This is a genomic window from Mesorhizobium sp. WSM4836 (genome assembly GCF_055811815.1).
Map to the genome: position 1 here is coordinate 54,674 of NZ_JBVVQF010000021.1, position 49,831 is coordinate 104,504.

At 64.3% G+C, this 49,831-nt stretch carries 59 protein-coding genes and 1 pseudogene (1 of these 60 only partly in view); 27 read left to right on the plus strand and 33 right to left on the minus strand.

Annotated elements, in window-relative coordinates; translation table 11 throughout:
* Both AC0L2P_RS22975 and AC0L2P_RS22980 read right to left on the minus strand, forming a co-directional pair.
* On the minus strand, positions 1–420 hold the 5' portion of the coding sequence (locus AC0L2P_RS22975; RefSeq protein WP_473504294.1) for a GNAT family N-acetyltransferase. Its footprint begins 39 nt before the window's first position; the window shows 420 of its 459 coding nt (coding positions 1–420); it begins with the start codon at positions 418–420; its stop codon lies off the left edge, out of view.
* Positions 417–851, minus strand: a complete 435-nt coding sequence (locus tag AC0L2P_RS22980) for a hypothetical protein (RefSeq protein WP_473504296.1) — start codon at positions 849–851, stop codon at positions 417–419. The genes AC0L2P_RS22975 and AC0L2P_RS22980 overlap by 4 nt, the downstream gene beginning before the upstream one ends.
* Before the next feature lie 189 nt (positions 852–1,040).
* Here AC0L2P_RS22980 and AC0L2P_RS22985 point away from each other — a divergent pair, with 189 nt between their 5' ends.
* Positions 1,041–1,337, plus strand: a complete 297-nt coding sequence (locus AC0L2P_RS22985; RefSeq protein WP_473504298.1) for a hypothetical protein — start codon at positions 1,041–1,043, stop codon at positions 1,335–1,337.
* Between the two features lie 31 nt (positions 1,338–1,368).
* On the opposite strand, the gene AC0L2P_RS22990 is transcribed toward AC0L2P_RS22985, so the two are convergent.
* A complete protein-coding gene (locus AC0L2P_RS22990) occupies positions 1,369–2,064 on the minus strand; it encodes an XRE family transcriptional regulator (protein WP_352915658.1) in 696 nt (231 codons plus the stop codon).
* A gap of 82 nt (positions 2,065–2,146) precedes the next feature.
* Here AC0L2P_RS22990 and AC0L2P_RS22995 point away from each other — a divergent pair, with 82 nt between their 5' ends.
* The 3 genes from AC0L2P_RS22995 (at position 2,147) to AC0L2P_RS23005 (ending at position 3,917) form a co-directional block, all read left to right on the plus strand.
* Positions 2,147–2,545, plus strand: coding sequence for a hypothetical protein (locus AC0L2P_RS22995; protein ID WP_473504300.1), 399 nt, complete (start codon positions 2,147–2,149; stop codon positions 2,543–2,545).
* Positions 2,546–2,614: 69 nt separating this feature from the next.
* On the plus strand, positions 2,615–3,250 hold the full coding sequence (locus AC0L2P_RS23000; protein WP_473504302.1) for a GcrA cell cycle regulator: 636 nt from the start codon (positions 2,615–2,617) through the stop codon (positions 3,248–3,250).
* A gap of 61 nt (positions 3,251–3,311) precedes the next feature.
* Positions 3,312–3,917: a DUF6456 domain-containing protein gene (locus AC0L2P_RS23005; protein ID WP_473504304.1), complete on the plus strand. Its 606-nt coding sequence runs from the start codon at positions 3,312–3,314 to the stop codon at positions 3,915–3,917.
* Positions 3,918–3,961: 44 nt separating this feature from the next.
* Here AC0L2P_RS23005 and AC0L2P_RS23010 read toward each other — a convergent pair whose 3' ends face one another.
* Together AC0L2P_RS23010 and AC0L2P_RS23015 are read right to left on the minus strand one after the other, a co-directional pair.
* Positions 3,962–4,270, minus strand: coding sequence for a hypothetical protein (locus AC0L2P_RS23010; protein ID WP_473504306.1), 309 nt, complete (start codon positions 4,268–4,270; stop codon positions 3,962–3,964).
* A 174-nt stretch (positions 4,271–4,444) separates the two neighbouring features.
* Positions 4,445–4,762, minus strand: a complete 318-nt coding sequence (locus tag AC0L2P_RS23015) for a hypothetical protein (protein ID WP_473504308.1) — start codon at positions 4,760–4,762, stop codon at positions 4,445–4,447.
* A gap of 218 nt (positions 4,763–4,980) precedes the next feature.
* Between AC0L2P_RS23015 and AC0L2P_RS23020 the strand changes: the two genes are divergently transcribed.
* Positions 4,981–5,259, plus strand: coding sequence for a DUF2285 domain-containing protein (locus AC0L2P_RS23020; protein WP_473504310.1), 279 nt, complete (start codon positions 4,981–4,983; stop codon positions 5,257–5,259).
* 230 nt (positions 5,260–5,489) lie between these two features.
* On the opposite strand, the gene AC0L2P_RS23025 is transcribed toward AC0L2P_RS23020, so the two are convergent.
* Complete coding sequence (locus tag AC0L2P_RS23025) at positions 5,490–7,460, minus strand: acyltransferase family protein (RefSeq protein WP_473504312.1); 1,971 nt, start codon at positions 7,458–7,460, stop codon at positions 5,490–5,492.
* Positions 7,461–7,648: 188 nt separating this feature from the next.
* Positions 7,649–7,870: an alkylphosphonate utilization protein gene (locus tag AC0L2P_RS23030; RefSeq protein ID WP_473504314.1), complete on the minus strand. Its 222-nt coding sequence runs from the start codon at positions 7,868–7,870 to the stop codon at positions 7,649–7,651.
* Between the two features lie 350 nt (positions 7,871–8,220).
* On the opposite strand from AC0L2P_RS23030, the gene AC0L2P_RS23035 reads away from it, so the two are divergent.
* Entirely contained in the window at positions 8,221–10,245 is a 2,025-nt protein-coding gene (locus AC0L2P_RS23035) for an AI-2E family transporter (RefSeq protein ID WP_473504316.1), read from the plus strand.
* Between the two features lie 134 nt (positions 10,246–10,379).
* On the opposite strand, the gene AC0L2P_RS23040 is transcribed toward AC0L2P_RS23035, so the two are convergent.
* The 9 genes from AC0L2P_RS23040 to AC0L2P_RS23080 all read right to left on the minus strand — a co-directional run bounded on the left by AC0L2P_RS23040 (position 10,380) and on the right by AC0L2P_RS23080 (position 18,079).
* Positions 10,380–11,315 carry a phosphatidate cytidylyltransferase gene (locus AC0L2P_RS23040; RefSeq protein ID WP_473504446.1) on the minus strand — a complete coding sequence of 312 codons (936 nt, stop codon included), beginning with the start codon at positions 11,313–11,315 and terminating at the stop codon, positions 10,380–10,382.
* A 22-nt stretch (positions 11,316–11,337) separates the two neighbouring features.
* Positions 11,338–12,000 carry a lysophospholipid acyltransferase family protein gene (locus tag AC0L2P_RS23045; protein WP_473504318.1) on the minus strand — a complete coding sequence of 221 codons (663 nt, stop codon included), beginning with the start codon at positions 11,998–12,000 and terminating at the stop codon, positions 11,338–11,340.
* 8 nt (positions 12,001–12,008) lie between these two features.
* Positions 12,009–12,437: a hypothetical protein gene (locus tag AC0L2P_RS23050; protein WP_473504320.1), complete on the minus strand. Its 429-nt coding sequence runs from the start codon at positions 12,435–12,437 to the stop codon at positions 12,009–12,011.
* A complete protein-coding gene (locus tag AC0L2P_RS23055; protein ID WP_473504322.1) occupies positions 12,434–13,777 on the minus strand; it encodes a phosphatase PAP2/dual specificity phosphatase family protein in 1,344 nt (447 codons plus the stop codon). Before AC0L2P_RS23055 ends, AC0L2P_RS23050 begins: the two co-directional genes overlap by 4 nt.
* A 2-nt stretch (positions 13,778–13,779) precedes the next feature.
* Complete coding sequence (locus AC0L2P_RS23060) at positions 13,780–15,552, minus strand: bifunctional alpha/beta hydrolase/class I SAM-dependent methyltransferase (RefSeq protein WP_473504448.1); 1,773 nt, start codon at positions 15,550–15,552, stop codon at positions 13,780–13,782.
* Positions 15,553–15,593: 41 nt separating this feature from the next.
* Entirely contained in the window at positions 15,594–16,196 is a 603-nt protein-coding gene (locus AC0L2P_RS23065; protein WP_473504324.1) for a CDP-alcohol phosphatidyltransferase family protein, read from the minus strand.
* 108 nt (positions 16,197–16,304) lie between these two features.
* Positions 16,305–16,985: a hypothetical protein gene (locus AC0L2P_RS23070; RefSeq protein ID WP_473504326.1), complete on the minus strand. Its 681-nt coding sequence runs from the start codon at positions 16,983–16,985 to the stop codon at positions 16,305–16,307.
* A gap of 66 nt (positions 16,986–17,051) precedes the next feature.
* On the minus strand, positions 17,052–17,573 hold the full coding sequence (locus tag AC0L2P_RS23075; protein ID WP_473504328.1) for an Hsp20/alpha crystallin family protein: 522 nt from the start codon (positions 17,571–17,573) through the stop codon (positions 17,052–17,054).
* Positions 17,574–17,602: 29 nt separating this feature from the next.
* A complete protein-coding gene (locus AC0L2P_RS23080) occupies positions 17,603–18,079 on the minus strand; it encodes an Hsp20 family protein (RefSeq protein WP_473504330.1) in 477 nt (158 codons plus the stop codon).
* Positions 18,080–18,370: 291 nt separating this feature from the next.
* Here AC0L2P_RS23080 and AC0L2P_RS23085 point away from each other — a divergent pair, with 291 nt between their 5' ends.
* On the plus strand, positions 18,371–18,583 hold the full coding sequence (locus AC0L2P_RS23085; RefSeq protein WP_352475551.1) for a hypothetical protein: 213 nt from the start codon (positions 18,371–18,373) through the stop codon (positions 18,581–18,583).
* Positions 18,584–18,703: 120 nt separating this feature from the next.
* Positions 18,704–18,962: pseudogene (locus AC0L2P_RS23090) on the plus strand (DUF982 domain-containing protein).
* A gap of 108 nt (positions 18,963–19,070) precedes the next feature.
* Here the strand turns inward: AC0L2P_RS23090 and AC0L2P_RS23095 are convergent.
* A complete protein-coding gene (locus AC0L2P_RS23095; RefSeq protein WP_023718102.1) occupies positions 19,071–19,340 on the minus strand; it encodes an usg protein in 270 nt (89 codons plus the stop codon).
* A gap of 363 nt (positions 19,341–19,703) precedes the next feature.
* Here AC0L2P_RS23095 and AC0L2P_RS23100 point away from each other — a divergent pair, with 363 nt between their 5' ends.
* The 4 genes from AC0L2P_RS23100 (at position 19,704) to AC0L2P_RS23115 (ending at position 22,657) form a co-directional block, all read left to right on the plus strand.
* Positions 19,704–20,018, plus strand: a complete 315-nt coding sequence (locus AC0L2P_RS23100) for a co-chaperone GroES (RefSeq protein ID WP_023718103.1) — start codon at positions 19,704–19,706, stop codon at positions 20,016–20,018.
* A 59-nt stretch (positions 20,019–20,077) separates the two neighbouring features.
* On the plus strand, positions 20,078–21,709 hold the full coding sequence (groL, locus tag AC0L2P_RS23105) for a chaperonin GroEL (RefSeq protein ID WP_473504333.1): 1,632 nt from the start codon (positions 20,078–20,080) through the stop codon (positions 21,707–21,709).
* A 103-nt stretch (positions 21,710–21,812) separates the two neighbouring features.
* On the plus strand, positions 21,813–22,028 hold the full coding sequence (locus AC0L2P_RS23110; protein ID WP_473504335.1) for a hypothetical protein: 216 nt from the start codon (positions 21,813–21,815) through the stop codon (positions 22,026–22,028).
* Positions 22,025–22,657 (plus strand): DUF982 domain-containing protein, encoded by a 633-nt coding sequence (locus AC0L2P_RS23115; protein WP_473504337.1) that lies wholly within the window; start codon positions 22,025–22,027, stop codon positions 22,655–22,657. The genes AC0L2P_RS23110 and AC0L2P_RS23115 overlap by 4 nt, the downstream gene beginning before the upstream one ends.
* Positions 22,658–22,754: 97 nt before the next feature.
* On the opposite strand, the gene AC0L2P_RS23120 is transcribed toward AC0L2P_RS23115, so the two are convergent.
* From AC0L2P_RS23120 to AC0L2P_RS23135, 4 genes are all read right to left on the minus strand, one after another.
* Positions 22,755–23,252 (minus strand): GNAT family N-acetyltransferase, encoded by a 498-nt coding sequence (locus tag AC0L2P_RS23120; protein ID WP_473504339.1) that lies wholly within the window; start codon positions 23,250–23,252, stop codon positions 22,755–22,757.
* Between the two features lie 46 nt (positions 23,253–23,298).
* Complete coding sequence (locus AC0L2P_RS23125) at positions 23,299–24,315, minus strand: ABC transporter permease (protein ID WP_473504341.1); 1,017 nt, start codon at positions 24,313–24,315, stop codon at positions 23,299–23,301.
* Positions 24,312–25,889, minus strand: a complete 1,578-nt coding sequence (locus AC0L2P_RS23130; protein ID WP_473504343.1) for a sugar ABC transporter ATP-binding protein — start codon at positions 25,887–25,889, stop codon at positions 24,312–24,314. The genes AC0L2P_RS23125 and AC0L2P_RS23130 overlap by 4 nt, the downstream gene beginning before the upstream one ends.
* A gap of 232 nt (positions 25,890–26,121) precedes the next feature.
* Complete coding sequence (locus AC0L2P_RS23135; protein ID WP_473504450.1) at positions 26,122–27,072, minus strand: substrate-binding domain-containing protein; 951 nt, start codon at positions 27,070–27,072, stop codon at positions 26,122–26,124.
* A gap of 308 nt (positions 27,073–27,380) precedes the next feature.
* Here AC0L2P_RS23135 and AC0L2P_RS23140 point away from each other — a divergent pair, with 308 nt between their 5' ends.
* The 6 genes from AC0L2P_RS23140 to AC0L2P_RS23165 all read left to right on the plus strand — a co-directional run bounded on the left by AC0L2P_RS23140 (position 27,381) and on the right by AC0L2P_RS23165 (position 34,142).
* Positions 27,381–27,605: a hypothetical protein gene (locus AC0L2P_RS23140; protein ID WP_473504345.1), complete on the plus strand. Its 225-nt coding sequence runs from the start codon at positions 27,381–27,383 to the stop codon at positions 27,603–27,605.
* Positions 27,606–27,897: 292 nt separating this feature from the next.
* Complete coding sequence (gene ligD / locus AC0L2P_RS23145) at positions 27,898–30,396, plus strand: DNA ligase D (RefSeq protein WP_473504347.1); 2,499 nt, start codon at positions 27,898–27,900, stop codon at positions 30,394–30,396.
* A 221-nt stretch (positions 30,397–30,617) separates the two neighbouring features.
* Positions 30,618–31,529 (plus strand): non-homologous end joining protein Ku, encoded by a 912-nt coding sequence (gene ku, locus AC0L2P_RS23150; RefSeq protein WP_473504349.1) that lies wholly within the window; start codon positions 30,618–30,620, stop codon positions 31,527–31,529.
* 59 nt (positions 31,530–31,588) lie between these two features.
* Entirely contained in the window at positions 31,589–32,617 is a 1,029-nt protein-coding gene (locus tag AC0L2P_RS23155) for a tetratricopeptide repeat protein (RefSeq protein WP_473504452.1), read from the plus strand.
* Positions 32,618–32,717: 100 nt separating this feature from the next.
* Positions 32,718–33,362: an alpha/beta hydrolase family protein gene (locus AC0L2P_RS23160; protein ID WP_473504351.1), complete on the plus strand. Its 645-nt coding sequence runs from the start codon at positions 32,718–32,720 to the stop codon at positions 33,360–33,362.
* A gap of 9 nt (positions 33,363–33,371) precedes the next feature.
* Positions 33,372–34,142 carry an exodeoxyribonuclease III gene (locus tag AC0L2P_RS23165; protein ID WP_473504353.1) on the plus strand — a complete coding sequence of 257 codons (771 nt, stop codon included), beginning with the start codon at positions 33,372–33,374 and terminating at the stop codon, positions 34,140–34,142.
* A gap of 38 nt (positions 34,143–34,180) precedes the next feature.
* Here the strand turns inward: AC0L2P_RS23165 and AC0L2P_RS23170 are convergent, their stop codons facing one another.
* The gene (locus AC0L2P_RS23170; protein ID WP_473504355.1) at positions 34,181–34,645 is read right to left on the minus strand and encodes a GFA family protein; all 465 of its coding nucleotides are present in this window, start codon (positions 34,643–34,645) and stop codon (positions 34,181–34,183) included.
* 178 nt (positions 34,646–34,823) lie between these two features.
* Here AC0L2P_RS23170 and AC0L2P_RS23175 point away from each other — a divergent pair, with 178 nt between their 5' ends.
* Positions 34,824–35,606, plus strand: coding sequence for a WD40 repeat domain-containing protein (locus tag AC0L2P_RS23175; RefSeq protein ID WP_473504357.1), 783 nt, complete (start codon positions 34,824–34,826; stop codon positions 35,604–35,606).
* An 89-nt stretch (positions 35,607–35,695) separates the two neighbouring features.
* Here the strand turns inward: AC0L2P_RS23175 and AC0L2P_RS23180 are convergent, their stop codons facing one another.
* Together AC0L2P_RS23180 and AC0L2P_RS23185 are read right to left on the minus strand one after the other, a co-directional pair.
* On the minus strand, positions 35,696–35,899 hold the full coding sequence (locus AC0L2P_RS23180; RefSeq protein WP_473504359.1) for a tautomerase family protein: 204 nt from the start codon (positions 35,897–35,899) through the stop codon (positions 35,696–35,698).
* Positions 35,900–35,933: 34 nt separating this feature from the next.
* On the minus strand, positions 35,934–36,674 hold the full coding sequence (locus tag AC0L2P_RS23185) for an SDR family oxidoreductase (protein WP_473504361.1): 741 nt from the start codon (positions 36,672–36,674) through the stop codon (positions 35,934–35,936).
* A gap of 100 nt (positions 36,675–36,774) precedes the next feature.
* On the opposite strand from AC0L2P_RS23185, the gene AC0L2P_RS23190 reads away from it, so the two are divergent.
* Entirely contained in the window at positions 36,775–37,680 is a 906-nt protein-coding gene (locus AC0L2P_RS23190) for a LysR family transcriptional regulator (RefSeq protein WP_473504454.1), read from the plus strand.
* A gap of 226 nt (positions 37,681–37,906) precedes the next feature.
* Complete coding sequence (locus tag AC0L2P_RS23195) at positions 37,907–39,529, plus strand: ABC-F family ATP-binding cassette domain-containing protein (RefSeq protein ID WP_473504363.1); 1,623 nt, start codon at positions 37,907–37,909, stop codon at positions 39,527–39,529.
* 61 nt (positions 39,530–39,590) lie between these two features.
* Here AC0L2P_RS23195 and AC0L2P_RS23200 read toward each other — a convergent pair whose 3' ends face one another.
* The gene (locus tag AC0L2P_RS23200; protein WP_473504364.1) at positions 39,591–40,022 is read right to left on the minus strand and encodes an SAM-dependent methyltransferase; all 432 of its coding nucleotides are present in this window, start codon (positions 40,020–40,022) and stop codon (positions 39,591–39,593) included.
* A 116-nt stretch (positions 40,023–40,138) separates the two neighbouring features.
* On the opposite strand from AC0L2P_RS23200, the gene AC0L2P_RS23205 reads away from it, so the two are divergent.
* The 3 genes from AC0L2P_RS23205 (at position 40,139) to AC0L2P_RS23215 (ending at position 42,067) form a co-directional block, all read left to right on the plus strand.
* Entirely contained in the window at positions 40,139–40,273 is a 135-nt protein-coding gene (locus AC0L2P_RS23205) for a hypothetical protein (RefSeq protein ID WP_473504366.1), read from the plus strand.
* Between the two features lie 246 nt (positions 40,274–40,519).
* Positions 40,520–41,620 carry a KamA family radical SAM protein gene (locus AC0L2P_RS23210; RefSeq protein WP_473504456.1) on the plus strand — a complete coding sequence of 367 codons (1,101 nt, stop codon included), beginning with the start codon at positions 40,520–40,522 and terminating at the stop codon, positions 41,618–41,620.
* Between the two features lie 192 nt (positions 41,621–41,812).
* Positions 41,813–42,067, plus strand: coding sequence for an exopolysaccharide production repressor protein (locus AC0L2P_RS23215; RefSeq protein ID WP_473504368.1), 255 nt, complete (start codon positions 41,813–41,815; stop codon positions 42,065–42,067).
* Positions 42,068–42,238: 171 nt separating this feature from the next.
* Here AC0L2P_RS23215 and AC0L2P_RS23220 read toward each other — a convergent pair whose 3' ends face one another.
* The gene (locus tag AC0L2P_RS23220; RefSeq protein WP_473504370.1) at positions 42,239–42,514 is read right to left on the minus strand and encodes a hypothetical protein; all 276 of its coding nucleotides are present in this window, start codon (positions 42,512–42,514) and stop codon (positions 42,239–42,241) included.
* 249 nt (positions 42,515–42,763) lie between these two features.
* Positions 42,764–43,651 carry a glutathione-dependent disulfide-bond oxidoreductase gene (gene yghU, locus AC0L2P_RS23225; protein ID WP_473504372.1) on the minus strand — a complete coding sequence of 296 codons (888 nt, stop codon included), beginning with the start codon at positions 43,649–43,651 and terminating at the stop codon, positions 42,764–42,766.
* Positions 43,652–43,910: 259 nt separating this feature from the next.
* Between yghU and AC0L2P_RS23230 the strand changes: the two genes are divergently transcribed.
* Positions 43,911–44,816 carry a S1C family serine protease gene (locus AC0L2P_RS23230; protein ID WP_473504374.1) on the plus strand — a complete coding sequence of 302 codons (906 nt, stop codon included), beginning with the start codon at positions 43,911–43,913 and terminating at the stop codon, positions 44,814–44,816.
* Positions 44,817–44,962: 146 nt separating this feature from the next.
* On the opposite strand, the gene AC0L2P_RS23235 is transcribed toward AC0L2P_RS23230, so the two are convergent.
* The 5 genes from AC0L2P_RS23235 to AC0L2P_RS23255 form a co-directional block, all read right to left on the minus strand.
* A complete protein-coding gene (locus tag AC0L2P_RS23235) occupies positions 44,963–45,442 on the minus strand; it encodes a hypothetical protein (RefSeq protein ID WP_473504376.1) in 480 nt (159 codons plus the stop codon).
* Between the two features lie 459 nt (positions 45,443–45,901).
* Positions 45,902–46,084 carry a DUF3606 domain-containing protein gene (locus tag AC0L2P_RS23240; RefSeq protein ID WP_023675702.1) on the minus strand — a complete coding sequence of 61 codons (183 nt, stop codon included), beginning with the start codon at positions 46,082–46,084 and terminating at the stop codon, positions 45,902–45,904.
* Positions 46,085–46,095: 11 nt separating this feature from the next.
* Positions 46,096–46,404, minus strand: a complete 309-nt coding sequence (locus AC0L2P_RS23245) for a hypothetical protein (RefSeq protein ID WP_023675703.1) — start codon at positions 46,402–46,404, stop codon at positions 46,096–46,098.
* The gene (locus tag AC0L2P_RS23250) at positions 46,401–46,655 is read right to left on the minus strand and encodes a hypothetical protein (RefSeq protein WP_473504378.1); all 255 of its coding nucleotides are present in this window, start codon (positions 46,653–46,655) and stop codon (positions 46,401–46,403) included. Before AC0L2P_RS23250 ends, AC0L2P_RS23245 begins: the two co-directional genes overlap by 4 nt.
* A gap of 492 nt (positions 46,656–47,147) precedes the next feature.
* Positions 47,148–47,714 (minus strand): RBBP9/YdeN family alpha/beta hydrolase, encoded by a 567-nt coding sequence (locus tag AC0L2P_RS23255; RefSeq protein WP_473504380.1) that lies wholly within the window; start codon positions 47,712–47,714, stop codon positions 47,148–47,150.
* Between the two features lie 110 nt (positions 47,715–47,824).
* Between AC0L2P_RS23255 and AC0L2P_RS23260 the strand changes: the two genes are divergently transcribed.
* Entirely contained in the window at positions 47,825–48,298 is a 474-nt protein-coding gene (locus AC0L2P_RS23260; protein ID WP_473504458.1) for an Lrp/AsnC family transcriptional regulator, read from the plus strand.
* Positions 48,299–48,302: 4 nt separating this feature from the next.
* Here AC0L2P_RS23260 and AC0L2P_RS23265 read toward each other — a convergent pair whose 3' ends face one another.
* Complete coding sequence (locus AC0L2P_RS23265; protein WP_473504382.1) at positions 48,303–48,779, minus strand: Lrp/AsnC family transcriptional regulator; 477 nt, start codon at positions 48,777–48,779, stop codon at positions 48,303–48,305.
* 159 nt (positions 48,780–48,938) lie between these two features.
* Here AC0L2P_RS23265 and AC0L2P_RS23270 point away from each other — a divergent pair, with 159 nt between their 5' ends.
* A complete protein-coding gene (locus AC0L2P_RS23270) occupies positions 48,939–49,691 on the plus strand; it encodes a tryptophan 2,3-dioxygenase family protein (protein ID WP_473504384.1) in 753 nt (250 codons plus the stop codon).
* Positions 49,692–49,831 lie beyond the last annotated feature (140 nt).

A 49,831-nucleotide genomic window follows, 5' to 3' on the forward strand; every position in this document is an offset into this window, starting at 1 on the left:
ACCGAGGCGTTCGTAAAAAGCGTGCGCCTCGCGTCGACCCTTGTCCGTGGTGAGCTGGACGAAGCTGCAATTGCGCGAACGGCACGTTTCAATCGCCCATTCGATCATCAGCTTGCCGACGCCGCGAGAACGCCATTGCCGGGCGACGCGAACGCCTTCGATCTGGCCGCGCCAGGCGCCTTTCCTCGAAATGCCTGGAAGGAAGCTGAGCTGCAGCGTTCCGACCACTTGCCCAGCGTCGACGGCAACGGCCAGCAACTGGTTGGGATCGGCATCGATTGCGCTGAAGGCATTGAGATAGGACGGCGCAAGCGGCGTCGACGGGTCTTCCCGGTCTGCTCCGAGCACATCGTCGGCAAGCATTGCAACGATCGCCGGCAGGTCGGGCGCTTGCGCGCGACGGAATTCGATCTCGCTCATCGGGCGGAGACATACGGTGCGACGTCGGCGATCGCAATATCCGTTTTTGAGTTGCAAGGGAGGCCCGCGCGCCTACAGACGGTCTCGAGCGCCCAGAGGCGGTGGCCGTAGCGGCGGAAGAAACGGGCGAAGAGGCGCTGCTGCCTCGCACGGGTGAGGTCGGCGGCGCGCCTTTCCTGCCGCCAGCGCGGCATGTTGCGGAATATCGACAGGAAGCGGGCGGCGTCCTCGATCGCCTCGTCGGCCGACTGCGCCGGGCGGATCGCCGCCAGGAACAGAGCGCGGCTCGGCTTCATCTGGTCAATCACCGCCTTGCGCTGGCGATGACCCTGGCGTGCCTTGCGGATGCCGTCCTCGCGGATGGCTACGAAAGCGGCAAGCATGGCCGGGCTGTCGCCGCTATAGCCGCAGGCATGGGCGAACTGGTCCATCGTGATTTCCTTGCCTCCGGCCGGCTGCGGTTCTGTTGCTCGCGCCGATTCCAGTCCCGCACTAAATATAAGCATAACTCAAATTATCGAACAAGCGAAACTTTCACGTCGATGTAAGCGGAACCGACTCGACTCCGCTCCAAAAACGGATAATGATGTGAACAAAGCAGGAACAAAGATGGGGTGGCCATGGCATTGGCAGGCAAGGAAGCGACGATCGCCGATGTTGTCTCGATTGCCGTCGAGTGCATCGACTGCGGCCGCAACAGGTGGTGGAAGCCGGCCGAGCTCAAGCGGCATGGCGTGATGCCGGAGACACCGCTGGCCGCCCTTTCGGGGCGCCTGATCTGCAAGGCCTGCCGGGCCGACGGCCTGCCGGGTGCCGCCGTCTCGATCCAGGCCGCCTTCATCGACGACCGGCAGCGGGCCCGCGCCGAGGCGCGGATGCTCAACGGCCGAGAATTGGAGCAATCGAGGCGGGCTTGAGGGGAGAAGGGGAGCGCCGCGCCCGTCCTCCTCAATACCCCAGCAATTCCTTGAGCGGGATGACGCGGAAGACGTTCTTGATGGCGTAGCGGTTAAAGGTCAGCGTCTTGGGCGGGTTGTACTGTTCGACGATCAGCTCGGCGGCGGTGCGCTTGACCAGCTTCTTGATGAAGGCTTTGCCGTTTTGCTCGTTCTCTTCGGGCAGGGTTTCGATCACCACATGGTCGCCGGGCAACGCTTCGCGGCCGCCGCAATAGATCATCTCGCCGGGCTCGTAGCGCGGCACCATCGAATCGCTCAGCACGTGCAGCGCAAAGACATTGCGCAGATGCCGGATCCCCGGCGGCCGCTGGACATAGCCGGCCGGCTGGCCGTTGAAGGTGAAGTCGCCATCGTCGCCGCCGACGGCGGTGCCGAGAAGCTGGATGTCCATCGGCCCGGCGGGCAGGGGGCCGGGATCGGTGACGATCTCGGCATCGGCGACCGGTCCGGCATCTTCAAGGAAGACGACCTCGCCCTTGCCGAGCGCCACCGGGTCAACGCGCAGGAAAGCGGCAGTCTTCAAAAGGTTCTCGGTCTTGGGCAGGTTGCGCCCGGTCTCCCAATTGCCGACGGCAGCGACATCAGTGTCGTTATGCTCGGCGATGTGGCGCATCACCAGGCCGCGCTGCTTGCGCGCCCGGCGGATCGCCGCTCCGACCTTAATCGACAGTGCAGTTTTCGCCATGGCTCCATCTGAGGCATAAGACTCGGTTTCGTCCATGCAAGAATCGCTTGCATCATGATTTGAGTTATGCTCTTATGTAGGCATGCACAACTCGCTTCACCAGCTTTCGATCCTCAAATCCGCCGTTCAGCGCGCCGGCAGCGTTCGGGTGGAGGCGGCACCGCAACCGATCGCCAAGGCCATGCATGTGCCAACCCTTTCCCCTTCGTCGCGGCTGTCCTCCTCCCCGGCCGGGACGATGCCCGAGGTTCGCGCCTCGGATCCGGCAGCGCAAGCGGCCGGAACGGCCGGAGCCGTTCCCCTCACGGCTCCGGCTGCGAGTTACCTGCCGGCCGGCAATGCGGGTGCAGCGGTTTCCTGCATCCGCACCGAAGACGGCACGGTCATCGCTTTCGACAAGCGGACGGGCAAGGCAGTGGCGGGCGCAACAAGGCAGGCGGCCGAAATGAAGCTCGATCGCAGCAGGCCACGCGAAGGCTGACCGGCTTTCGAGCCTGAGGCCGGCGAAGCCGGCGCCGCACGCAACCACCTTTGCAGGGAATAAAACATCATGGCCGCCCGCTATTCCGCTTCGGAACTGGAACAAATCGAGAACTGGCTGATGAGCGGGCTGTCGGCAGCGAAGATCGCCACCCGGCTCGGTGCGCAGCGTGGTAGCCCGATCTCACGCGCGGCCATCATCGGCATCGTCCACCGCACCGCCTGCTTGCGCACCATCGGCCTTGCCAGATCCAAAGGCTGGTGTGGCGGACGCTCGGGCGGCCGGCTCGGAAATTCGGCGCCTGAGCCATCAAATGCCGCGGGTCAAGCGGAGGCGGCACCGAAGACCCAGCCACGCTGCCGCCCGGCAAGGCTGTCGGCCAGGCTGGCGCCGCCGGCCTGGCAGCCGGGTCCGGCTCGGATCACCGGGACCGATGGCGAGCCGCTCGAAATGCCGGCGCCGCGCCCGGTCGCCGCCGGCGGCCGCCAGCCGCATTTCGTTTCTATGCGCTTCATCGATTGCCTGTTCGAGCGCTGCCGCGCGCCGCTAGACACGACGCTGCAGGAGGATGCGGAAAACGACGCCCCCGGCAGCCGGCCCGGTTTGGACATGCTGTGCTGCGGAATGCGCACGAAGCCATCGAAAAGCTACTGCGCCTATCACGCGGCGCGCTTCCTGCGCACGCTGCCGGCCGAAGCGATTTGAGCCCGCTGGATGACGGAAGTTCGCCAGAGCCCGACGACGGAAAACCAGGAGGACCGAGCCGATGAGCAGCAAAACCGTCCAGAAGATCAAAGCCAGGCCGCCGCGATTGCCGAAAGGCGAGGCCGAGCAGGTGCGCATCCGCAAGGAGATCGGCCATGATTTCGCGCTGAAGGATGACAGGTTCGGCCGCAAGCGGCTGGTGAAGGGGACGCAGGAGGGCGCGCGCCGCTATGAGGTTTCCAATGATGGCCACACAGCGACCGGCGGTATCGTGCGGGTGCGCAATGTCGACCCGCTGACCGGCCTCACCTCGCTGTCGCGCCAGCAGCGCGAGGCGGGCATGCGCTACCGCCAGGATTTCCGCGAGTCGTCGGACGCAACCGCCAAGCCGATGGCCTGGGCCGAGCGCGTCGACGGCGGCCGCACCGGTAGCGGCGTCGCCGAACACATTCTGTCCGCCGGCCGCGCCCATGCCGAGGCCACCAGGGCGCTTGCCCATTGGGAGATCGCCGGCGTCGTGCAAAAAATCTGCTGTGCCGACGAAACGGTGAAAAGCCTGGCCGAACAGGCCGGCGAGCCGCGCGACGTGGTGGTGAAACTACTCAAAATCGGGCTCGACATTTTGGCCGTGCATTACGGCATGATGCTGATGCGCAAGCCGAGATGAGGAGCCCTGCCGATCCGGCCGGCACTACCGGCCGGACCGATCCGTCAACGACGGCAGACACGGATTCTTTCGATGACCCGGTGGTGATGACGCCAGTGCTTGATGACTTCGGTGTGGCAGCGCCGGTTGTACCGGTACCGATAGCGCGGCGCGTAGTCCTCGTTATAGACATCGTAGCGGTAACGGGGGACGTACTCGTCGTCGTAATCGGAATACCGATGGTGGCGATAATAATAGTCGTCGTCGTAACCGTTGCCGATGCCGATGCTGACGCTGCCGCCAGCATTCGCCGGGCCGATCACGGATGCCGCCGAGGCGATGGCGATCACCGAGGCAAGCAGGAGCTTCTTCATAGCTACCTCCTTCTTTAACGTCCCTCTAATAGAAAAACCCGCAAGCGGCAGGCTCGTTCCATAAATTTACAAGATGCCATGAACCGACGGTCCCAAATTAACCGGCGAAAACGTCCCTGGCTGTGCGCCCGTCAAACAGCGGCAATCGGGCGCGGTCGCGTTGCCGGCCTTTGCCTATAGGATATGGCCCAGTTCCAGCAAAACGAAGGCGGTCGCGCCCAGCACAGCGAGCGCATAGGCCGCATAAAGAACAAGCAGCATCACCTCAAAGTCCCGGACGAAACTTGCGGCAATCCTGGTCTCCTTAGGCTCCGCTTTCTCGATGCGGTCGGGTTCCAGCTGCTCCGTTGCCACGACGACGCAGACAATCCTGTCGTTTTCGGCCGCCTGCATCATCCGTTCGGTCAAATCGACGGCAATCACTGGGTCATCGGCCAACTGATCCCGCGATAGCCGGCTTTCAGTGACGGTCTGGATTTCACGCTTTCTCACGCACGCATAATTGCGACGACTAAATTAGGTTCCACTAACGTAAACAGATTGCCTCGGCCCGATCGCGATCGGTAAGGCGTGAGCCCAGCTGGGCGGGGAACTCGCGCCCGAGGCCCGCATTTGTCGACTGTCGAGGCGAATCTCGATCCGCATCGTCCGATCAAAGGGCGCGGGCTTCTTCATAGGCTGCTACGATGCGCCAGTGCTGGTAGGTCGCAATGCTAAAGCCGCCAAACCTTCATATCGCGAACGCAGCGCCGACGTCTTCGGTGCTGACCGGTTATGACGAAGATCGCATGCTTACTTATATCCGGCTGCTCGACGCTTCGGCGGAAGGGACCGATTGGCGCGAGGTCGCCCGCATCGTTCTGCACATTGACCCGGAGCGGGAGCCGGAGAGGGCTTTCCGGGCGTGGGCGACACATCTGGCGCGTGCACGATGGATGACCAGGAAGCGGAGCGAGTTTCGCCAATTGTATGATGCGTGGTGGGGATGAGGACCATTTAAGCGGGACTGCCGTCTCGGTCTGGCCGTTGAGGGAGAAGGCCAACATGCGAAAACGCCCGATGACTTTTTGGCGAGCCAACGCTTTCGAGCTGTGCTGCCTCCTTGCAGTTCCGCTGTCGCTTATCCTTACGGTTTTCCTGGCAGGTCTCATCCTCAGCTGACCCCCGCATACTTGCTTGCCAAGTGGCTGGGTCGTGATCCGACAAGATCCGGCAGGTGTTACTTCACAGCCGCCGCCATCACATCCGAAAACAGCGCCCGCTCCACCGCCGGCTCCAGCGTTTCGGCGAAGGGCGTTGCCAGGTGGTGGCGGTCGCGGAAGGCTAGTTTGCCGTCGATGAAGACGTGGCAGGTGGTCTGGTCGCAAAAGCGGTCGGTCATGTCGATGTAAGTAGCGTTCGGTGTCGAGCGTACGATGTCGCGCTCGATGGTGGCGATGTCGTCGTTTGCCGCCATGATCCTCGGCGTGTCGCATGTCGCGGGCGTCTGGCCCCGCCACAGCGCACGCGCCACGCATTTGTCGGCATAGCTTGCATTATAGGGCACGTCCCTGATGACCGCGACCTTGATGCCAGCCTGGCTGAAGGCTTGAAGCGTCCAGGTGAGGCCCGTCCGCCACTGCGCTTGCCAATCGGCGTGCTTCAGCTCCTCGGGCGATTCCTTCATCACATTGCCGATCGAGAATTCCGAGATCACCACCAGTTGCGGATGGAGCGCGATGATGTCCTTGACCGACTGCTCGCGCCATTGGTCGCATTCGGTGTAGTCGCGCTTCAGCCGCCAGTTCCAGGTCGTCACCCGCGAAGCCCGGCAGGAGGATTTGAGAAAGGTGACGACGCGAAAGTCGTTCTTCTCGGCCGCCTTGATCAGCGGCGTCGACCAATGGTCGGCATGCGAGTCGCCGAACAGCACGACCGAGCGCTGGGCATCCTTGCGGCCGAACATGCAGGGCTTCGGCTTGACGGTCTCGAAATCGAGCACGCAGCCGCCATTGGTCGCACGCACGGTGGAAAGCTGCGCGGCGCTGTCGGCGATGACGTGCTGTTCGGGGCTGAGATTGTGCTCGGCAAAGCGCGCATTGCCATAGGCCGCGACCACGCCGGCGCCGGTCAGCGCGACGGCGGGCACCAGCGCCCGCGCTGCTCCGGCCATCAGCCAGCCGTTGCGGCGGATCGGGTTCTCGACGAAATGATAGGTGAACATGGATAGAGCCAGCGTCAGCGCCGCGCAGGCAAAGCGGTCTACGGTGGAGAGGTTGGGAACCATCATCGCCGCATAGACGATGACCGGCCAATGCCAGAGATAGAGCGAATAGGAAAGCCGGCCCAGCCATTGCATGGGGGCCAGCGCCAGCACGGCGCTCGGCAGATTGCGGCCGCCGCTGCCGCCGAGCAGCAGCAGCACGGTGCCGGCAACAGGCGCCAGCGCATTCACCCCGGGAAACGGCGAGTCTTCGTCCAGCATCAGATAGGCCCAGGCGATCAGTGCCAGACCGAGGCATGCCTGGAGGGTGGCCAGCAACGGCCGGTCGCGCCAGATCTTTGCCGGTGCCATGGTCGCGAGGCCGCCGGCAGCGAATTCCCAAGCCCTGAGCGGCGAGAAATAGAAGGCCCAGGGCTGCGACACTTCCGTCAGCCAGGCGCAGGCGGCGAAGGAGGCTAGGCCGGCGACGCCGATGACAACGATGGCGGTGCGCTTGCCGGGGCGCAGCCATGCGGCGGCAAGCAGCAGCGCCGGCCATGCCAAATAGAACTGTTCCTCGACCGAGAGCGACCAGAAGTGGATGAACGGGTTGTTGGTGGCGTCGGCGGCGAAATAGTCGAACGACCAGCGGATCAGCCAGAGGTTGATCATGTAGGCGGAGGCGAACATGGCGCCTTTCGAATAGAGCGCCTGTTCCTCCGGCGACAGGATGAAGTAACCCGCGAACAGCGTGGCGAGGATGACGAACAGTGCCGCCGGCAACAGGCGCCGGGCGCGCCGGGCATAGAAGCGCCAGAGGTTCAGCCGCCCGGTCTGGGTAATTTCCGTAACAAGGTGCCGGGTGATCAGGTAGCCGGAGATGACGAAGAAGATGTCGACGCCGGCAAAGCCGCCGGGCAGACCGGAGAGACCAAAATGGAAGGCGATGACACCCGCCACCGCCAGCGCGCGCAGCCCTTCGATGTCAGGCCGAAATGATGCCGACACAATCACCTCATGCAAGGAATGCCCCACCCTCCCAGAGGCTCGACCCGATGTGCCGATATTGCAATGCAACAAATCTAACGCAGTGCAACATAGAGCGAGGGCGCAGCTCCTCCAGCTCCTCGCGTGGGCGATTCGCTCACATGAGCGATTCGAGAGCGATGGAAGCGAAGCGAAGGGTGCGGAGGCAATCAGGCCTTTTTCAAAAACTCGGTCTTCAGCACCAGGTCCTTCACCTGCTTGGTGCTGCATTCGATCTCGCCGGGATTGCCGGTGAGGCGAATATTCTTCACCAGCGTGCCGCGCTTGATCGTCTCCGAGGTGCCTTTGACCTTGAGATCCTTGATCAGGGTCACGGAGTCACCCGCGTGCAGCGCCGTGCCATTGCTGTCTCTTACGATCACGTCGGTCATGGCAGGTCTTTCGCGGGGCTCCGGTGCGGAGGTGGTTGGGTCATTACCCGGCCTATCCCACGGTTGGCGGCGAGGTCAAGCGTGCTGGGGTCAAGCGTGCCGGCCCTCAATGCCATGCGGACGGCCGGCCGGAAAAACCGGGTTGCGGGCAGACGAGACCCCCCGGGCGGTAGTGGCATTGCCGCTCCGCGACATGCGCTCCGAGGCGCAGGCACGGAACAGGATTGCCGTGACGTGATTAATGCCAAAAAATTCTACCATGACCGAATTGCCGCGGTGCCGACCAGGGCAATCGGCCTCCAATTGGGTGAGACGCTACGAAGTTGCACGCCGGCTCAATATGCTCGATCATGGCGACGGCGGGGCGGAGGTATCAAGTGGCGGCAAATCGTCGAAACGGCGCGGATCTGTCGGAGCCCCGGCGGGCGGGCATTGTTTCCGCGGCCAGGGCGCTTCCGCGCACATCCTTGCCCAGCGTAGCGTCGGTCGTGACGGCCGTCGCGGCGCTCTATTTCGGGCGAGAGGTCTTTCTGCCGATCGCAATCGCGCTGCTGCTTACCTTTGCGCTCGTGCCCATGGTATCGGCACTCAAGCGAGCCGGCATTCCGCGTCTTCCTGCGGTGATCGCCAGCGTGCTAGGCGCATTCACGGTGCTGGCGCTGTTCTCCTTCATCGTTGCCACGCAGATCAGTGAACTGGCGCAGAATATTCCGCTCTACCAGGCGAATATCCTGACCAAGGTCCGGTCGCTCAAGGAAACCGGTGTCGGCGGAGGCATCGTTTCCAGATTGAGCCGGGTGATCGAACGCGTCGGCCAGGAGCTCAACAGGCCGGAACCCGCACCACCCGCCGCCGATCAGGCTTCGCGGGAGCCGATCCCGGTCGAAATCGTCGCGCGCGAACGACCGCTCGAGGTCCTCCAGAATCTGATCGGCCCGCTGCTGAGCCCACTGGCATCGGCCGGGCTGATCGTCGTGGTCGTCATATTCATGCTGCTCGAACGGGAGGATCTGCGCGATCGTTTCATACGCCTCGTCGGCTACGGCGATCTGCACCGAACCACCGAGGCGCTGCAGGATGCCGGCAAGCGCGTCGGCCGCTATCTGCTCATGCAACTGGTCGTGAACATCGTCTATGCCGTTCCGATTGCAATCGGACTTTGGCTGCTGGGCATACCCAATCCATTGCTCTGGGGCTTGCTGGCGCTGGCGCTGCGCTTCGTTCCCTATATCGGCCCGGTCATCGCGACGCTGTTGCCTCTGTTCCTGGCACTGGCCGTGGCGCCCGGCTGGTCGCTCGTGCTATGGACCGCCGGGCTTTTCGTAGTCGTGGAACTGATCACCGGCAACGTGATCGAACCCTGGCTCTATGGCTCGCGCACCGGGCTGTCGCCGTTGGCCATCATTGTCGCGGCGATCTTCTGGACCTGGCTCTGGGGCCCATTGGGCCTGGTTCTGTCGACGCCGCTCACGGTCTGCCTCGTCGTGCTCGGCCGGCATGTGCCGCAGTTCGAATTCCTCGACGTTCTGTTCGGCAACGAACCCGTGCTCGAACCGCACGCCCGGCTTTACCAGCGGCTGCTGGCCGGCGATCCCGAGGAAGCGACGGACCATGCCGAGGAAATGCTGGAGGAAGAATATCTGATCGAGTTCTACGACAAGGTCGCGATTCCCGCACTTCTGCTCGGCGAGCAGGACCGGGTGCGTGGTGTGTTGAGCGATGAGCAAAGACAGCAGGTCGCGGGCAGCGCGCTGACGATGGTGGCGAACCTCGACGACAGCGCGCAGGAGGAGGCGGAAGAGGACGACGCGGCCGCGGCCGAGGACAATGGCTCACGTAACGACAAGCAGGTTCAGGAGGAGGTTCAGAGCGAGGACGACACCGAACTGCCGGATGGCACGGGCATGTCGGTGCTGTGCGCCGGAGGGCGCGGCGAACTCGATGACGCCGCTGCCGCCATGCTGGCGCAGGTGCTCGAAATCCAGGGCGCCACGGTGTTGAGAGCGGGCTTTGCCGATATGGAACCGGGAGGCCTTCGCCGCCTTGAGCTCGAGGCCGTCGATAGTGTCGTCGTCGGATTTTTGAACCGGGATTCCGTCAAGCACGGCCGGTTCCTGGTCCGTCGGCTGAAACGCGCCAAACCAAGGTTGCGGGTGGTCATCGTGTTGTGGTCGGAAGCCAACAGCGACAACCAGGAGGCAGCCGCCAGATTGGCCAATGAGATCAACGCCGATTTCGTCGCACACAGCCTGGTCGGCGCGGTGCTCGGTGCGTTGTCCAGCGCTCCGCCGGTGGCGCTGAAGACCACCGCCAAACGCCGCATGCGCCGCTTGGCGCCGGCGCGCAAGAAAGAGCCGCTCGCCGCGGCAAAATGAGCGCCGGCGAACGATTGCGGCAGGTGGGGTTATTACCGTTCTTGCGAAAACGGTAATGACGAAAACGGATGAAATGTGTTCGCAAAAGTCGCGCTGAACTGTCCGACGGTGCCGTGGGAAAGGGCCCCTACCCCTCACACAGTCCAGAAATAGCGCACCGTATGGAAGAACACCGGGGCGGCGAAGACCAGGCTGTCGGCACGGTCCATCATGCCGCCATGGCCTTCGATCAGGTGGCCCCAGTCCTTGACACCCTGATCGCGCTTGATGGCGGAGGCGACCAGCCCGCCGAGGAAGCCCATCAGGCAGGCGACCAGAGCCACGCCGGCTGCCTGAAGCGGCGAAAACGGCGTCAGGAACGACAGCAGCGCGCCGAGCAGACTCGACGCCGCCAGCCCGCCGACCAGGCCTTCCCAGGTCTTCGACGGCGAGACCGTCGGCGCCAGGAGATGCCGGCCGAACAGTTTGCCGAAGATGTATTGCAGCACGTCGCTGCCTTGCACGGTGATGATCAGGAAAGCGATCAGCAACAGGTTACGGCCTTCAAAGCCCGGCACCTCGAGCGTCAGCAGCGCCGGCACGTGGCTGACGCAGTAAACCGAAATCATGACCGCCCATTGCTGCGCCGAGACGCGCTCGAGAAAGCGCTCGGTGTCGCCGTGCAGCGCGGTGATCGCCGGCATCAGCAGGAAGCAGTAGACCGGGATGAAGATGGTGAACAGCCCGTACCAGGCGGTCCACACCAACCAGTACTGGAACGGGATGATGATGCCGAACATGCCGAGCAGCACCCAGTGGTCGCTGCGGCGGCTGTGCGTCAGCGTCACGAATTCGCGCAGGGCGGCGAAGGAAATCAGCGCGAACAGGATGGTCATGCCAGGGCGGCCGAAGACGAAGGCAACGGTGATCGCCACCACCATCACCCACCAGGCATTGATGCGCTGGGTGAGGTTGACCAGCGTCGGCGGCAACGGCTTTGGCGCGCGCCATGACAAGACGCCGGCGACGACGCTGGCGCTGATCAGCACCGCCAGCAGGCCGACAATCAGGATAAGGGTTTCGTGCATCATCGGCTGCATTTGGCCTTGGTCCTCAATCGTCTCGCTGCGGCCGGGGATTCAGCGCCAGCAGGGTTTCGCGGGCGCGGTCGAGAAAGGCGCGGCGTTCCTCACCCAGTTGAATGGCGATCGGCGCGCCGAAGACGACGCGACAAAGCAGCGGCACCGGCACGAATTGCCCCTTGGGCAGCACCCGCGACATGTTCTCGATCCAGCACGGGATGAGCTCGACATCGGGCCGCGCCATCGACAGATTGTAGAGGCCGGAGCGGAACGGCAGCAGCGGTTCGTCGGTCATGTTGCGCGTGCCTTCGGGAAACAGGATCAGCGAATGGCCCTGGTCGAGCACCGAGAGCATGATCGAGATCGGGTGCTGCGTTTCATCCGTCCACTGCCGGTGGATCAGCACGGACGACAGCATGTCCTCGGCAATAAAACGGCGCAGCCGCGTCTTGCCCCAATAATCGGCGGCGGCCACCGCATGGGTGCGGGCGCGTTCCTTCTCGCTAAGGCAGGCCGACAGCAGGATGAAATCGCCGTGGCTGGCATGGTTGGCGAAGTAGATGCGCTGCCGGTCCGATGGCTGGCTGCCGTTCCAGATCGGCCGCACGCCGGTGACCACCCAGGCCAGTGCCGACAGGCCGACCGACGTCACCGTTTGCAGCAAGGTATAGGTGCTGATGCGAAGCTTTGTCATGGGCGGGCTCAAAAGAATGACGCAACGACCGAGGCCGCCGCGAACAGGCCAAACGCGATGCGCTGCCTGGCGAGCAGGCGGCGCGTGCCGGCTATCCTCCGGTCGAGCGAGCGGCCGCCGGCCGCCAAGGATTTCAGCCGCATGCGCGCCAGAACGTCGTCGATCACTGCACCGCCGCCTGCCTCGCTGGCGTGGCTGGCCATCAGCCGGAACAGCAGCGCGTCGAACAAAAGCAGGGCCGAGAGAATAGTTGTGGCTATGGCACCCGCGGCGGCGATCAGCCAGGCTACCGCGGACAGCGACGATGTTTGCGGCGCAGCCGCCAGGCCGATGACCGGCGCCGCCAGCAAACCAGCAGCAATCAGCAGCAGCGGCCACGCCACTTGCACGATCAGCCCGGCGGCGAACGTCTCGGCCTTATCTCGAAAGGCCGTCATGGCGCCGCGCCTATGCCAAGGTGCACCGGCCGGCCCGCGGCGGCGAGCTTGCCTCGCGCCTGAGCCGGCGTGTCGGCCTGGCCGCTGGCGACCAGCCATTCGGCGACGACGGCGGCGCTGCGCTGGAAGCCGAGCGCACAGCAGACCAGCACCGCGCCCTGGCTCTGCGCCGTCTCGATCGCCGCCACCGCTTGCGCGCGCGCCTCGCGAGACGGCGGCAAAAGATCGACCATGGGCAGGCTCACCCAGCGGATCGAGGCGCTGCGCGGCCTTTCCAATTCGCCGGCAAGGTCGACCACCGTGCCGAAGGCGTCGGCCTCGGCGGCGGTCGGAAAACGGCCAAGGGAAACACCGTCGGCGATAACGATCTGCGCCGGAAACTTTCGCGTCCACGCCCACACATTTGCCTTGGCGCCAAGGCGGTAGGGCCAAAGCAGAAGACGGCTGGCCAGCGACACGCGGCCCTCGGCTGTTTTCTGGAACACCTTGGCGCCGGCGCCGGCATAGGCGAAAGCGACTATGGCCAGCGCCAGTGCCGGCCACAACAGGATGAGCCAAAGCGCCGAGACCAACGCGCCGGCAGCAGCGGCGGCCAGCGCAAGGATTGCGCCGAGCGCATAGAAAAGCGCCAGCCACCGCGCCTTCGGATCAGCACTCAGGCGGAAGCCGGCGAACGGCAGCGCGCCGTCGCGCGGAAACAGCCACAGGGCGAAAAGGCCGAGCAGCGCGCCGGTCGGAATGTCGATGAAATGGTGCTGCCAGGTCGTCAGCACCGAGGCGCCGATCAGGAAACACCAGACATGCCAGGCGACGCCGGCGATGAAGGTCAATCGGTGACGCCAATGGTCCCAGATGATGACCAGCAGCGCAATATGCAGCGACGGCGCCTGGTTGAAGGGTTTGTCGAAGCCGCCGAGTACGGCGAACATGAAGCCGGGCAGGCCGCTCGTCTGCGGGCGCACGAAGGTCGCCGTCAGCGGAAACAGGATGAAGCAGGTGACGGCGACGAGCTGCGCCGTCAGATAGCGGCCGGCGAGGCGGTCGACGCTGCTTTTCGAACTATTCAACAGCAGCGACAGGCCATAGAACAGGTTGATCGACCAGTACGGCACGATCGTCCAGGCAAGGAACGGGATGCCATGCTCCCAGCCGAAGACGACGCTGCCGACGTCGTCGCGCCGCGACGCCAGCCAGTTGGCGAAGCCGTAGGTGGCGTAGAAGAACGGCGCCAGAAATGCCAGCCATAGCGCGGCGCGCAGGACTATCCCGGGATATGGCTCGCGCGCCAGGGCCGGAAGGACAGGGGCATCGCGAGAAAAGGCAGAGGCAGGCAAGTTCATGCTCAGATGCGCCGCGCGACCGAAACGGTGAAGATGCCCCACTGGTCGATGCGCTGGTCGAGCTTCTCGAAATCGGCGGCTGCCACCAATTGGTCCATCTCGGCCTGCGTGCGGCGGCGCATCACCCAGGCCTGACCGCCGCGGTGCGAGGTCAGGCTGCGTGCGATCATCTCGAGCTGCGGATGCCAAGGCTGATTGGTGTAGACGAGCAGGCTTCCGGGTTGCATTGCGCTGGCCAGTCCACCGAGCGAGCGAGCGATCATAGCGTTATCGGAAAACAATTCGTAGAGCCCTGAGACGACGGCGAGATCCGGCGCCGGGTTGAGCCCGGCCAGCATCGTGGCGTCGAAGGCGTCACCTTGATGGAACGAAACGGTCGCCGGCAGCTTGCGCTCGGCGATCAGCTTGCGGCCGAGCGAGACGTTGAGTTCGGAGAAATCCTGCAGCCGCACGCTGGCCGGCGGCTCGGCGCATTTCTGAACGGCATCGAGCACGTAGCGGCCGTGGCCGGCTGCGATGTCGACGATATGGACCGGCCGGCCGGCTGCCTTGAGCGAGGCGGCGGCGCTGCCGATCAGCTCTTCCAGATGCAGCTTGCGCTGGCGGATGCCGCGCCAGCCGATGGCATCGAGAAAGGTGCGATCGATCATGCGGCCAATGGGGCTGATGCCGCGCGCCTCGTTCTCGTAAACATAGTCGAGCGTCGAGCCGGAATCGAAGCCGGTGGCAATTCCGGTCTTCATGCCGGACGACAGCCAGGCGCCCATGCGGATCGAAGCGCGGCTCATTGCCCAGTAGAGCCCCCTAGGAGACAGCAGCGGCAGCGGTGACGCCAGCTGGTCGGCCTCGTCGCGTGTGTAGCCGGCACGGTCGGCCTCGGTCAGATCGGCCAGCTTTTCCGGCGCCGCGAACTGCCTTTCGAGAAAAGGCCTGATCAGGTCGAGTGCCTTGTGGCGGTCGCGCTCGCCCAGCGTGTCGTGGAAGAAGCCGGGTAAAATATGCCGCTCCTTGGCCGGGCTCGCCAGATTGACGAAAAATTCGTGCTGCGGTCCATGCCGCACCACCCAATCGCTGCCGGAGATCAGAAGCTGTGTCGGCGCGGTGATGGCGCGAGCATCGGCGACGATGCGCACGGCATGCTCGTAGAGCTCGACCAGGATGTTGGAAGCGATCGGCCGCGTGATCAGCGGGTCGGCGTCGAATGAGGCGATGCGCTCGGGGTCATGCGTCAGGAATTTCGCCTTGACGTAGGAATTGACGAAGAAGCGGCCCTTCAGCTTCTGCCACAACGCAATGCCTTGCTTGGCGAAGGGCACGTAGAGCTTGACCGAGAAGGCCGGCGAGGCCAGCACCAGGGCGCGAATGTCGGGCGCATAATCATGCACCCAGGCGGCGGCAAGCACGGCGCCGAAGGATTGCGCGATCAGCGCGATGTCGCGCCGGGCAAAACCGTCGCTGCCGATCTCGCGCACGAAACAATCGATGTCGCGCACAAGTGCTGCAAACGACGGCGCATAGCCGCGCTCGCCGGCGGAGCGGCCATTGCCGCGCGCGTCCCAGGCATAGAAGGCGTGGTCGGGCATCTCGAGTTCGTCGGCCAAATGGGCCATGCGGCCGCCATGCTCGTGACCGCGGTGGAACAGCAGGATGGCACCCTTGGGGTTTTCCGACAGCGCCGGCCAATAGCGATAGAAGATCTCGGTGCCGTCATGGCTCTTGAAGCTGCGCTCCTGCGCCACCCGCTCGATGTTGGCTGAAGCCACTGCGGCAACCATCTGTTGGTGAAGCATGTTGTTCTCCCTGGCGAGACCGGAATTCAGCTGCCGCTCTCGTTAAGGCCGCTGCGTATCCGGTTGATGGCGGTCGCCAGCGAGAGTGTAGCCATGGCCGGAAACACGAGCGGCGTGAGCGCCGGGACCCACAGGCCGGACGCGATAAGCACGGCGATGATGCCAAGCGCTAGCGCCCGGTCGCTTTTGCCGAACGGGCCGGCATAGTTGCGCCCGGTTCCTGCGGCGATGCCGAGCACGCCGGCGTACTCCGTGATCATCGCCGCGATAGCGAATGCAACGACACCCCAGGCAGGAAAAATGACGGCAAAGGCCAGGATCAAAGCGAGATCGGAGACAACATCGCAGAGCTCGTTGAGATACATGCCCAGCTTCGAGGCCTGGCCATGTTCCCTTGCGAGCATGCCGTCGATGGCATTCAGCGCCATTCGCGTAAACAACACGAGCGGCATCAGCAGAAAGACCACGCGGTGGCCGGCAAGGACTGCCACCACAAGGCCGGTGGCGAGCGAGAGGGCAGCGGCCAACAGCGTGATCTGGTTGGCGGTGATGCCCGCCCTGGCCAGGCCGTCGGCAAGCGGCCGCAACCTGGCCTGGAAGGCCGGTTTCAGCGCATAAAGCGTCGGCATGTGTGCGAACCCCCCGGCCCGGTGCAAAGTGATGCTGGCGAGGATGGTCAATTGGCGCGCAAGACGCAAGGGCGGCGCCCACCACTTTCCGGCAAACTTGCCGGACGGCTATGTCCTCTCTCTGACCGTGTCGCCCGGGAACCGTGCGGGCAAGCTTTCTTCGGCCTCCGCCCAGGCGCGACTGTGATAACGCCGCAGCACGAGAATGCACGTCGCGAAGACCGCCAGCCCGCAAATCACGCCGGGCGCCATGCCTCCGCCGAAAGCGGACTTAACAACGATGCCGGTGAAGACGCCGGCGATGGCGCCATTGATCGTGCCCACCATGCCCGCGGTGGTCATGAAATATTGCAGCGGCGAGGGCCTGAGACCTTTGTCGACCAGCACCGCCGAGGGGTCGTCATGCGTGGAATTGACAAGGTATCTTTGCAGGACTGGCGCCAGTTCGACGAAATAGTGGCGGATCCTGGCCATGTCGCGGGCATGCACCATGTCCTCGATGGCAACCTGCACCGCGCGCACAAAGGTGACCAGGCCGATGAAGAAAAGGCAAGGCAGCAAGATAAGGCTGAACAGCACGAACGGCCTGCCCATTTCCGTGACCTGTGCGACGAAGGACAAGGCAATCGTTGCGCTCGAGACCGAGGTCAGGAACAATTCGGCTCGCTGGTTCGCTTCCTGAATAGTCGCGGCGCGGGCGTTTTGCAGCACGAAATGCTCCGTCGTCAGGCACTGCAGGGCCTGCTGCGCCTGGTCAGGCTGAACCGGAGCATCGGGAGAACGGGTCATCGACATTGCCCCCTTCTGCCCGCCGGAACCGGCAGGGCGGAGGGGGCGTCGTCCTGCTGCAAGCCATCAGGACTTGCCGTTGCCGCCGTTGATGGCGATACGCTTGGCCTTGGCCTGGGCACGCTCCGTCTTCGGCAGCGTCACGCTGAGCACGCCGTTCCGGAACGCGGCGTTCACCTTGTCTTCGTCGACTTCGTAGCCGAGCGGGATACGCCGCTCGAAACGGCCATAGAAGCGTTCGGAGAATTGCCTGTCCTTGTCCTCGGTCTCTTCGCGTTTCTCGCCGCGCAGCGTCAGCACGCCGTCATCGAGCAGCAGCTCGACGTCCTTCTCGTCCATGCCGGGGATCTCGGCGGTGACGCGGATCTCCTTTTCGCCATCGGAGATTTCGACACTCGGCCAGCTGGCGCGGGCAGCGGAGGAGCCACCAAGCGACGGCAGCCGCGTGTCGAAGCCGCGGAACGCCTCGTCGAACAGGCGGTTCATTTCGCGATGCAGCGTCAGGAAGGGATCGCGATCACCGTCGCGGAACAGGCTGGGGGTCTGATTGTTCTCCCGGCCCCAGGGAATGAGATCACGAATAGCCATTTTATTGTGTCCTTTCTCGACTGGTGCATTCAGGCAGCCTGCTTGTTTGCTTCGGTCTGCGCGACCTTCAGCCCGGTCTTCGGCGAGGCGGCATCGGTCACGATTGCGATGCGCCGAGGCTTCATCTCCTCCGGCACCTCACGCACCAGATCGATGCTGAGCAGGCCGTTGTCGAGCGAGGCGCCTGCGACCTTGACGTGATCGGCAAGCTCGAAACGGCGGGTGAAGGGCCGTGCGGCGAGCCCACGATGCAGATACTCCGCGTTATCCGGCTCCTTGTGCTGGCCGGAGACAATCAGGAGGTTGGGTTCGTGGGTGATTTCGAGGTCGTCCTCGGAAAAGCCAGCGACGGCGATAGTGACGCGGTAATTGTTCTCGCCGCTGCGCGCGATGTCATAGGGCGGCCAGGCGTCGAAGGCCTGCGGAGCATTTTCCAGCAGGTTGAAGACGCGGTCGAAGCCGATGCTCGACCGATAGAGCGGGGAAAAGTCGAATGCGGTTCTCATAGCTACATCCTCCATCGAGCAACATAGACACGAGGAGCGCCAAAGAGCTGGCACTCCCTGGTTTCGCCGGCCCCATTTGGGCGACCGGTGCCTTCGATCTGGTTATTGTGCGCCGCGAGTCAAGGCCCGGTGGCTTTCGCGTTGCCGGATGGTTGCGCCAAATCTCGCAAAGCGGGCTGGCTTCAATCGCCAATGCTGACTTCCCCCGGGCCGGTTATTGTCTGCCGCAGGTCAAGACCCAGATTCTTGTGTTGCCGGGCCCATTCCCGGCACTCGCAGACGGAGCTGACCATGACACGCGACGAGATCATTTCTGTGCTGGGCCCGGTCGACGACGCCGTGATCGCCGACATTGCGGCGACGGACGGGACAGTCCAGGAATTGCGCGAGGCCCTGGCCTGGATCGCAGCCGACGAGGCGCTGGTGAACGAGGGCCGACCGCTGCCGACGGCAAGAGTAGCGACGCTGATCGAACTGCTGCAAGGGCCGGACGAGGAAGAATAATCGGCTGTCGCCGCGAAAGAGGCGAACCATGTCCTTCAGCGGCGCCGGCCGGCCGCCGGTGCCGCCAGCATAACGTTGCTTGCTCAAACAAGAAGACGATCAGAAAACAAGGAGGAAGTGATGGACGACGTCCGCTTTGCCGAGCCGATCACGTTGAAATTCCAATCCAGCGAGCGCAAGGTCGCCAGCAGTTGGGAAGCCATCGAATGCATGCGCCAGCAGTGGCCGGACCGTGCACGCGGCCGGAGTTGGCGCGCCGCCTATCGGCGCGCTCGACGGCTGGCGCACCGCGCGTGATGCGCGCAAGGCCTTCGTCAGGGCGGCGCGCAAGGCCGGATTGCTCGCGTCGGCCCGCAAGCCTGTCGACCACGCCGGCTAGTCCGTATCCTTGATATCGTGAGATCCAAACAAGAGGGGAGAGCTGGCCACCGCTCTCCCCCTGCTTCGGAGACTCTGTCCCCTGTCTAGCGGCAGATCGGCTTGCTCCTCAGTGGACGGTGATAATGCCGTTTACGGCCCGCCATTCGGAAGGCTGGATCAGGTGGTGATGGGCAACGCGCACCGAATGCAGCGGGCCTTCGATCTCGCGCTCCCAGAAATCGAGGAAATGCTTCAGCGTCGGGAAATCGGGCGCAATATCGTATTCCTGCCAGATGTAGAGCTGCAGCAGACTCCGATGATCGGGCAGGCGGTAGTGGATCTCCGCCGTGGTGAGGCCAAACCCTTGCATCTGGAGCTGAAAGTCCCTGCTGGTCATGCGATCGTCCTTTCCGTTGAAATCTCGGTCGGTTGAAATCTCAGTCTGCAAAACGCCTCGCCTTCCACATAGGTTCCAGCCGCCACGAGCGGCTTTGGGCAGACGGGATTTCGAAATATCCGGCCAAAATTTGAGGCGCATTTTAGCTGATAGCGGCTAATGTGCGAACGATTGCAGTGCATTGGCACTCTCAGGCGTCGAGTGCTAAAATTTTTGCGTGACCCTCTTGAAAGTAGAAAAAAGCGCGACTAGTTCGTATGCGCGCGAAGCCTATGAAGGGGTCGCGCACCCGGTACCGGGCCGATATTACCGGTCTGGTCAGGAGGATTTTCGAAAATCTGTTTGTCCTGAGAGGAGAACGACATGACGTTCCGTCCATTGCACGACCGCATCCTGGTCCGCCGTATCGAGGTCGACGAGAAGACCGCCGGCGGCATCATCATCCCCGACACCGCCAAGGAGAAGCCGCAGGAGGGCGAGGTCATTGCCGCCGGTCCGGGCGCGCGCGACGACAGCGGCCAGTTGCAGCCGCTCGACGTCAAGGTCGGCGACCGTATCCTGTTTGGCAAATGGTCCGGCACCGAGATCAAGCTCAATGGCGAGGATCTGCTCATCATGAAAGAGAGCGACGTGCTGGGCGTTATCGAGGGCGCCGGCGAGATGAAGAGGGCCGCCTGAGCGGGGCCTGAACAAGCATTCCAGTCAACGAAAAGCTGCCTATTCGAAGGAGTGATCCAATGGCTGCCAAAGATGTGAAATTTCATACCGAAGCCCGCGAGAAAATGCTGCGCGGTGTCGATATTCTCGCCAATGCGGTGAAGGTAACGCTCGGTCCCAAGGGCCGCAATGTCGTCCTCGACAAGTCATTCGGCGCTCCGCGCATCACCAAGGACGGCGTGACGGTGGCGAAGGAGATCGAGCTTCAGGACAAGTTCGAGAATATGGGCGCGCAGATGGTGCGCGAGGTCGCATCGAGGACCAGCGACACCGCCGGCGATGGTACCACGACCGCGACGATTCTGGCGCAGTCGATCGTCCAGGAAGGCGCCAAGGCGGTTGCTGCCGGCATGAACCCGATGGACCTGAAGCGCGGCATCGACAAGGCGGTCGAAGCAATCATCGCCGAACTGAAGGCCAATGCCCGCAAGGTGACCAGGAATGACGAGATTGCCCAGGTTGGCGCCATCTCGGCCAATGGCGATGCCGAGATCGGCCGCTTCCTCGCAGAGGCGATGGAAAGGGTTGGCAATGAGGGCGTCATCACTGTCGAGGAAGCCAAGACCGCCGAGACCGAGTTGGAAGTGGTCGAAGGCATGCAGTTCGACCGCGGCTATCTCTCGCCCTATTTCATCACCAACCAGGATAAGATGCGCGTCGAACTCGAAGAATCCTATGTGCTGATCCACGAGAAGAAGCTCTCCAACCTGCAGGCCATGCTTCCCGTGCTCGAAGCCGCCGTGCAATCCGGCAAGCCGCTGCTGATCATCGCCGAGGACGTCGAAGGCGAGGCGCTGGCGACGCTGGTCGTCAACAAGCTGCGCGGCGGCCTGAAGGTTGCAGCCGTCAAGGCGCCGGGCTTTGGTGACCGCCGCAAGGCCATGCTCGAAGACATCGCCATCCTGACCGGCGGCACGGCGATCTCGGAAGACCTCGGCATCAAGCTCGAGAACGTCACGCTGGAGATGCTTGGCCGCGCCAAGAAGGTCTTGATCGAGAAGGAGAACACCACCATCGTCGACGGTGCCGGCCGCAAGGATGAAATCCAGGCGCGCATCAGCCAGATCAAGGCCCAGATCGAGGAAACCACCTCAGACTACGACCGCGAGAAGCTGCAGGAGCGGCTGGCCAAGCTCGCCGGCGGTGTCGCCGTCATCCGCGTCGGTGGCTTGACCGAGGTCGAGGTCAAGGAGCGCAAGGATCGCGTCGACGACGCCATGCATGCTACACGCGCGGCGGTCGAGGAGGGTATCCTGCCCGGCGGCGGCGTAGCGCTGCTCAGGGCGGCGAAGGCGCTCGACAACATCGCCGTCGACAATCCCGACCAGAAGACCGGTGTCGACATCGTGCGTCGCGCGATCGAGGCGCCGGTGCGCCAGATCGCCGAGAACGCCGGTGCGGAAGGTTCGATCATCGTCGGCAAGCTGCGCGAGACGACCGACTTCGGCTATGGCTGGAACGCCCAGACCAACGAGTTCGGCGACCTGTACGGACAGGGCGTCATCGATCCGGCCAAGGTCGTGCGCACCGCCCTGCAGGGTGCCGCCTCTGTTGCCGGCCTGCTGGTGACGACCGAGGCGATGGTGGCCGAGAAGCCGAAGAAGGAAACGCCCATGCCTCCGATGCCCGGCGGTGGCGGCATGGACTTTTAAGGCCAGGCTTCCAAAGCGCGACTGCGAGACGGCAGATGGACCGTGTCCGCCAAAACGGGGCGCGGTCTTGCCGGTCCGGGACTAATGCTGAGGAGGTGTTGCCATGGATATGATGGACAGTTTTGGAAAGATCGCGGCGCCGACCCGCCCCAAGAACGATTTCAACTATGAGACCGATTGCAGGGTGGCGCTGGCGCCTTTGGTCGACGGCTTGCTGGATATGGCCGAGTCGGCCGGCTGGGACCGCCGCAAGGCGGCCTACACGCTGATGTTTCTGTCGGCTCAACGCGTGGGGGCCGGCACGGAGGAGCGCAAATGATCGCGGCGCGGATGCGCGAATGCCTGCGCCTGCTGCGGTGGTCGGAAACCGATTTCGCCGAAGAGGCAGGATACCCGCTCGCCAAGGCAAAGGCGTGGCTCTACGGGCGCGAACATCCGCCGCTGGGCGTGGCGGCCTGGCTCGAGGCACTGGTCAAGGTGCATCGGCTGCTGCCGCGGCCCGGCATGCCGCAGGCCGTATTGCAATTGCCGATCGACGTCGTCCTGCAGATGGATCGAAGCGCCCGCGCGGTTGAGTTCCGAAAGGAGCCGATTGAGCCAGGAAAGGAGAGTGTCATGGATCGTGCTTCGTTCGACAAGCCGGTTACCATCCTCACCGGCCTCGGTACGCCGACGAAGATAGAAAGCGCGGCTGAGGCCCATGCGCTTCTGGCTGAATGGCCGGCAACGAGCCGGATGGCCGCGCATGACATCGCCGCAAAAGCGTGCCGTGCCGCACTGGAAGGAGAGATCGACGCCGAAACGGCGCGCGCCACCTTCGTTGCCTTCGCCCGCCGCAACGACCTGCTTGCGCCGCAGACGACCGGGATGGTTGCCGGCGAGAGCGTTGCCGGCGCGACGGTCGCCGACTGGGCAACGCGCCCACAGCGCGTCAACGCCCCGGCCTGAGCGGCGCTTTTTGAGCTGCGTTTGAGATTGGCGAAAGCCGAGGTCCCGGTCAATCTCCCCATCAAGTGGGGAGATTGGCCGCCTGGCCGACAGCGCTTTAAGCCGTCGGCAGCAGCCGGCGCATGATCAGCGAGGCGTGGCCGCCCACGCCGTGTGCAGCCGGCCGGCGCTCGACCACTTCGAAGCCGTGCTTGCGATAGAAGGCGATTGCGCGGTCGTTGCCCTCGATCACTTCCAGCGCGATGCTGGGAATACCAGCATGCGCGGCAAGAACGGCGTGCAGCAGGTCGGCGGCAAGGCCGGTGCCGTACTCGCTTTTGTCGATATGGAGCCGCTCGAGCATGACTTCGCCCTTGTCATCCATCGCCGCCATCGCGTAGCCGGCGAGCGAGCCGTCAGCCCGCTGGGCGACGAAGGACATCTTGTTGTCGTCCCTGAGCTCGGCCGCCAGCCGCTCCGGCGCGTGCTTCTCAGCCGACAGCCGTGCGGCGGTCTCGGCTCCCAGGATCGGTGAATAGGTGTGTCGCCAGGACCCTCCAAGCAGCCGCGACACCGCCGGAACGTCCTGCTCGGTCATGGTTCTTATTTGAGTCATTGGCATCTCCCGGGCAGTTTACGGCATCGCAGCGTTTCCTCCGCCATCACCTTCTCACCCGCGATTTCAGCCAGCGGTCGAAGGCGACGGCGAGGATGAGGATCAGGCCGATGACGATGCTTTGCGTGTAGGACGAGACGTTGTTGAACTGCAGCCCGTTCTGCAAGACGCCGATCAGTCCTGCCCCGACCACCGTGCCGCCGACGCTGCCGATGCCGCCGAACAGCGAGGTGCCGCCGATGACGACCGCCGAGATCACCGTCAGCTCATAGCCGATGCCCGCGACGGCTTCGGAGGAGTTGAGCCGCGCCGACAAAACGAAGGCGGCAAGGCCGGCGAAGAAGCCGACGATGATATAGACCGAGATCAGGATGCGGTCGACACGCAGGCCGGAGAGCCGCGCCGCCTCGGCATTGCCGCCGACGGCATAGACGGCGCGACCGTAGCGCGTGTAACGCAGCACGATATGGCAAAGGATTGCGGCAATCGCGAAGATGATTGCCGGCACCGGAACCGGGCCGATCAGGCCGGTACCGAACCAGCGCATCGAGGCGTCGAAGCCGGAGATCGGACCGCCATTGGAGATCGTCAAGGTCAGGCCGCGAAACACGGTGAGGCCGCCGAGCGTGACGACGAAGGGCGGCACTTTCAGCCTGGTGATGGCAAAGCCCTGGACGCCGCCGGCCAGGGCGCCGACGACGACGGCGGCGAGAAGGGCGGCGAACCAGCCATAGCCCTGCGTGCCCGTCGTCGACAGCGACAGCGTGTTGGCGGTGCCGCCCTTGGCCACCACGGCCGCGACCATGCCGCAGAAGGCGAGCAGCGAGCCGACCGACAGGTCGATACCGGCGGTCAGGATGACGAAGGTCATGCCGAGCGCGATCAGCCCCGTGATCGAGATCTGCCGCATGATGTTGAACAGGTTGATCGGGTCGATGAAGCTCGGCTTCAGCACGGTGAAAACGACGATCAGCAATGCCAGGAACATCAGCGGGCCGAAGCTCATCAGCAGGCGCGCAAGATTGACGCCGCCGCGCTGGCTCCGTTCGGTCGTGCTGGTCATTGCGTTACTTCCTGCTTCTGGTCGAGCGCCATCAGTTCCATCAGTTTCTCCTCGGTCGCCTCGACGCCGGGCATCTCGCCGGTGATGCGCCCGCGCCGCATGGTGACGATCCTGTCCGACACCGCAAGCACTTCGGGCAGCTCGGAGGAGATCATCATGATGGCGATGCCGCGCGCGGCGAGCTCCACCAGGATCTGGTGCACTTCCGCCTTGGCACCGACATCGACGCCGCGCGTCGGTTCATCGACGATCAGCACCTTGGGATCGCGTGCCAGCCAGCGGGCAAGGATGACCTTCTGCTGGTTGCCTCCCGACAGTCCCTCGATAGGCTGCTCCGGCGAGGCCATGCGGATCGACAGCGTCTTCCTGTAGTTCGCCAGCGCCTCGCGCTCGCGCCGCTCGGCCATGAAACCGGCGGCATTGGAGTAGCGGTCGAGCGCGGCGACGGAAAAATTGGTGAGGATACCGAGTGCTGCGAAGATCGCCTGGTGCTTGCGATCTTCCGGCACCAGGCCGATGCCGAGCTCGATGGCGTCGGCGGGTGAGGCGGGCGCGATCGGCCTGCCGTCGAGCATGATGGTGCCGGCGGCAATGCGGTCGGCGCCGAAGATGGCGCGGGCGAGCTCGGTGCGGCCGGAGCCGACGAGCCCGGCGACGCCGAGGATTTCGCCCGCCTTGAGGTCGAGATCGACGCCTTCGAGCACGATCGCGTGCGGCGCCTGCGGATCGCGCACCGTGCGGAGGCCGCGCACCGAGAGCCGGACGTCGCCGGCGACATCGCGCTGCGTCGGCCTGGCATAGAGCTCGGAAGCGGCGCGGCCGACCATCTTCTCGATGATCTTCGGTAGCTTGATCGGCCCGCCTTCGCGGTCGAGATGGCCGGCCAACCTGCCGTCGCGCAGCACCGTCATGCGGTCGCAGATCGCCGATGCCTCCTCCAGCCGGTGGGTGACGAACATGATGGCGACGCCATCCTTGCGCAGCCGGTCCATGATCGCCATCAGCCTGTGCACTTCGGTTTCGGTCAGCGCCGACGTCGGCTCGTCCATGATGATCAAGCGGCTCTGCAGCGATAGCGCGCGGGCGATCTCGACCAACTGCTGCTCGGCCACTGACAGTGCGGAAACCGGCGTCGCCGGGTCGAGATCGAGGCCGACGCGAGCGATGATCGCGCGCGAATCTTCCTCCATTCGCCGCCAACTGACCAGCCCGAACCGGCCGAGCGGTGCGCGGCCGATGAAGATATTCTCCGCCACGGTCAGCGTCGGGATCAGGCTCAGTTCCTGGTAGATGGTGACGATGCCATGGCGCTTGGCATCCTGCGGATTGTGCGGGCTGAATTCGGCACCGTCGAAAACGATGCGGCCGCTGGACGGCGGCATTACGCCGGACAGTATCTTGAGCAGCGTCGATTTGCCGGCGCCGTTCTCGCCGAGCAGGCCGAGGATCTCGCCGGGGCGGACTTCCAGCGAAACGTCGTTCAGCGCGGTAACGCCGGCAAAGCGCTTGGTCACGCCCTCGACAGTGAGGAGGGCGGGGAAGGGTGAAGGCGCAGTGGCTTCAGTCGCGGGCAAAGGTTGCTCCCAATTTGCGATTGACGGCGGGACAGCACCCCCCTCTGCCCTGCCGGGCATCTCCCCCACGAGGGGCCCACGAGGGGGAGAATGGATGTCACCTTGGCTTTCGCCAATCTTCCGCGTTGCAAAAAAGGCGCTATGGGCGAAGCTGCCGATCTCCCCCAAGTGGGGGAGATGCCCGGCAGGGCAGAGGGGGCGCGACAGAACGCTACTTTTGCTGCTGCGCGCCCTACTTCGTCTCGCCCAGCCTTTCCGCCTTGTCGAGATTGTCCTTGCCGATGACGATCGGGGTCAAAAGCACCAGCTTTTCCTTCGGCTCGGTCTTGTCCTTGGCGTAGGCGACCGCGATCTGCACGGCGGTGCGCGACTGCTCGCCGGGGAATTGCTCGACCGTGCCGGCCAGCTTGCCATCGCGCACGGCGACCAGCGCTTCGGGGAGCGCGTCGAAGCCGTAGATCTTGACGTCGGTGAAGTTGCGCGCCGCGCAGGCTTCGACCGCGCCAAGCGCCATGTCGTCATTGGCGCAGATGATCGCGTCGGGCTTGCCGTTGGCGGCAAGGCCGGCCTCGGTGACGGACAGCGCCTCGGCGCGGGCGAAGTTGGCGGTCTGCTCGAAAATGATCTGGTACTTGTCCTTCATCGGATCGAGGACGTTGTGCACACCCTTGTTGCGGTCGATCGCCGGACCGGCGCCGGGCTGGCCCTGCAAATGGAAGATCTTGGCGCCGTTCGGGAACGCCGCCACCATCGCCTGTGCTTCGGCCTCTCCGCCCTTGACATTGTCGGCGCCGACATGGGCTAGGATGCCTTCGACGCCGTCGACGCGGCGGTCGATGGTGACGACGGGAACGCCGGCCTTCACCGCTTCCTCGATAGCCGGGGCCAGCGCGTTGACGTCGAGCGGCGAGATGACGATGGCGTTGACCTTCTGCACGAGCGCCGCTTCGATATCGGCGGTCTGCTTGGGCGCCGAGTTCTGGCCGTCGCTCTCGACCAGGTTAACGCCTTGCGCCTGGGCTTCCGCCTTGATCTGGTTCAGCATGTGCACGAAGAACGGAAAGCCGAGGCTGGGCACCGAACCAAGGATGGTCAGCTTGTCCTGGGCAAAAGCCAATTGCGGAGCGGCCAGCGCCAAGGCGCCCATCGCCGCCGACGACAGCAGGAATTCACGTCTGTTGATCAACTTAGTCTCCTCCCAGATGAGCGCACGACCCCGAGACCGGAACGGTTTTCCGGAAGGTCCTTGCGTCGATTCAAAATGGAGTGTCCTTCGAGCGCCCAACTCGTGTTTGAAGGGACGCAACGGCGCTCCAGCCGGTCCACCGCGACGTTCTCCTCCGCTCGGCGCCGGCGGGCGGATGCTAGCCAAGGCCGGAGCGTTGCGCAAGTTCGTAACCAGGCTCGCAGCGGCCGCGAAATTGACAGGCGACCCGCTCTCGGCCATCCTTAAGACATGCCGCTTTGCGGCTTTGTGCGTGAGTAACCAGCATGGCCAGTTCCGTCACCAGCCAGAAATCCAAGCGCGCCGCGGTGCGCAAGGCGCTCGGCCGCCATAAGGTGTACATCACCGCGCAGCGTTTTTCGGCCGGCAGCTACAGCGCCCGCGTGCTGGTCGACGGCGAGGCCTATTGGGTCGACGAATTCCGGCTCAGCCAGCTGCAGCAGGGCCTGTCGCCGGCCGAGCTCGAATTGACGCCGGCCACCGACGATTGAGCGTGGCGATTGGTGGCAGCGACGTTTTGGCTGGTCACCTGATGCAGGTAGCATCTATCTTTTCGAGCCGGCGTCGAGTTCTGTCGCACCCCCCTCTGTCCTGCCGGACATCTCCCCCACAAGGGGGGAGATCAGCAGCTTTGGCGCCAGCTCTCCTTCTGCAACGTCGAAGATTGGCGGAGGTCGCCGTGACATCCGATCTCCCCCCGTGTGCGGGAGATGCCCGGCAGGACAGAGGGGGGCGCGAAGGAACGAGACGTTTGCACTTGGCTGCCGTGCTTTGGTCGATCCCATGCCACCTCCCTCCAAGCTGAAGGCCTATCGCGCCAAGCGCGAGTTCACGAGGACGCCGGAACCAGCCGGCGGTCTGGTTGCCGGCGACGGCAATCGTTTCGTCGTCCACAAGCATCACGCCACCGCCGATCACTATGATCTGCGCCTGCAGGTCGGCGACGTGCTGAAGAGCTGGGCGGTGCCGCGTGGCCCGTCGCTCAATCCCGCCGACAAAAGGCTGGCGGTCGAGACCGAGGACCATCCGCTCGAATATATCGATTTCGAGGGCGTCATTCCCGCAGGCGAATATGGCGGCGGGCCGATGATCGTCTGGGATGCCGGCGTCTGGGCGCCGATGGACGATGTCGAGAAGAGCCTGCGCACCGGTTCCTTCAAGTTCCGCCTCGCCGGCGAGAAGCTGAATGGCGGCTGGATGCTGACGCGGCTGAAACCGAAGCCCGGCGAGGATGAGGGCAAGAAGAACTGGCTGCTGTTCAAGGAGCGCGATCTCGCCGCCGACGCCGCGCTCGACATACTGGAAGCCCGACCGGAAAGCGTCAAATCCGGACGCCGCATCGAGGAGCTGGTGGCAACGCCGAAGCCTGCCGCCAAACCTGCCAGGCCGGTGGTGCTGAAACCCGGCGCTTTGCCGGGCGCCGTCAAGGCGCCGCCGCCTTCCCGGATCGAGCCGCAGCTGGCTACGCAGGTTCCGAAGCCGCCGGGAGGTGAACACCCCGCGGAAAAAACACGCGAAATCTGGCTGCACGAGATCAAATTCGACGGCTACCGCACCATGGCGCATCTCGCTAACGGCGCAGCCAGGCTGATCACCCGCGCCGGCCTCGACTGGACGAAGCGCTATGGCGACCTGCCGCTTGCCTTCGCCAGGCTGCCCTGCCGCGAGGCGATCATCGATGGCGAGGTCGTCGCGCTCGACGCCAAGGGCATCAGCCGCTTTGCCCTTTTGCAAGACGCGCTGGCCGAGGGCGCCGGCAACAAGCTCCACTTCTACGCCTTCGATCTTCTCTATCTCGACGGCTGGGACGTGAGGCAGGCGCCGCTCCGCCGGCGCAAGGCGCTGCTTTCCCAATTGCTGTCCGGTCTCGGCGCGAATTCGGCCATCCAGCTCAGCGATCATGTCGAAGGCGACGGCCAGGCACTTTATGACCAGGCATCCGAGATGGGGCTCGAGGGTGTCGTCTCCAAGCGCGCCACGGCAATCTACCAGAGCGGCCGCACCAAGACCTGGACCAAGACCAAGGCGCTCCAGACCGGCGACTTCGTCATCGCCGGCTACACGGTCTCCGATGCGGCAGAGGGGTTGGCTGCACTTGGCCTCGGCGAATTCGAAGACGGCGAGCTGCACTATCGCGGCAAGGTCGGCACCGGCTTCGATGCCGGGACCGCCGGCGAATTGCTGGCGCGGCTGGAGCCATTGCGGGCCGGTGCATCCCCGCCCGAAGGGGTTCCCCGCGAAATCATGCGCGAGATGAACTGGGTGCGGCCGCTGCTCGCGGCCCATATCCACTACGCCAACCGGACCACCGACAATGCGCTGCGCCATGCGGTGTTTCGCGGCCTGCGCGGCGTCGGCCTGTCGACGCCGGTTTCGGCCAAGCGCAAGCGGCTGATCGCCGAGGCTGACCTCGCCACAATCTGGGTGACCAACCCGACGCGGCGGCTGTTCGGCAAGACCGGCCCGACTAAGCTCGACATTGCCGTCTATTATGCGCTGGTCGGCGATTTCATGCTGCCACATATCCTTGGCCGGCCGGTGTCGCTGGTGCGCTGCCCGACCGGCAGACCGCAGGACTGCTTCTTCCAGCGCCATGCCTTCACCGGCATGCCGTCCTCGGTGGCGACCTTCGAGGCTACCAACTCCGAGGGTGAAACCAAATCCTATCTCTCGGTGGAAGACGCCAAGGGCTATCTGGCGCTGGCGCAGTTCGGCGTCGTCGAGTTCCACATTTGGGGCACCCATCGCACGCGGCTCGACAAGCCCGATTTGATCGTTTTCGACCTCGACCCGGGCGAGGGGATCGCCTGGCGCGAGGTGGTGGAGGCGGCGGTGCATATTAAGGGCGAACTGGAAACGCTGGGACTGGTGCCGTTCGCCAAGACCTCCGGCGGCGACGGCATCCACATCACCGTGCCGGTAACACAAAAGCAGAACTGGAAGAAACTGCACCAGGCGACCAGCGCCATCTCCACGCATCTTGCCGCCACCGCGCCCGACACTTTCACCACCACCATGGGCAAGGACAACCGCAAGCGGCGCATCTTCATCGATTATCACCGCAATGCGCGCAGCCACACCTGGGCCGCACCCTATTCGCTGCGCGCCCGCACCAATTTGCCGGCCTCGACGCCGGTCAGCTGGAGCGATCTGGCGACCATCGACGCTCCGCAGGATCTGAATTATTCGTCGCTGCCGGGCCTTCTGGCGACGTCAGGCGACCCTTGGGCCGACATGGAAGATTTCGCCGGGGATTTGCCGGTGATAGGCACCACGAGGTAGTCCTGCGAGCGCGGCGCCAGACTCCATCGACGCTCCGGAAAATTTGAATTAATCTTCGCCACGGACCTCTTGCCTGCAGGCGGCTCGTAGCGGAGGAAGATTTCGCTAGGGATTTGCCCGTATTGTAAGGGGCAATGTAGGATTTCGGCAGCCGCATTCGTCCTCCGGACGAAACAGCGCTGCGAACAGTTCGACAGCACAAGGCCGCGTAGGAGTATTTCATGGCGCCCAGGGCAAGTTGGAAAGGTTACCTCAAGCTCAGTCTGGTCAGCTGTCCGGTACGGCTCTATCCGGCGACCAGTGCCAGCGAGCGCATCAGCTTCAACCAGCTGCACAAGAAGACGCACAATCGCATCAACATGAAGCCGGTCGACCCCGAGCTCGGGCTGGTCGAGCGCTCGGACCTGGTCAAGGGCTACGAATACGAGGACAAGCAGTACATCATCATCGACGATACCGATCTCGATTCGGTGCGCATCGAATCCAACCATACAATGAACATCGAGGCCTTTGTCGACGAGCGTTCGGTCGACGTCATCTACCAGGACGCGCCCTATTACCTGGCGCCGGATGGCGCAATGGCCGAGGAGACCTTCGCCGTGCTGCGCGAAGCGATGCGCAAATCCGGCAAGCTGGCGATCGCCCGCCTCGTGCTATCCAGCCGCGAGCGCGTGGTGACGATCGGCGCGCGCGGGAACGGCATGTTCGTCTGCACCTTGAGGAATCCGAACGAAGTGCGTGGCACGGCTGAATATTTCGGCAATATCCCGGCCGGAAATCCCGATCCCGAAATGCTGCAATTGGCCGAAGCGCTGATCAAGCAGAAGGAAACCACCTTCGATCCGAAGAGCTACGAGGACCGCTACGAGATCGCGCTGATGGCGATGATCCGCGAGAAGCTCAAGGGCCACAAGCCGATCATCGCGGCGGCGCCTGAGCGCGGCAATGTCATCAATCTCATGGATGCGCTAAAGGCGAGCCTGTCGCAATCGGCCAAGCCGCCGGCCAAGTCGAAGAGCAAGGCCGATGAGCCGGCGAAACCGGCAGCCAAAGCAAAGTCTGCCAAGGGCGGCGCCAAGGAAAACCCGCTCAAGGCCAATCTGCTGCAGGCCGTCGGTAAGAGCAAAGGGTGACGGCGCCTACTGGCACGATCTTCGGCACTATCGGCGCGCTCGCGGCGTTTCCGGTTCGCATGGCGGAGCGCGAAGTCGCGCGCCAGCAGAGCCAATTGCGGCGCGGAGTCACCAGACGGACCACCCATGTCGTATTCGGGCGGACGTTCCTCGCCAAGGCTGATGATGCCGAGATTGAGCGCCGCGTCGTCACCGAGCGCGCGGCCGGGCGCAAGCTGGTCAGCGAGAACGGCTTCCTGCGCCTGCTCGGGCTGATGAAGGCGCCGGAGGCATCGGCGCTGTCGCGTCAGTCGCTGATCGATCAGTCGCGGCTGACCGGCGCCGATCTCGACCTTTTGTCACTGTTCGACGCCTTCGAGCATGATTGCGAACCGTATTCCTTCCGCGACCTGATCCTCGCCCGCAAATATAGCGGGCTGGTCGCCGGCGGCGCCTCATGGGGGGCGATCGCGCGCTCGGTGCACCGCTCCGGCCCGGTCGCCTCGCTCACCGCCAAGTCGCTCGCTGTCGGCTCGCAGCATGGGCGCGCCGATGCCATCTATCTCGAGGGCGGCCAGAGCGAACTCGACGGCCAGCTGCTGTTCGATCTGGGAACGCAGGATGACGACACGCTGGAAGAGCTGTTCGCCGATGCCGAGGCGGCGGAAGAGGCTGAAGACCACGAGCAGGCCGCGGCACTCTACCAGCGCTGCCTGGCCATTGATCCAAGCGACGCCATCGCCGCCTTCAACCGCGCCAACTGCCTGCGGGCGGCCGGCCACGCGGCGGAGGCGGCGCACGACTATGCCCGCGCGATAAAGCTCGATCCCGGGTTCGTCGAGGCCTGGTTCAATCTGGCCGGGCTGATGAGCGAAGAGGGGCGGGTGGCGTCGGCTCGGCGACATTTGCTGAAGGCGATCGCACTGGATGCGAAGTACGCCGATGCGGTGTTCAACCTTGCGAGGCTGGCGTTCGACGCCGGCAATCTCGCCGAGGCGCGGCGGAACTGGGTGCGCTATCTCGAGCTCGATGCCGATTCCGAATGGGCGCGCATGGCGGCCAAAGGGATACAGTTCGTCGATTTGCAGCTGGCGCGGATGTCGGGGTGACGATGATTAGCGAAGGCCGAGATGGCAGCCAATCTCCCACGAGGGGGGAGATTGGCAGCGTCGCAGTCGGCTCTCTTCCTGCACCGATTTACCCGTTATCATGACCGCCTTCCTCTTCGACGGCCCCGACACTGCCCCAATCACCATCCTGCTCGCGCATGGCGCCGGGGCGCCGATGGATTCGCCCTCGATGACAGCCACCGCCAAGGCGCTCGCCGCAGCCGGGTTCCGCGTCGCGCGCTTTGAATTCCACTACATGGCGGCTCGCCGCTACGGCCATCGCAAGCCGCCGCCGCGCGCCGAGACGGTTAACCCGGAATATATCAAGGCAATCGCCGATCTCAGGGCGAAAGGCGTGAAGGGTTCGCTGATCATCGGCGGCAAGTCGATGGGCGGGCGCGTCGCTTCGATGATCGCCGACGAGATGTTTTTGAAGGGCGAGATTTCAGGGCTGCTTTGTCTCGGCTATCCCTTCCATCCGCCGGGCAAACCGACACAGCTTCGGACAAAACACCTCGCCGATCTGAAGACGCCGACATTGATCTTCCAGGGCACGCGCGACGAGTTCGGGACCAAAGACGAGGTCGCGACCTATGCTCTGTCCGACGCAATCGAGATCTTCTGGCTGGAAGACGGCGACCATGATCTGAAGCCGCGCAAAAACATCTCCGGCTTCTCCACCGCCGATCATCTGAAGACGCTGGCTGATGCGGTGAAGGCGTGGACCGAACGCATCGTGCGCTGAAGCAGGCCGATGAAGATCGCCACCTTCAACATCAACAACATCAACAACCGGCTGCCAAACTTGCTCGCATGGCTGGCCGCCGCCAAGCCCGACATCGCCTGCCTGCAGGAGCTCAAGGCCAGGCAGACGCAGTTTCCGCGCACCGCGCTTGCGGCGGCCGGCTACGGGGCGGTGTGGGTCGGGCAGCCAACGTGGAACGGCGTCGCCATCCTTTCGCGTGGCTCGGAGCCGGTGCTGACCCGCGAGGCGCTGCCCGGCGACGACGGCGACCAGCAGGCGCGCTACATCGAAGCGGCGGTCAACGGCATCGTTATAGCTTCGCTCTACGCGCCGAACGGCAATCCGCAGCCCGGCCCGAAATTCCAGTACAAGCGGGCCTGGCACGAGAGGCTGGAGGCGCATGCGGCGCAGTTGCTCGACACCGGCCTGCCGGTGGTGCTGGCCGGCGACTACAACATCGTGCCCGAGCCGCGCGACATCTACCCGACCCGCTCCTATGACGACAACGCTCTGGTGCAGCCGGAAAGCCGGGCATCGTTTCAGCGGCTGCTCGACCAGGGCTGGCTTGATGCGCTGCGCAAGAAGCACCCGACGGAGACGCTCTACACGTTCTGGGACTATCGCCGCAATCGCTGGCCGCGCGATGCCGGCCTGCGGCTCGACCATATCTTGCTCAGCAAGAAGCTGTCGCGCCGGCTGATAGCGGCGGGCATCGACCGCGACGTGCGTGGCGAGGCCGGCGCCAGCGACCACGCGCCGGTCTGGGTGGCGTTGCAGTGAGGCACGAAAGCTGGCGGCGCCTTCCGGGCGGCGGACAGTCAGGTTGGCCGCGCCGCTTCGCGGGCGAAGGCCTCTATCAAAGGGGCGTATCCCTCAAGGTCGGGCTGCATAGCGAAACTGTGGGTAGCGGCGGTCGAAGCCCAGGGCAGCTTTTCCGAAGTGAAGACTTCGACGAAGGGCACATACCAATGGTGCTCGTCCAGCATGGTCGCACGAACGTTGACAAGGAAATCCAGGCCATGCGGGCGCGTGAACATCCAGTTCTTGCAATGCGGGCAATAGAGCTGCCGGTGCGGGCCGTGCATGCCGCCGACCACCGGCTCGCCTTGCGTTATGGCGAAACCGTCGCTGGGCACCGCGATGGTCAGGGAATACGCGCTGGCGCTCAACTTCTGGCAGCCGGTGCAGTGACACGCCGTCGTCAGCAAGGGCGGCGCGCTGATACGGAAGCGTATTCCACCGCACAGGCAACCGCCGTCCCAAGGTAACTTCCAATCGTCCATCGCTGGCCCCGCGTTAGCCTCTGCAAGCGAACTAGCGCGCGACCGGTCTCCCGGCAACGCCGCGATGCTTGCGGCAGCTGCCCAAGGGCTGGCGTGGACTTGAGCCAACACAAGGTCATCGACAAGCCAGGCGCCGAGCGCCATCATTGCAGAGCGGACAGTGGCCGAGGGGAGCCCAATGAACAGGTTTGCCGACAGGCTGCTTGCAGCCATGATGGTTGTGATCGGCACGGCTTGCGTCATCAAGGCGTATCTGGCGCTTGACGAGGCGAGCGAACCTTTCGCGTCCGTGCGTCTGGCGGTCTTCGGGGCGGCGGGTGTCGTTTCGCTAACCAACGCGCTGTTGTTGTTGGCCGGCCTGCTGCCGTCCAGGGCGAGGCTCGATCCCAAGGCGCCACTGTTCGGCAGGGAAGCCGAGATTCGTCCGACCGGCGGCTTGCGGCGGGTCGCCCTCGTCCTGCCATTGATTGCCGTCGCTGCGTTTGCGGCCGATCAGTTCGGGCCTTGGCGGAGCGGGACCGCGGAGAAGCCGGCGCCGAACACGCCGAAGAGCGAGGACATTGCGAGCGCACCGTCGCCGGAGCCACCCGCCGGTCCGGTGCTCGCAACCCCGCCGGCCGCGATCCCTCCGGCGCCACCGGAGCAGGCAGCCGAGGCGCCGCCCGCGGAGCCGGTGCCGCCTGCTGCTGTGCCGGCGGCGCCAGTGCAGCCGCCGGAGGTCCCGCTGGCACCGCCTGCCTCACCACCGCAGACGATCGCGCCGTTGCCCGAGCCTCCACCGCCGCAGCCGATGGAGACCGGCAACCAGCTCGGCATGTTCGACAGCCGGTCCGGCCCGATCTACGCGGTTGCTTTTGCCGCCGACGGCACGGTGCTGACCGGCGGCTATGACCGCAGCGTCAGGGACTGGCCGGCGGGCGGCGGCGATGGAGCGGTGCTTTTCGCCGGCGCGCCGGAGTGATAGCCTTACGACAATTTGCATTGCCCGCGCTTGAATACCCCGCCTCTGGCCTGCCGGGCACCTCCCCACGAGGGAGGAGATCGGCAGCTTCACGTCCTTCGCTCAGGAATCGTGAACACCACGTCGGCGCGGCCGTAGCCGCCATCGGCGACCTCCTCGATCAGCACCATCGTGTAGGGGCGCACGCCTTCGCCGAATATCTCGACGAACAGGGCTGTGGTCTTGTGGACGAGGTCCTCCTTCTGTCCGGCGGTCAGCGCGCGCTCAGGCACCTTGAAGTTTGCAAATGGCATGATGTCGATTCCCTGTTGGTTGTTAGAGGTGAAGTCAGACCGTGCCGCCATTGGCGCGCAGGACCTGGCCGTTGACCCAGCCGCTGTCCGGTCCGGCGAGGAACGACACTACGCCGGCGATGTCGGCGGGCTGGCCGAGCCGCCCGAGCGGGATCATCCTGGTGATCGTTTCGACCAGTGCCTCGGACTTGCCGCCGAGGAACAGTTCGGTGGCCACCGGCCCCGGCGCCACGACATTGACGGTGATGCCGCGCGGCCCGAGTTCCTTGGCCAGCACATGGGTCATCGCCTCGACGCCGGCCTTGGTGGCAGCGTAGACACCGTAGGTCGGCTGGTAGAGCCCGACCACGCTAGACGAGAAGCTGATGATGCGGCCGCCCTCGCGCAGCCTTCTTGCGCCCTCGCGCATGCCGCGGAAGACGCCACCGAGGTTCACCGCGACCTGTTGTTCGAAACCGGCGTCGTCCATCTGCGCGATCGGCGCGAGCTTCATGATGCCGGCATTGTTGACCAGCACGTCGAGGCCGCCAAAGGCCTGCTCGGCTGCGTCGAACAGATGCGCCACGCCCTTGGGGTCGCCGATATCGGCCTGGACGGCGATCGCCGTGCCGCCTGCTGCCTCGATCGCGCGCACCACGCCTTCGGCGGCTTCAGCGCCCCTGGCATAGTTGACGACGACCGAAAAGCCGTCGCGTGCCAGCCTTCTGGCAATTTCGGCGCCGATACCCTTCGAGGCGCCGGTTACCAGCGCCACCTTTCCATTCCGCGTAGTCATGTCAGCTCTCCAATTCCTGTCGGCTGAAAATAGGCGATAAATCCTGCGGGATAATCGCTCGGGACTTGCCAACACCATTCGGATATGGCGAACAATGGCGATGGACAGTCTCGACCGGATGCGCCTGCTTGCCCGCGTGATCGAGCGCGGCAGCTTCACCGCCGCCGCCGCTGATCTGTCGATGTCGCGATCGACCGCCACTGAGGCGATCAAGGAACTGGAGGCGCGGCTGGGGGTGAGGCTGCTCGAACGCACCACGCGCCATGTCACCCCGACCTTGGACGGCCAGGCCTATTACCAGCGCTGCCTCGCCATCCTTGCCGATGTCGAGGATGCCGAGGCTGGCTTTCAATCGGCGCAACCGCATGGCCTTTTGAGGATCGACGTGCACGGCTTCATGGCCCGCCATTTCATCCTGCCGCGGCTCTCCGAATTCCTCGACCGCTACCCCGGGATCGACCTGCATATCGGCGACGGCGACCGGCTGGTCGATCTGGTGCGCGAGGGCATCGACTGCGTGCTGCGTTCCGGCGAACAGGCCGACAGCGGCATGATCGTGCGGCGGGTGGCAACATTGCGCGAAGTCACCTGCGCCAGCCCCGCCTATCTCGACAAGTACGGCATGCCGGCAACCCCCGACGAACTCAAAGGCCATCGGATGGTCGGCTTCCGCTCGTCGCGGACCGGCGAGGTCATGCCGCTCGAATTCACCGTTGGCGGCGCGTTGCGCTATGTCACGCTGCCCAACCGGGTGACGGTCAACGGCTCCGACACGATGGCGGAGCTGGCGCGTCTCGGCTTCGGCCTGGTGCAGGCGCCGCATTACCGCTTCGCCGCGGATTTCGCGCGCGGCACGCTTGTCGAAGTGCTGTCGGATTACCCGCCGCCGCCGACACCGCTGTCGGCGCTCTACCCGCAGAACCGCCAGCTCGCGCCGCGGGTACGCGTGTTCATCGACTGGGTGATCGGGATTTTTGGCGAGGATGGGACAGCGGGCCGGGCGTGATCGTGCACCGGGGCGCCGGCTATTTTGCGGAGGGCAGCCAGCCTTTTGACTTGATCTAAGAGGGGGGTGGGAGGGAACGCGACTTGCGCAAGGCGGCAGCCCGCATCTCCACAGGCCTGCCGTTTATCGGTCAATTTGGCGCACGCGCTCATGATCTGCGGGCTTCCGCAAGCGCGGCCTATCGCGTATTGGCGCGGGAACTCTCCTTTGGCCTTCCCGGAAAACCATGATTCGTCTCGAAAGCATCAGCAAGCAGAACGGCCGGCAGATTGTCTTCATCGAAGCCTCCGCCGCCTTGCAGAAGGGCGAGAAGGTTGGGCTGGTCGGGCCTAACGGCGCCGGCAAGACGACGCTGTTTCGCATGATCAACGGCGAGGAGCAGCCCGACGAAGGCCAGGTCTCGGTCGATCGCGGCGTCACCATCGGCTATTTCAGCCAGGATGTCGGCGATATGGAAGGCCGCAGCGCCGTCGCCGAAGTGATGGACGGCGCCGGGCCGGTCAGCGAAGTGGCGGCCGAGATGCGCGAACTCGAAACCGCCATGGGCGACCCCGATCGCGCCGGTGAGATGGACGAGGTCATTGCCCGCTACGGCGAGGCGCAGCACCGCTTCGAGGAGCTCGACGGCTACGCGCTGGATGGGCGTGCTCGCGAGGTGCTGGACGGCCTTGGCTTCAGCCAGGAGATGATGGACGGCGACGTCGGCAAGCTGTCCGGCGGCTGGAAAATGCGCGTGGCGCTGGCCAGGATCCTTCTGATGCGGCCCGACGCCATGCTGCTCGATGAGCCGAGCAACCATCTCGACCTCGAAAGCCTGATCTGGCTGGAGCAGTTCCTGAAGAACTATGACGGCGCGCTGCTGATGACCTCGCACGACCGCGAGTTCATGAACCGCATCGTCAACAAGGTGGTCGAGATCGACGGCGGCTCGCTGACGGCCTACTCGGGGAATTACGAATTCTACCAGCAGCAGCGGGCGATTGCCGACCGGCAGCAGCAGGCGCAGTTCGAGCGCCAGCAGGCGATGCTGGCCAAGGAGATCGCCTTCATCGAGCGCTTCAAGGCGCGGGCGTCACATGCCGCCCAGGTGCAGAGCCGGGTGAAGAAGCTGGACAAGATCGACCGTGTCGAGCCGCCCAAGCGCCGCCAGAAGGTGTCGTTCGACTTCCAGCCGGCGCCACGCTGCGGCGAGGACGTGGTGACGCTGAAGAACGTGCACAAGGGCTATGGCAGCCGCTCGATCTATGAGGGGCTGGATTTTCAAGTGCGTCGCCGCGAGCGCTGGTGCGTGATGGGCATCAACGGCGCCGGCAAGTCGACGCTGCTGAAGCTGGTGGCCGGCGCTTCCGAGCCCGATAATGGCACGGTGGCGCGCGGCCCGAGCGTCAAGATGGGCTATTTCGCCCAGCACGCCATGGAGGTACTGGAGGGCGAACGCACCGTGTTCCAGACGCTGGAAGAAGCGTTTCCGCAGGCCGGCCAGGCGCCGCTCAGGGCGCTGGCCGGCTGCTTCGGCTTTTCCGGCGACGAGATCGAGAAGAAATGCCGCGTGCTGTCGGGCGGCGAGAAGGCGCGGCTGGTGATGGCGCTGATGCTGTTCGACCCGCCCAATTTGCTGGTGCTGGACGAGCCGACCAACCACCTCGACATCGCCACCAAGGAGATGCTGATCACGGCCCTGTCGCAGTACGAGGGAACCATGCTGTTCGTCTCGCATGACCGCCATTTCCTAGCGGCGCTGTCGAACCGGGTGCTGGAACTGACGCCCGACGGCATCCACACCTATGGCGGCGGCTATACCGAATATGTCGAGCGCACCGGGCAGGAGGCGCCGGGGTTGCGGAGCTGAGGCCGGCTCTGCCGCTCACGGTCACGTAGACGCTCGATTCCGGAGGCCAAGCACGAGCTGCTCAGCCGTGTATCGCAATTTCGCGCAGCGGATCGCGGCCATCGATGAACAGCCGGCCTTGCGCGGTCAACGCGGCACCGAGCCGCCGCAGGGCGATTTTACCTGCTTCGGGATGACGCCCGTCCAGCGCGCCGACGCGCACCGCAACGGCAATGTCGAAGTGCTTCTCGTCGGCCTCCAACTCGAAGTCCTCGATCGCGACCTGGCGAAGGCTCAGCCGGCCTGCCGCAATCTCGGCGCGCGAGGCGGCCCCGGCCTGCGCGATGGCCTTGGCCGAGCGGTCGATCGCCAGCACGTGCCCGCCGCCGATCCGGCGCGCGATCTCGCGCGCCGCAGCACCCGGTCCGCAGCCGATCTCCAGCACTCGCATGCCCTGCCGCAAGGGCAGCGCATTGACGATCGCCAAAAGCCTCGGCGACAAGTCGTTCGCCATACGCTGTTCTCCAGCTTGTTCGCGATCCGAGATTAGCCGCCGCGGCCGGCGACGGAAAGGCCGAGAGACGCTGGCGTTGCCGATGTGTTCGCCTGGGCGCCGGATCGAAGAGGGGCATGATCGATATCGAAGATTTCGACGATCCGGTCGGCCGTCTCGACCGCGGGCGACCGAGCGACCCCGAGCGGCCCGGCGTCGTTGACCTGAGGGGTAGGGAGGGACTGGCGCCGAGCCTAACCGGTGGGGGGTAGATTACCGGCCGTTTATGTGTATACGCTCAAGCTAATATAAGAGCAAGCTAATGTTTAGCGCGATGCGGGACGTTGCTTTCTGATCAGTGGACGGCCGCCGCTTCCTGGCCGCGCACTCCAACCGACCCAACACCGCTTATTGCCTTCACGTGGCTCGAATGCTGTAACCCAGCCCGAATTCAAGGAGCCTCGATGACCTCACATCCCGACATCCCCGACGCCAGCATGGCCGTCGATGCGGCCGGCATGACAGCCGATGAAGAGCGTGCCGACGAGGCGGATGCCGCATGGCAGGACGATGTTCGCGAGGGGGTGCGGCATATAGGCGATCTGGATTCCCTGCCGCTGTCGCCAGCCGAGCGCGCGGCGGCCGGAGCCGCGGCCACGCGTCACAAGGTTCGCATTCCCAAGGCCTATCTCGACCTGATCGACTGGAGCGACCCGACCGATCCGATACGGCTTCAGGTCATCCCGTCGCCCGATGAACTGACGGAGCAGGAGGGCGAGCTCGACGATCCGATCGCCGACCACGCCTTCAGTCCGGTGCCGAGATTGACGCATCGCCATGCCGACCGGGTTCTGCTGTTCCCGACCTATCAATGCGCGGTCTATTGCCGGTTCTGCTTTCGTAAGGAGTCGCTGACCTCGATCGGCCGGGGTTTTTCGCGCGAGGCGCTGGAGCCGGCCTTCGCCTATACCGAGTCCCATCCGAAAATCCGCGAGGTGATCCTGACCGGCGGTGATCCGCTCTCTCTGCCGGACAAGACGCTGACGGAAATCCGCGCCCGCGTCGAGGCGATCCAGCATGTGCGGCTGTTGCGCATCCACACCCGCGTGCCCGTCGCGCTGCCGTCGCGCGTCACCAGCGGGCTGGTTCAAGCCTTGCAGGGCCGGCTGATGGTCACGGTCGTCACCCATTTCAACCATCCACGCGAAATCACCGAGGCGACCGAGCGGGCCTGCCGCGCGTTGCGGCAGGGCGGCTTCGTGCTGCTGAACCAGAGCGTTCTGCTGAAAGGCGTGAACGATACGGTCGAGGTGCTGGAAGAGCTGTGCCGCGAGCTGATGTATCGCCTTGGCGTCAAGCCCTATTACCTGCATCACGGCGATCTCGTGCGCGGCATGGCGCACCGGCGCACCAAGATCGCCGAGGGCCAGGCGCTGGTCAGCGCCTTGCGGGCGCGCCTGTCGGGCATCTGCAACCCCGTCTATGTGCTGGACCTGCCGGACGGCGGAGGGAAAGTGCCGCTCGGCCCGTGCTATGTCGAGGCGCGGGACGGGGAGACCTGGCGTATACGCGGGCAGGACGGGGCGGTGAGGGTGTATAGGGAAGTTGTTGGGGAGTAGGAGACGCGCAGCCGCCGTCAGGCCGGGCCACCTGAATGACGTGCGATGCAGCCCTGTTGATAACGGAAGCATGCATTAACCGCTGATCCATTTGGTGCTTGCGCAATCGCTGAAATGGTGAAAACGTTGGTCCGGGGTAATGGGTTAGGGGAGTTCGTCCCGGCGCAAGTTCCGGGGCGGCGCAGAAAAATCATGAACTTTCCACAGTTCCTGGTGGGGCTGACCACCACGTCGTCCATCGTGGCGATCTCGACTTACTTTGCAACGGGTTCAATCTGGAAGACGTTCGCCTGGACGATCTTGACCTTGATCATCATGCAGGTTGGATATTTCCTGTTCGTCGTCCGGCTGGTCTACAGATCCGGGGCGAAGAACGCGGAGGCAAATCCGCGGCGTCTAAGGGCGGTGCCGCCGAACCGTCGAGGTCGCGTTCAGCTTAGGCAGTAACGTTCCATATAGATATCATGGTCTAGACAGGACATGTTCGGTTCTGGGAATGTGCATTGGACGTTCCGCTAGTTTAGTCAACTAATATATATCGCCTGACTGATGTCGTCGTTTTTGGGCTAGCAGGAAAACCCTGCCTGCTGCTTGTACGATGGTGCCTGAGGCCACATTTTACAACCGGCTGGCAAAGCTCCCTTTTGTTGATGTCAGCCTGATCCGGCTGGTGTTTCGATGCGGCGTCGAGGCTATACAGCGGTTCAACCGGCGGCATCGAGACGCATTCGGCCGGTCGAAGAGGGTTGTGGTGATCGACGGAAACGTGATCTTGCTGATCGGCAGCGCGCCCGATGTGGTGCGTTGCCCGGCCTGGCCCAGGCAGCCTTCGGCAAGATCGTCGCCATCAACAACGCTTGGCGCGTGCGCCCCGACTGGGATTTCCTCGTCCATGCCGGCGATTTCCCGGCGGAACGGATGCCGCAAGGCGGCGGTGGAGGCGAGCCAGCCGAAGCTGCCAATCTCCCCCTTGTGGTTTTGTGGGGGAGATGCCCCGCAGGGCAGAGGGAGGCGCGAAGGATCGCGGCCTCCCGTTTAGCGCATGCCAGCCGAAGGCTGCCTGAACTATCGCCAGGGCAGGTCGGCGGGACGGCGCTCCCCTGCCGGACATCTCCCCACGAGCGAGATCGGCGCGTCATCGGCTTAGCTTTTGGCCGCCTCGAGCTTGTCCTGCGTCTTGGTCTCGAAATCGCTGGCGTCATGGCGCTCGTGCAACTGCATCGAAGGTTCGCCGAAGGTGCGGTTGACCATGCGGCCTCGCTTGACCGCCGGCCGCGCGTCGATGGCGCCGGCCCAGCGCTGCACGTTCTTGTACTGCTCCACCTGCAGGAACTCGCCGGAATCATCATACATGCGGCCCTTGGCCAGCCCGCCATACCAGGGCCACACGGCAATGTCGGCAATCGTGTACTCGCTGCCGCCGAGAAACTCGCTTTCGGCCAGGCGCCGATCGAGCACGTCCATCTGCCGCTTGGTCTCCATGGCGAAGCGGTCGATGGCATATTCGATCTTCGTTGGCGCATAGGCGTAGAAATGGCCGAAGCCGCCGCCGAGATAGGGCGCCGAGCCCACCTGCCAGAACAGCCATGACAGGGCCTCGGCGCGCGCCGGCTGCTCTGTCGGCAGGAATTCGCCGAATTTTTCGGCGAGGTAGAGCAGGATCGAACCGGATTCGAAGATGCGGACCGGCTTTTTCCCGCTGCGGTCCAGCATGGCCGGGATTTTGGAGTTGGGGTTGACCTCGACGAAGCCGCTGCCGAACTGGTCGCCATCGTTGATCCTGATAAGCCAGGCGTCGTATTCGGCGCCGCTGTGGCCGAGCGCCAAAAGCTCTTCCAGCATGATTGTCACCTTGACGCCGTTCGGTGTTGCCAGCGAATAAAGCTGCAGTGGATGCTTCCCGATCGGCAGTTGCTTGTCATGCGTCGGGCCGGCGATCGGCCGGTTGATGCTGGCGAAAGCGCCGCCATTTGGCTTGTTCCAGGTCCAGACTTTTGGCGGCGTGTATTGGTCCGTTGTGTAGTCGTTCATTTGGGAGGCCTTTGGAAAGGTGGATTGGGGGGATTGGGGAGAATATCAGCGTCTCAAATTGGGTAATGGCGGAGGAACTTTGCATAGGGCAGTTGGGGATAGCCGTAGGTACAGATAGGGCTGCCGGCGCTGTTGCAAAACCCCGGAGCGAACGGCGCGGCGGCCGGTGCACGCAAAGCCGGCGCCGCCCCTTGCGCCTGGTCACCTGCGCCATACCTATAGCCCATATCAGCCTGCGGACATTGCCGGGAACCAAAGCATGAATATCGAGCCCCTTTTGCGATCCATCGTGGCCGTCCGCGCCACCGTCCCCGAAGATGCCTTCACGGCAGACGCGCTGGGCACCCGCCGTGAAGGCAGCGGCGTGGTCATCCGCGGCGACGGGTTGGTGCTCACCATCGGCTATCTCATCACCGAGGCCGAGGAGGTCTGGCTGGCCGACCAGGACGGCCGCGTGGTACCCGCCCATGCGCTTGCCTACGACCAGGAATCGGGCTTCGGCCTGGTGCAGGCGCTGGCGCCGCTCGGGCTGCCCGCCATCGCGCTCGGCGATGCGTCCAGGGCGAAGATTGGCGATCCCGTCGTGCTCTGCGACGGCGTCGGCCGCTCCGTGCGGGCGCGAATCGTCACCAAGCAGGAATTCGCCGGCTATTGGGAATATCTGCTCGACGAGGCGATCTTCACGGCGCCGGCTCACCCCTCATGGGGCGGCGCCGGCCTGATCGGCGCCGATGGCAGGCTGCTCGGTATCGGTTCGCTGCGCCTGCAGATGAGCCGCAACGGCGAGGTCGCCGACATCAACATGGTGGTGCCCATCGATCTGCTGCCGCCCATCCTCGACGATCTGCTGACGCGCGGACAGGTCGCCAGGCCGCCGCGGCCGTGGCTCGGCGCCTTCTCGGCCGAGAGCGACGGCAAGGTCGTGGTGATGAGCGTCGCCGAGGGCGGTCCGGCCGCCCAGGCGGGCCTGCGTCAAGGCGATGTCATCTCGGATGTCCGCGACACGGCGGTCGATGGGCTTGCCGATTTTTATCGCAAGCTTTGGAAGAGCGGTCCGGCGGGCGCCGAGATCCCGCTCCGGGTGCTGCGCGACGGCCGCGAAACCTGGCTGCGCGTCAAATCCGCCGATCGCAACAGCCTGCTATGGAAGCCGCCGCTGCAGTGAGGCAACCGAGACCGTTCACTCTCCGCAAGCGCTGAAGCCGGTGCCCGGGGTCCATTCCGCGAATGGGATGACTTTGCCTTCGACCGATACGGTCGCGTGCCTGGTGGTGCCGTCCGCCAGCTTCCTGCTACTTTTGGCCTTGCCGGTCAGCACATTCTAGTCGCAGTCGCCGGCAACATTGTCGTCCATGTAATCCCATACTCGTAGGCGAAACCGGCGACGACGAACGTGGCGTTGCGCCAGGCAAGCGTCAGCGTCTTGCTGGTCCGCTCGCTGCCGATCTCCATCGCCGGGATATAGAGCTTGATCGAGCCGTTGGGGAGCGCGGTGAGTTCGGGCTCGGTGTCGGATGCGGCGGGACCCGGCCGGTCGTAATCCTTCCATTCGCCGTAGATCTGTTCATGCACGACCCCCGCAGGTCTGAGAAAATTGCCGTCGCGCTCCCTAAGGAAGAAATGCAGGTCCATGGGATGGCCGGGCTCGGTCTCGACGATCATCGCCAGATCGGCGGCGCCGTCGCCGTTCCAGTCGCCGGTCGCCGCCGTGATGATCTTCTGCGTCTCGATCGGCTCCGCGAGGGCGGCGGTCGGCAGCAATAGGACCAGACCGAATATTGCCGATCGCATGTGAAATCCCCCGAGCTTGGGCGGGCCTGAGACGAAAGCGCTTCTTATGAGGCCCGGCTCTGCCGCGTCTCGGAGCGGCTTGTCTCGTTGAGCAAACGGCAGAGCGAAACCGCTTCACGACGGCTCAGGCCGATCAGCGCGATTTCCGAAAATTGCGCCGGCAGATCGTGAACGATGTCCCACACCATCCATCGGCCGTTCGGCTCCATAACACATTCGTAGCGCAATCGTTGTTGCTGCATCCGACCCCCGGCTTTGCTCACCGGACTGGTACAGTGTCGAGGTAAATGAGTTATTGCGCGCGAGAGTATTCCGCGGCTATCAAAACCGTGCGTTGAATCCGGCAGAAGCGGGCGCGGCAAGCAGAGGCCGGCGCCGGGCCGACGCTGCCGATACTCTCGACAAGGCGGCAGGGCAGGGAGGCTTCTGGCGTGAACGGCGGCTGCCGCCAAAAGTCGATCAGGCGTTGCGGCTAGCCATATGCGCGTCGAGCTTCCTCCTCGAGGGGCCGTAACGCTTGATGATGGTCGCGGCCTCGCTTTGCGGGATGCCGTATTTGCGGGCAAAGGCAGCGACCTCGTAAGGCTCTTCGCCGGAGACCAGTTTGCGATCCTGCTTGGTCTTGGATTTGTCGTCGGCCATGGCGTCCTCCATCACATCTGGTCGTTATAGGGCTCCTTGGTCCGGCCGACCATCCTGGCCAGTTCGGCAAAGGACGGTACGCCGGTTTCGCCCTGGGCATTGTTGGCCGCCTGCAGCAGCCTGAGCGGAAAGCAGACGGCGTCGCGGTTGGATGGCGACATGTCTTCATAGAGACGCTCGTCGCTGGTCATCGCCGCCTCTGCCCGGCGCAACGCCATGTCGACCTCGTCGACCGATAACAGGCCCTTGTGGACCAGCGCGTTGTTGACGGCCGCGATCGCCATCATCAGTCCTTCGAGCTGGAGATTGGCGACGTTCATCGTCTTGCGTCCTTGCCGGGCTTCCTGGCGGTGGTCTTGCGGTCTGGCCGGATCGCTGCGCGCGGCGGGTTCTGGCCTTCCGAATGCCGGGTCTTGTCGTCGAAATCGTCAGCCGGCCTGGTCAATCCCATGCCGCCGGGCGGCGGCTTGTTGCCGGCCGCATCCTGCGAGAATTCGTCGGCCGCGTCGGGGCGCGTCTTTGCCGGATATTTCCTCGCTCCGGTCTCGTAGCGGTTCGGGTCGTCGGCCATGTCCTGTGCTCCGGTTGGGATGAGCAGATAACTTTCATGCGGCGGCAGCGGTTCCGTGGCGAAATCGACATTGCCGGTGCCGCAGCCTTAGCAGTCTGTCCGGTTTTCGTGCATTCTTGTGCATGCCAACGATGCTTCGCTCCGACGCGCCGGCAAAATGCTGCTCCTATTGCGGCGGGCGCGACCATGACTACGAGGATTGCCCGAAGCGCAAAAGCGATGCCGAGAAGGAGACGCCAAGCAATGCGCAGGATCGAAGGTGAGGTGAGGCGAAAGCCATCAAGGCTCGCGCCGCCGCAATCGCCAACAATCCGCTGCTGGTCGAACTGACCAAAGCGGAGAGATGGAACGGCGAATTGCCGAAGTCGATGATTCCGGGTTCGACAGTACCGTTCCTCGAACTCAGCACGCCTGCCGCAGCATCGAACTGAGGTGCGGCGCCGCGGCGAAAACCAGATCAGGGCGGCGGCGTGGTAGCCGTTCCTGGTTCGGTTACGGCTGAAGCACAGCGCCTCGGGCGGTTGCTTGCGTTTGCCCGAGAAAAGCCGTCAGCAGCTGCATTCCCGCCGGCCAGTCGCCGAGCCCGCTGTCGCCATTGATGTGGCCAAGCGGTCCGGCGATATGGAGATCGCTGCCCCAGCGCTCGGATTTCGCCCTGACATAGTCCAGCGAGCCGTAGGGATCATTGGTGCTGGCGACAATCAGCGACGGAAAGCGAAGCCGTTGTTGCGGCGCGTCGGCGAAGGCCCGGGCGGAGGAAGGGAAGGCCGGCGACGCAGGGTCCGGAACCGCGACCAGCAATGCGCCGCTGATCTCGCGGGGGGAGATCTGCTGCCAGTGTACGACCAGCAGGCAGCCGAGGCTATGGGCGACGAGCACGGGTGGTGTCTTTGCCAGGCCTATAACGGTGTCCAGCGCAGCCACCCAGTCGTCGAAGTCCGGCGCGTCCCAGCTCGCCGGGTTGAACCGCCGCATCGCGGGCCTTGCCTGCTGCCAATGCGTCTGCCAGTGGGTTTTGCCCGATCCGCCGATGCCCGGCACAATGATGAGGTCAGTCATACGAAGCCTTCTCTCCTGATGCAAGGCGCGCAATTCTAGGTCTTCTCCCAGGCGGCGGAATGAGAGATCATCGGAAAGCGGCGAAAAAATCCGATGGATTAAAGGCGATCATGCGGAACGGCGATTATCGGCCAAGGCTCGATCCCACCGATCTGGCGATCATCGAGATCATGCAGGAGGATGGCCGCATCGGCATCTCCGAGCTTGGCCGCCGCGTCGGCCTGTCCCAGCCCGCCACCTCGGAACGGGTGAAGCGGCTGGAGGAGCGCGCCATCATCACCGGTTACAAGGCGGTGATCAATTCGGCAGCGCTCGGGCTCGGCACCATGGCGGTCATCCGCCTGCGCACCACGCATGAGCATATCCAGGCCTGCCTGAAGAAGTTCGCCCAATTGCCGGAGGTGGTCGAGGTGCTGCGGGTGACCGGCGAGGATTGTTTTCTGGTCAAGGTCGTGGTCCCGTCACCGCCCGATCTTGAAAGCATCGTCGACAGCATCGGCCACTATGGCACGGTGACGACAAATGTGGTTCTGCGCGCCGAGCAACCGAAGCGGCTGGGACGCGAATTGATAACCAGGGCCTGACCGTCTAGCGCTTGGTCGGCGTATGCCCGACGGCATTGGCGAACGAGATGCCACCCTTGATCTCGCGCATCGCCATCGAGGTGATCGTGCGCCGTACGCCGGGGAGCCGGCTGAGCTCCTCGCGCAGCATCCTGTCGAGCGCCATCATGTCGACGGTGACGATCTGCAGGAGATAGTCGGCCTCGCCAGTCGTGGCGTGGCAGCGGCGGATCAGCGGATGCTTTTTGACCGCCGCCTCGAAAGCGTCCGACAGCTCGAAATCGATCGACACCTGGATGAAGGCCTCGATGCCGAAGCCGAGCTTGGCCGGGTCGATGCGGGTCGAGTAGCCGCGGATGACGCCGGCGTCCTCGAGCGCCTTGACCCGCTTCCAGCACGGCGTCTTGCTCAAGCCGACCTCGTCGGCAAGCGCCGCAAAGGAGATGCGGGCATCGCGTTCGAGTGCCGCGACGATCTTCCGGTCGACCGCATCCAGCATCATTCGTTCTTCCAATCTGCTTCAGAGGCAGCGTTTGTCCTTCATTTTCTCGAAAATCGAATAACAGAAAGGGACAATGTTCGGCAAGAAAGCGATTAGATTCAGGGAGACCGGGATCCAACAAGCGCCTGCGGCCCGACGGCCGGGGCAAGGAGCATGGCCATGGACAAGCAGGACCATTATGCCCGCATCGAAACGCCTGAGATGCGCGACTATGGCGTCTACCTCAAATGCGACAGGCTGCTCGCCTGCCAGAAGCCGCTGGCCGAGATGGTCAATGCCGACGAGCTGCAGTTCCAGATCGTGCATCAGGTCGAGGAGCTGTGGATGAAGCTCATCGCCTACACGCTGGTCGATGTCGTCGATTTCTTGGAAAAGCAGGACACGCATCGCATCATCACGCTGATGGGGCGCGTGCACCGGCTGATGCGGCTGATGACGGCGCAGCTCGACCTGCTCGAAACCATGTCGCCCAAGGAATACCAGCAGATCCGGCTGCAGCTCGGCAATGGCAGCGGCCAGGAATCACCGGGCTTCAAGCAGCTGCTGCGCCTGCCGCCCGATCTGTGGCGAGCCTTCAAGGCGTCATACCTCGACGGCCGCGGCCTCTCGGTCGAAGACGTCTACGATACCGGCTACGATCACGGCGACAGCTATGTCGTTGCCGAAGCGCTGGTCGAGTTCGACGAGCTGTTCCAGAAATTCCGTGCCAACCACCTCTACCTCATCCACCGCACGATCGGCCTCGGCGCGAAATCGCTGAAGGGCCGGCCGGTCGAATTGCTGGAGGCCGGCGCCCGCCACCGCTTCTTCCCGGAACTGTGGGACATACGCTGCGCGATGACCGACCGCTGGGGCAGCCAGTATGGAACGGTACGGGAGCCGATCAGCCAGCCGGGCGCCAAGGTGGGGTAGCTCCAGGCTCGGGGTCCGCGCCCCCCCCCGCGCCGGGGGGGGGGGGGGGGGGCGGGCCCCCGCGGGGGGGGGGGTGGGTTTTGGGGGGGGGGGGGGGCCGGGCGGGGGGGGGGGGGGGGGGGGGGGGGGGGGGGGCGGCG

What these genes read in the sequence shown, in the direction of transcription:
- AC0L2P_RS22980 (WP_473504296.1), bottom strand. Translation starts at nt 851, where the DNA reads ATGGACCAGTTCGCCCATGCCTGCGGCTATAGCGGCGACAGCCCGGCC.
- AC0L2P_RS22985 (WP_473504298.1), top strand. Translation starts at nt 1,041, where the DNA reads ATGGCATTGGCAGGCAAGGAAGCGACGATCGCCGATGTTGTCTCGATT.
- AC0L2P_RS22990 (WP_352915658.1), bottom strand. Translation starts at nt 2,064, where the DNA reads ATGGCGAAAACTGCACTGTCGATTAAGGTCGGAGCGGCGATCCGCCGG.
- AC0L2P_RS22995 (WP_473504300.1), top strand. Translation starts at nt 2,147, where the DNA reads ATGCACAACTCGCTTCACCAGCTTTCGATCCTCAAATCCGCCGTTCAG.
- AC0L2P_RS23000 (WP_473504302.1), top strand. Translation starts at nt 2,615, where the DNA reads ATGGCCGCCCGCTATTCCGCTTCGGAACTGGAACAAATCGAGAACTGG.
- AC0L2P_RS23005 (WP_473504304.1), top strand. Translation starts at nt 3,312, where the DNA reads ATGAGCAGCAAAACCGTCCAGAAGATCAAAGCCAGGCCGCCGCGATTG.
- AC0L2P_RS23010 (WP_473504306.1), bottom strand. Translation starts at nt 4,270, where the DNA reads ATGAAGAAGCTCCTGCTTGCCTCGGTGATCGCCATCGCCTCGGCGGCA.
- AC0L2P_RS23020 (WP_473504310.1), top strand. Translation starts at nt 4,981, where the DNA reads ATGCTAAAGCCGCCAAACCTTCATATCGCGAACGCAGCGCCGACGTCT.
- AC0L2P_RS23030 (WP_473504314.1), bottom strand. Translation starts at nt 7,870, where the DNA reads ATGACCGACGTGATCGTAAGAGACAGCAATGGCACGGCGCTGCACGCG.
- AC0L2P_RS23035 (WP_473504316.1), top strand. Translation starts at nt 8,221, where the DNA reads ATGGCGACGGCGGGGCGGAGGTATCAAGTGGCGGCAAATCGTCGAAAC.
- AC0L2P_RS23040 (WP_473504446.1), bottom strand. Translation starts at nt 11,315, where the DNA reads ATGATGCACGAAACCCTTATCCTGATTGTCGGCCTGCTGGCGGTGCTG.
- AC0L2P_RS23045 (WP_473504318.1), bottom strand. Translation starts at nt 12,000, where the DNA reads ATGACAAAGCTTCGCATCAGCACCTATACCTTGCTGCAAACGGTGACG.
- AC0L2P_RS23050 (WP_473504320.1), bottom strand. Translation starts at nt 12,437, where the DNA reads ATGACGGCCTTTCGAGATAAGGCCGAGACGTTCGCCGCCGGGCTGATC.
- AC0L2P_RS23055 (WP_473504322.1), bottom strand. Translation starts at nt 13,777, where the DNA reads ATGAACTTGCCTGCCTCTGCCTTTTCTCGCGATGCCCCTGTCCTTCCG.
- AC0L2P_RS23060 (WP_473504448.1), bottom strand. Translation starts at nt 15,552, where the DNA reads ATGGTTGCCGCAGTGGCTTCAGCCAACATCGAGCGGGTGGCGCAGGAG.
- AC0L2P_RS23065 (WP_473504324.1), bottom strand. Translation starts at nt 16,196, where the DNA reads ATGCCGACGCTTTATGCGCTGAAACCGGCCTTCCAGGCCAGGTTGCGG.
- AC0L2P_RS23070 (WP_473504326.1), bottom strand. Translation starts at nt 16,985, where the DNA reads ATGACCCGTTCTCCCGATGCTCCGGTTCAGCCTGACCAGGCGCAGCAG.
- AC0L2P_RS23075 (WP_473504328.1), bottom strand. Translation starts at nt 17,573, where the DNA reads ATGGCTATTCGTGATCTCATTCCCTGGGGCCGGGAGAACAATCAGACC.
- AC0L2P_RS23080 (WP_473504330.1), bottom strand. Translation starts at nt 18,079, where the DNA reads ATGAGAACCGCATTCGACTTTTCCCCGCTCTATCGGTCGAGCATCGGC.
- AC0L2P_RS23085 (WP_352475551.1), top strand. Translation starts at nt 18,371, where the DNA reads ATGACACGCGACGAGATCATTTCTGTGCTGGGCCCGGTCGACGACGCC.
- AC0L2P_RS23095 (WP_023718102.1), bottom strand. Translation starts at nt 19,340, where the DNA reads ATGACCAGCAGGGACTTTCAGCTCCAGATGCAAGGGTTTGGCCTCACC.
- AC0L2P_RS23100 (WP_023718103.1), top strand. Translation starts at nt 19,704, where the DNA reads ATGACGTTCCGTCCATTGCACGACCGCATCCTGGTCCGCCGTATCGAG.
- groL (WP_473504333.1), top strand. Translation starts at nt 20,078, where the DNA reads ATGGCTGCCAAAGATGTGAAATTTCATACCGAAGCCCGCGAGAAAATG.
- AC0L2P_RS23110 (WP_473504335.1), top strand. Translation starts at nt 21,813, where the DNA reads ATGGATATGATGGACAGTTTTGGAAAGATCGCGGCGCCGACCCGCCCC.
- AC0L2P_RS23115 (WP_473504337.1), top strand. Translation starts at nt 22,025, where the DNA reads ATGATCGCGGCGCGGATGCGCGAATGCCTGCGCCTGCTGCGGTGGTCG.
- AC0L2P_RS23120 (WP_473504339.1), bottom strand. Translation starts at nt 23,252, where the DNA reads ATGACTCAAATAAGAACCATGACCGAGCAGGACGTTCCGGCGGTGTCG.
- AC0L2P_RS23125 (WP_473504341.1), bottom strand. Translation starts at nt 24,315, where the DNA reads ATGACCAGCACGACCGAACGGAGCCAGCGCGGCGGCGTCAATCTTGCG.
- AC0L2P_RS23140 (WP_473504345.1), top strand. Translation starts at nt 27,381, where the DNA reads ATGGCCAGTTCCGTCACCAGCCAGAAATCCAAGCGCGCCGCGGTGCGC.
- ligD (WP_473504347.1), top strand. Translation starts at nt 27,898, where the DNA reads ATGCCACCTCCCTCCAAGCTGAAGGCCTATCGCGCCAAGCGCGAGTTC.
- ku (WP_473504349.1), top strand. Translation starts at nt 30,618, where the DNA reads ATGGCGCCCAGGGCAAGTTGGAAAGGTTACCTCAAGCTCAGTCTGGTC.
- AC0L2P_RS23155 (WP_473504452.1), top strand. Translation starts at nt 31,589, where the DNA reads ATGGCGGAGCGCGAAGTCGCGCGCCAGCAGAGCCAATTGCGGCGCGGA.
- AC0L2P_RS23160 (WP_473504351.1), top strand. Translation starts at nt 32,718, where the DNA reads ATGACCGCCTTCCTCTTCGACGGCCCCGACACTGCCCCAATCACCATC.
- AC0L2P_RS23165 (WP_473504353.1), top strand. Translation starts at nt 33,372, where the DNA reads ATGAAGATCGCCACCTTCAACATCAACAACATCAACAACCGGCTGCCA.
- AC0L2P_RS23170 (WP_473504355.1), bottom strand. Translation starts at nt 34,645, where the DNA reads ATGGACGATTGGAAGTTACCTTGGGACGGCGGTTGCCTGTGCGGTGGA.
- AC0L2P_RS23175 (WP_473504357.1), top strand. Translation starts at nt 34,824, where the DNA reads ATGAACAGGTTTGCCGACAGGCTGCTTGCAGCCATGATGGTTGTGATC.
- AC0L2P_RS23180 (WP_473504359.1), bottom strand. Translation starts at nt 35,899, where the DNA reads ATGCCATTTGCAAACTTCAAGGTGCCTGAGCGCGCGCTGACCGCCGGA.
- AC0L2P_RS23185 (WP_473504361.1), bottom strand. Translation starts at nt 36,674, where the DNA reads ATGACTACGCGGAATGGAAAGGTGGCGCTGGTAACCGGCGCCTCGAAG.
- AC0L2P_RS23190 (WP_473504454.1), top strand. Translation starts at nt 36,775, where the DNA reads ATGGACAGTCTCGACCGGATGCGCCTGCTTGCCCGCGTGATCGAGCGC.
- AC0L2P_RS23195 (WP_473504363.1), top strand. Translation starts at nt 37,907, where the DNA reads ATGATTCGTCTCGAAAGCATCAGCAAGCAGAACGGCCGGCAGATTGTC.
- AC0L2P_RS23200 (WP_473504364.1), bottom strand. Translation starts at nt 40,022, where the DNA reads ATGGCGAACGACTTGTCGCCGAGGCTTTTGGCGATCGTCAATGCGCTG.
- AC0L2P_RS23205 (WP_473504366.1), top strand. Translation starts at nt 40,139, where the DNA reads ATGATCGATATCGAAGATTTCGACGATCCGGTCGGCCGTCTCGACCGC.
- AC0L2P_RS23210 (WP_473504456.1), top strand. Translation starts at nt 40,520, where the DNA reads ATGACAGCCGATGAAGAGCGTGCCGACGAGGCGGATGCCGCATGGCAG.
- AC0L2P_RS23215 (WP_473504368.1), top strand. Translation starts at nt 41,813, where the DNA reads ATGAACTTTCCACAGTTCCTGGTGGGGCTGACCACCACGTCGTCCATC.
- AC0L2P_RS23220 (WP_473504370.1), bottom strand. Translation starts at nt 42,514, where the DNA reads ATGGACGAGGAAATCCCAGTCGGGGCGCACGCGCCAAGCGTTGTTGAT.
- yghU (WP_473504372.1), bottom strand. Translation starts at nt 43,651, where the DNA reads ATGAACGACTACACAACGGACCAATACACGCCGCCAAAAGTCTGGACC.
- AC0L2P_RS23230 (WP_473504374.1), top strand. Translation starts at nt 43,911, where the DNA reads ATGAATATCGAGCCCCTTTTGCGATCCATCGTGGCCGTCCGCGCCACC.
- AC0L2P_RS23235 (WP_473504376.1), bottom strand. Translation starts at nt 45,442, where the DNA reads ATGCGATCGGCAATATTCGGTCTGGTCCTATTGCTGCCGACCGCCGCC.
- AC0L2P_RS23240 (WP_023675702.1), bottom strand. Translation starts at nt 46,084, where the DNA reads ATGGCCGACGACAAATCCAAGACCAAGCAGGATCGCAAACTGGTCTCC.
- AC0L2P_RS23245 (WP_023675703.1), bottom strand. Translation starts at nt 46,404, where the DNA reads ATGAACGTCGCCAATCTCCAGCTCGAAGGACTGATGATGGCGATCGCG.
- AC0L2P_RS23250 (WP_473504378.1), bottom strand. Translation starts at nt 46,655, where the DNA reads ATGGCCGACGACCCGAACCGCTACGAGACCGGAGCGAGGAAATATCCG.
- AC0L2P_RS23255 (WP_473504380.1), bottom strand. Translation starts at nt 47,714, where the DNA reads ATGACTGACCTCATCATTGTGCCGGGCATCGGCGGATCGGGCAAAACC.
- AC0L2P_RS23260 (WP_473504458.1), top strand. Translation starts at nt 47,825, where the DNA reads ATGCGGAACGGCGATTATCGGCCAAGGCTCGATCCCACCGATCTGGCG.
- AC0L2P_RS23265 (WP_473504382.1), bottom strand. Translation starts at nt 48,779, where the DNA reads ATGATGCTGGATGCGGTCGACCGGAAGATCGTCGCGGCACTCGAACGC.
- AC0L2P_RS23270 (WP_473504384.1), top strand. Translation starts at nt 48,939, where the DNA reads ATGGACAAGCAGGACCATTATGCCCGCATCGAAACGCCTGAGATGCGC.